This is a genomic window from Alcanivorax sp. (assembly GCF_040118815.1).
Classification (GTDB): domain Bacteria; phylum Pseudomonadota; class Gammaproteobacteria; order Pseudomonadales; family Alcanivoracaceae; genus Alcanivorax.
This window is the reverse complement of sequence record NZ_JBEDTC010000006.1, coordinates 229327-285252: the sequence shown is the minus strand read 5'-3', so window position 1 is coordinate 285252 and position 55926 is coordinate 229327. Positions and strand designations below refer to the sequence as shown.

General features: G+C 57.5%; 60 protein-coding genes and 2 tRNA genes (1 of these 62 only partly in view). 28 read left to right on the top strand and 34 right to left on the bottom strand.

Annotated features, from left to right (window positions below; all coding sequences use genetic code 11):
• The 17 genes from ABNH18_RS05350 to ABNH18_RS05270 form a co-directional block, all read right to left on the bottom strand.
• On the bottom strand, positions 1-1819 hold the 5' portion of the coding sequence (locus ABNH18_RS05350) for a ClpP-like prohead protease/major capsid protein fusion protein (RefSeq protein ID WP_349381817.1). Its footprint begins 389 nt before the window's first position; the window shows 1819 of its 2208 coding nt (coding positions 1-1819); it begins with the start codon at positions 1817-1819; its stop codon lies off the left edge, out of view.
• A 12-nt stretch (positions 1820-1831) separates the two neighbouring features.
• Positions 1832-3304 (bottom strand): phage portal protein, encoded by a 1473-nt coding sequence (locus ABNH18_RS05345; RefSeq protein ID WP_349381816.1) that lies wholly within the window; start codon positions 3302-3304, stop codon positions 1832-1834.
• Positions 3301-3510, bottom strand: a complete 210-nt coding sequence (locus tag ABNH18_RS05340; RefSeq protein WP_339344172.1) for a phage head-tail joining protein — start codon at positions 3508-3510, stop codon at positions 3301-3303. Before ABNH18_RS05340 ends, ABNH18_RS05345 begins: the two co-directional genes overlap by 4 nt.
• A gap of 6 nt (positions 3511-3516) precedes the next feature.
• Complete coding sequence (locus ABNH18_RS05335; protein WP_349381815.1) at positions 3517-5424, bottom strand: phage terminase large subunit family protein; 1908 nt, start codon at positions 5422-5424, stop codon at positions 3517-3519.
• 37 nt (positions 5425-5461) lie between these two features.
• On the bottom strand, positions 5462-5950 hold the full coding sequence (locus ABNH18_RS05330) for a putative peptidoglycan binding domain-containing protein (protein ID WP_296029504.1): 489 nt from the start codon (positions 5948-5950) through the stop codon (positions 5462-5464).
• A 165-nt stretch (positions 5951-6115) separates the two neighbouring features.
• Positions 6116-6523, bottom strand: a complete 408-nt coding sequence (locus ABNH18_RS05325; protein ID WP_349381814.1) for a hypothetical protein — start codon at positions 6521-6523, stop codon at positions 6116-6118.
• Positions 6524-6736: 213 nt separating this feature from the next.
• On the bottom strand, positions 6737-7132 hold the full coding sequence (locus tag ABNH18_RS05320; RefSeq protein ID WP_349381813.1) for a hypothetical protein: 396 nt from the start codon (positions 7130-7132) through the stop codon (positions 6737-6739).
• Positions 7129-7329 (bottom strand): hypothetical protein, encoded by a 201-nt coding sequence (locus ABNH18_RS05315; protein ID WP_349381812.1) that lies wholly within the window; start codon positions 7327-7329, stop codon positions 7129-7131. The genes ABNH18_RS05320 and ABNH18_RS05315 overlap by 4 nt, the downstream gene beginning before the upstream one ends.
• Complete coding sequence (locus ABNH18_RS05310) at positions 7329-7733, bottom strand: peptidoglycan DD-metalloendopeptidase family protein (protein ID WP_349381811.1); 405 nt, start codon at positions 7731-7733, stop codon at positions 7329-7331. The genes ABNH18_RS05315 and ABNH18_RS05310 overlap by 1 nt, the downstream gene beginning before the upstream one ends.
• Positions 7734-7968: 235 nt before the next feature.
• A tRNA-OTHER gene (locus ABNH18_RS05305) sits at positions 7969-8106 on the bottom strand.
• Positions 8107-8267: 161 nt separating this feature from the next.
• Positions 8268-8864 (bottom strand): hypothetical protein, encoded by a 597-nt coding sequence (locus ABNH18_RS05300; RefSeq protein WP_349381810.1) that lies wholly within the window; start codon positions 8862-8864, stop codon positions 8268-8270.
• Positions 8865-9160: 296 nt separating this feature from the next.
• On the bottom strand, positions 9161-10618 hold the full coding sequence (locus tag ABNH18_RS05295) for a primase-helicase family protein (protein ID WP_349381809.1): 1458 nt from the start codon (positions 10616-10618) through the stop codon (positions 9161-9163).
• Positions 10599-11360, bottom strand: a complete 762-nt coding sequence (locus ABNH18_RS05290; protein WP_349381808.1) for a BRO-N domain-containing protein — start codon at positions 11358-11360, stop codon at positions 10599-10601. The genes ABNH18_RS05295 and ABNH18_RS05290 overlap by 20 nt, the downstream gene beginning before the upstream one ends.
• A gap of 279 nt (positions 11361-11639) precedes the next feature.
• The gene (locus tag ABNH18_RS05285) at positions 11640-12044 is read right to left on the bottom strand and encodes an anti-sigma factor (protein WP_349381807.1); all 405 of its coding nucleotides are present in this window, start codon (positions 12042-12044) and stop codon (positions 11640-11642) included.
• Positions 12045-12113: 69 nt separating this feature from the next.
• Positions 12114-13175, bottom strand: a complete 1062-nt coding sequence (locus ABNH18_RS05280) for a PriCT-2 domain-containing protein (RefSeq protein ID WP_349381806.1) — start codon at positions 13173-13175, stop codon at positions 12114-12116.
• Entirely contained in the window at positions 13168-13674 is a 507-nt protein-coding gene (locus tag ABNH18_RS05275) for a phage regulatory CII family protein (RefSeq protein ID WP_349381805.1), read from the bottom strand. The genes ABNH18_RS05280 and ABNH18_RS05275 overlap by 8 nt, the downstream gene beginning before the upstream one ends.
• 61 nt (positions 13675-13735) lie before the next feature.
• Positions 13736-13951: a transcriptional regulator gene (locus tag ABNH18_RS05270; protein WP_349381804.1), complete on the bottom strand. Its 216-nt coding sequence runs from the start codon at positions 13949-13951 to the stop codon at positions 13736-13738.
• A gap of 104 nt (positions 13952-14055) precedes the next feature.
• On the opposite strand from ABNH18_RS05270, the gene ABNH18_RS05265 reads away from it, so the two are divergent.
• The 17 genes from ABNH18_RS05265 (at position 14056) to ABNH18_RS05185 (ending at position 22506) form a co-directional block, all read left to right on the top strand.
• Complete coding sequence (locus tag ABNH18_RS05265) at positions 14056-14724, top strand: LexA family protein (protein ID WP_349381803.1); 669 nt, start codon at positions 14056-14058, stop codon at positions 14722-14724.
• A gap of 216 nt (positions 14725-14940) precedes the next feature.
• Complete coding sequence (locus tag ABNH18_RS05260) at positions 14941-15447, top strand: hypothetical protein (RefSeq protein ID WP_349381802.1); 507 nt, start codon at positions 14941-14943, stop codon at positions 15445-15447.
• A gap of 133 nt (positions 15448-15580) precedes the next feature.
• Positions 15581-15820, top strand: coding sequence for a hypothetical protein (locus tag ABNH18_RS05255; RefSeq protein WP_349381801.1), 240 nt, complete (start codon positions 15581-15583; stop codon positions 15818-15820).
• 21 nt (positions 15821-15841) lie between these two features.
• Positions 15842-16093: a hypothetical protein gene (locus ABNH18_RS05250; protein WP_349381800.1), complete on the top strand. Its 252-nt coding sequence runs from the start codon at positions 15842-15844 to the stop codon at positions 16091-16093.
• Positions 16090-16395 carry a hypothetical protein gene (locus ABNH18_RS05245; RefSeq protein WP_349381799.1) on the top strand — a complete coding sequence of 102 codons (306 nt, stop codon included), beginning with the start codon at positions 16090-16092 and terminating at the stop codon, positions 16393-16395. The genes ABNH18_RS05250 and ABNH18_RS05245 overlap by 4 nt, the downstream gene beginning before the upstream one ends.
• A complete protein-coding gene (locus tag ABNH18_RS05240) occupies positions 16392-16937 on the top strand; it encodes a deoxynucleotide monophosphate kinase family protein (protein ID WP_349381798.1) in 546 nt (181 codons plus the stop codon). The genes ABNH18_RS05245 and ABNH18_RS05240 overlap by 4 nt, the downstream gene beginning before the upstream one ends.
• Entirely contained in the window at positions 16934-17458 is a 525-nt protein-coding gene (locus ABNH18_RS05235; protein WP_349381797.1) for a hypothetical protein, read from the top strand. The genes ABNH18_RS05240 and ABNH18_RS05235 overlap by 4 nt, the downstream gene beginning before the upstream one ends.
• A gap of 2 nt (positions 17459-17460) precedes the next feature.
• Positions 17461-17721, top strand: a complete 261-nt coding sequence (locus tag ABNH18_RS05230; protein ID WP_349381796.1) for a hypothetical protein — start codon at positions 17461-17463, stop codon at positions 17719-17721.
• Positions 17722-17729: 8 nt separating this feature from the next.
• Positions 17730-18008 carry a hypothetical protein gene (locus ABNH18_RS05225; protein ID WP_296029556.1) on the top strand — a complete coding sequence of 93 codons (279 nt, stop codon included), beginning with the start codon at positions 17730-17732 and terminating at the stop codon, positions 18006-18008.
• Between the two features lie 49 nt (positions 18009-18057).
• Positions 18058-18318: a pyocin activator PrtN family protein gene (locus ABNH18_RS05220; RefSeq protein ID WP_296029559.1), complete on the top strand. Its 261-nt coding sequence runs from the start codon at positions 18058-18060 to the stop codon at positions 18316-18318.
• Positions 18319-18346: 28 nt separating this feature from the next.
• Entirely contained in the window at positions 18347-18688 is a 342-nt protein-coding gene (locus tag ABNH18_RS05215) for a YfdP family phage-associated protein (RefSeq protein ID WP_349381795.1), read from the top strand.
• Between the two features lie 4 nt (positions 18689-18692).
• Complete coding sequence (locus ABNH18_RS05210; protein WP_349381794.1) at positions 18693-19520, top strand: DUF2303 family protein; 828 nt, start codon at positions 18693-18695, stop codon at positions 19518-19520.
• 11 nt (positions 19521-19531) lie between these two features.
• Positions 19532-19789, top strand: a complete 258-nt coding sequence (locus ABNH18_RS05205) for a hypothetical protein (RefSeq protein WP_349381793.1) — start codon at positions 19532-19534, stop codon at positions 19787-19789.
• Positions 19790-19799: 10 nt separating this feature from the next.
• A complete protein-coding gene (locus tag ABNH18_RS05200; RefSeq protein ID WP_349381792.1) occupies positions 19800-20054 on the top strand; it encodes a hypothetical protein in 255 nt (84 codons plus the stop codon).
• A complete protein-coding gene (locus tag ABNH18_RS05195) occupies positions 20051-20863 on the top strand; it encodes a hypothetical protein (RefSeq protein ID WP_349381791.1) in 813 nt (270 codons plus the stop codon). Before ABNH18_RS05200 ends, ABNH18_RS05195 begins: the two co-directional genes overlap by 4 nt.
• 222 nt (positions 20864-21085) lie before the next feature.
• On the top strand, positions 21086-21640 hold the full coding sequence (locus ABNH18_RS05190) for a hypothetical protein (RefSeq protein ID WP_349381790.1): 555 nt from the start codon (positions 21086-21088) through the stop codon (positions 21638-21640).
• Positions 21637-22506, top strand: coding sequence for a DNA cytosine methyltransferase (locus tag ABNH18_RS05185; protein WP_349381789.1), 870 nt, complete (start codon positions 21637-21639; stop codon positions 22504-22506). The genes ABNH18_RS05190 and ABNH18_RS05185 overlap by 4 nt, the downstream gene beginning before the upstream one ends.
• 29 nt (positions 22507-22535) lie before the next feature.
• On the opposite strand, the gene ABNH18_RS05180 is transcribed toward ABNH18_RS05185, so the two are convergent.
• Positions 22536-23069 carry a hypothetical protein gene (locus ABNH18_RS05180; protein ID WP_349381788.1) on the bottom strand — a complete coding sequence of 178 codons (534 nt, stop codon included), beginning with the start codon at positions 23067-23069 and terminating at the stop codon, positions 22536-22538.
• Positions 23066-24187 (bottom strand): tyrosine-type recombinase/integrase, encoded by a 1122-nt coding sequence (locus ABNH18_RS05175; protein WP_349381787.1) that lies wholly within the window; start codon positions 24185-24187, stop codon positions 23066-23068. Before ABNH18_RS05175 ends, ABNH18_RS05180 begins: the two co-directional genes overlap by 4 nt.
• A 112-nt stretch (positions 24188-24299) precedes the next feature.
• Between ABNH18_RS05175 and dusA the strand changes: the two genes are divergently transcribed.
• The 3 genes from dusA to ABNH18_RS05160 all read left to right on the top strand — a co-directional run bounded on the left by dusA (position 24300) and on the right by ABNH18_RS05160 (position 26937).
• Positions 24300-25319 carry a tRNA dihydrouridine(20/20a) synthase DusA gene (dusA, locus tag ABNH18_RS05170; protein ID WP_349381786.1) on the top strand — a complete coding sequence of 340 codons (1020 nt, stop codon included), beginning with the start codon at positions 24300-24302 and terminating at the stop codon, positions 25317-25319.
• A 206-nt stretch (positions 25320-25525) separates the two neighbouring features.
• Positions 25526-26500, top strand: a complete 975-nt coding sequence (locus tag ABNH18_RS05165; RefSeq protein WP_349381785.1) for a transaldolase — start codon at positions 25526-25528, stop codon at positions 26498-26500.
• The gene (locus ABNH18_RS05160; protein WP_349381784.1) at positions 26497-26937 is read left to right on the top strand and encodes a tellurite resistance TerB family protein; all 441 of its coding nucleotides are present in this window, start codon (positions 26497-26499) and stop codon (positions 26935-26937) included. Before ABNH18_RS05165 ends, ABNH18_RS05160 begins: the two co-directional genes overlap by 4 nt.
• A 38-nt stretch (positions 26938-26975) precedes the next feature.
• Here ABNH18_RS05160 and ABNH18_RS05155 read toward each other — a convergent pair whose 3' ends face one another.
• From ABNH18_RS05155 to ABNH18_RS05115, 9 genes are all read right to left on the bottom strand, one after another.
• The gene (locus ABNH18_RS05155; RefSeq protein ID WP_349381783.1) at positions 26976-27779 is read right to left on the bottom strand and encodes an MlaA family lipoprotein; all 804 of its coding nucleotides are present in this window, start codon (positions 27777-27779) and stop codon (positions 26976-26978) included.
• Between the two features lie 65 nt (positions 27780-27844).
• On the bottom strand, positions 27845-28504 hold the full coding sequence (locus ABNH18_RS05150; protein WP_349381782.1) for an HvfX family Cu-binding RiPP maturation protein: 660 nt from the start codon (positions 28502-28504) through the stop codon (positions 27845-27847).
• A 67-nt stretch (positions 28505-28571) separates the two neighbouring features.
• On the bottom strand, positions 28572-29342 hold the full coding sequence (locus ABNH18_RS05145) for an HvfC family RiPP maturation protein (protein ID WP_349381781.1): 771 nt from the start codon (positions 29340-29342) through the stop codon (positions 28572-28574).
• Positions 29339-30250 (bottom strand): HvfB family MNIO-type RiPP peptide maturase, encoded by a 912-nt coding sequence (locus ABNH18_RS05140; protein ID WP_349381780.1) that lies wholly within the window; start codon positions 30248-30250, stop codon positions 29339-29341. The genes ABNH18_RS05145 and ABNH18_RS05140 overlap by 4 nt, the downstream gene beginning before the upstream one ends.
• A gap of 12 nt (positions 30251-30262) precedes the next feature.
• Positions 30263-30559: an HvfA family oxazolone/thioamide-modified RiPP metallophore gene (locus tag ABNH18_RS05135; RefSeq protein WP_349381779.1), complete on the bottom strand. Its 297-nt coding sequence runs from the start codon at positions 30557-30559 to the stop codon at positions 30263-30265.
• A 215-nt stretch (positions 30560-30774) separates the two neighbouring features.
• Positions 30775-31905, bottom strand: coding sequence for a beta-ketoacyl-ACP synthase III (locus ABNH18_RS05130; protein ID WP_349381778.1), 1131 nt, complete (start codon positions 31903-31905; stop codon positions 30775-30777).
• 204 nt (positions 31906-32109) lie between these two features.
• Entirely contained in the window at positions 32110-36060 is a 3951-nt protein-coding gene (gene hrpA / locus ABNH18_RS05125; protein WP_349381777.1) for an ATP-dependent RNA helicase HrpA, read from the bottom strand.
• A 121-nt stretch (positions 36061-36181) separates the two neighbouring features.
• On the bottom strand, positions 36182-37972 hold the full coding sequence (locus ABNH18_RS05120) for a M61 family metallopeptidase (protein ID WP_349381776.1): 1791 nt from the start codon (positions 37970-37972) through the stop codon (positions 36182-36184).
• 138 nt (positions 37973-38110) lie between these two features.
• Positions 38111-38749, bottom strand: coding sequence for a hypothetical protein (locus tag ABNH18_RS05115; RefSeq protein ID WP_349381775.1), 639 nt, complete (start codon positions 38747-38749; stop codon positions 38111-38113).
• 70 nt (positions 38750-38819) lie between these two features.
• On the opposite strand from ABNH18_RS05115, the gene ABNH18_RS05110 reads away from it, so the two are divergent.
• The gene (locus ABNH18_RS05110; protein ID WP_349381774.1) at positions 38820-39746 is read left to right on the top strand and encodes an alpha/beta hydrolase; all 927 of its coding nucleotides are present in this window, start codon (positions 38820-38822) and stop codon (positions 39744-39746) included.
• A gap of 159 nt (positions 39747-39905) precedes the next feature.
• Here ABNH18_RS05110 and ABNH18_RS05105 read toward each other — a convergent pair whose 3' ends face one another.
• From ABNH18_RS05105 to ABNH18_RS05085, 5 genes are all read right to left on the bottom strand, one after another.
• Complete coding sequence (locus tag ABNH18_RS05105; protein ID WP_349381773.1) at positions 39906-40193, bottom strand: sll1863 family stress response protein; 288 nt, start codon at positions 40191-40193, stop codon at positions 39906-39908.
• 80 nt (positions 40194-40273) lie between these two features.
• The gene (locus tag ABNH18_RS05100) at positions 40274-42367 is read right to left on the bottom strand and encodes an MltF family protein (protein WP_349381772.1); all 2094 of its coding nucleotides are present in this window, start codon (positions 42365-42367) and stop codon (positions 40274-40276) included.
• Positions 42368-42876: 509 nt separating this feature from the next.
• On the bottom strand, positions 42877-44340 hold the full coding sequence (locus tag ABNH18_RS05095; protein ID WP_349381771.1) for a thrombospondin type 3 repeat-containing protein: 1464 nt from the start codon (positions 44338-44340) through the stop codon (positions 42877-42879).
• Between the two features lie 68 nt (positions 44341-44408).
• Positions 44409-46208: an Ig-like domain-containing protein gene (locus tag ABNH18_RS05090; protein ID WP_349381770.1), complete on the bottom strand. Its 1800-nt coding sequence runs from the start codon at positions 46206-46208 to the stop codon at positions 44409-44411.
• A gap of 10 nt (positions 46209-46218) precedes the next feature.
• Complete coding sequence (locus ABNH18_RS05085) at positions 46219-47313, bottom strand: OmpA family protein (RefSeq protein WP_349381769.1); 1095 nt, start codon at positions 47311-47313, stop codon at positions 46219-46221.
• Between the two features lie 239 nt (positions 47314-47552).
• On the opposite strand from ABNH18_RS05085, the gene ABNH18_RS05080 reads away from it, so the two are divergent.
• From ABNH18_RS05080 to ABNH18_RS05050, 7 genes are all read left to right on the top strand, one after another.
• Entirely contained in the window at positions 47553-49565 is a 2013-nt protein-coding gene (locus ABNH18_RS05080) for a neutral/alkaline non-lysosomal ceramidase N-terminal domain-containing protein (RefSeq protein ID WP_349381768.1), read from the top strand.
• A 134-nt stretch (positions 49566-49699) separates the two neighbouring features.
• Positions 49700-50308 carry a hypothetical protein gene (locus ABNH18_RS05075; protein ID WP_349381767.1) on the top strand — a complete coding sequence of 203 codons (609 nt, stop codon included), beginning with the start codon at positions 49700-49702 and terminating at the stop codon, positions 50306-50308.
• Positions 50309-50356: 48 nt separating this feature from the next.
• Positions 50357-51508, top strand: coding sequence for a CaiB/BaiF CoA transferase family protein (locus ABNH18_RS05070; RefSeq protein ID WP_349381766.1), 1152 nt, complete (start codon positions 50357-50359; stop codon positions 51506-51508).
• An 88-nt stretch (positions 51509-51596) separates the two neighbouring features.
• Positions 51597-52223, top strand: a complete 627-nt coding sequence (gene msrA / locus ABNH18_RS05065; RefSeq protein ID WP_349381765.1) for a peptide-methionine (S)-S-oxide reductase MsrA — start codon at positions 51597-51599, stop codon at positions 52221-52223.
• 27 nt (positions 52224-52250) lie between these two features.
• Entirely contained in the window at positions 52251-52679 is a 429-nt protein-coding gene (msrB, locus tag ABNH18_RS05060) for a peptide-methionine (R)-S-oxide reductase MsrB (protein ID WP_349381764.1), read from the top strand.
• A 367-nt stretch (positions 52680-53046) separates the two neighbouring features.
• The gene (locus tag ABNH18_RS05055; protein ID WP_349381763.1) at positions 53047-54558 is read left to right on the top strand and encodes a 4-hydroxyphenylacetate 3-hydroxylase family protein; all 1512 of its coding nucleotides are present in this window, start codon (positions 53047-53049) and stop codon (positions 54556-54558) included.
• 60 nt (positions 54559-54618) lie between these two features.
• Positions 54619-54694 (top strand) — tRNA-Thr (locus ABNH18_RS05050).
• Positions 54695-54798: 104 nt separating this feature from the next.
• Here ABNH18_RS05050 and ABNH18_RS05045 read toward each other — a convergent pair.
• Positions 54799-55863 (bottom strand): transporter, encoded by a 1065-nt coding sequence (locus tag ABNH18_RS05045; RefSeq protein ID WP_349381762.1) that lies wholly within the window; start codon positions 55861-55863, stop codon positions 54799-54801.
• Between the last annotated feature and the right edge of the window lie 63 nt (positions 55864-55926).

The window sequence follows — 55926 nt, the reverse complement described above, 5'->3', positions numbered from 1 at the left end:
TCTTACGCGCTTCAGAAAGGCTTTCCACGCTCAGAGCGGCAGCGGTACCGAGGTTGCCATGATCGTTATGGAACAGGGCCTTGTTGTCGGCCATCTTCACATTGCCGGTAATCAGGCCCCACACCACGTTGCTCTCCAGTTCAGCCGCACTGGCACCGAAGGCTCCGGGCACACGGCTGAAGGCATCCAGGTCATCGTTGATGATGGTCTGGCGGGTCAGGGCGATGATTTTGCCGTAGGTTTCCAGCTTGTAACGCTGGTTGTCTTCACCCATGGAGCCGTAGTTGAATTCACCGGATTCATTCACCTTTTCCAGTTCCGGCGCTTCACCCAACTGGGCGCGGTTGACGAATTTAAAATCGCTAGCGCTGGCCTGACGACAGAACGCGGTGAAAGTACGGGGCGCAGCTTCATACCCAGCACGCAGGGTTTTGTTCGCCACGTCCGCCAGAATAGCCGGGAAATCGCTGGTGGAGTGCATCGCCTTGGCCGCAATCTCCATGGGCGTCATGCCACGGGTGGAGCCACCGCCAGCGTGGATCACTTCCGCCGCCATATTCATCAGGCTCATGCTACGGAACTCACGGGAGCCATCAGTCAGCGGGTGCTGGCTGGGGTTAACGCGGTTCATCAAGGCACCGGCCAGACCAGCGCGCAGGGCTTCACCATGGTGGCCGACCACAACATGACCACCGGGCACGGCGTTCTGGCTGCGGGTGGCCAGCAGGTTCAGCACCTCGTTGCGGGCATCCGCCACGGTGGTGCCGGTGTCGATCATGCGGTTCAGGTCCGCTTCTTCGACACGGTGAGTGGCGGCCAGGGCGCGCAGCTCGCTGACGCGGGTGCGCTCTTGGGCGATGGCTTGGGTAGCCACTTCGCCCGCGTTCTGGGCAGCGGCTGCCGGTACCGGCGGCGGGTCATTACGGGTACCACGGTTCTGGGCACCAGCGGCGGCCAGGGGGGGCTCCTCTTCTTCCTCGCCACCACCGGCAGCTGCAGCGGCCTGGGCTTTGGCTTCAGCGGCAGCCACACGGACTTCCAGCTGCTCATTGGTTTCGCCGGCATGACGGGACAGGCCCACCGCCTTCGCGCGTTGTTCGAGATTCATAACAGTACCTTTCGGGTTGGTGTGTGCGGCAGCGGTGGCCGCCGTGATTTGGCCCGAAGCGGGCCGGTGATACAGGTTGACTGCGCCAGCTGGCGCATTCTGGAATGCGGCGAGATCTGCCTGGGCGACAGCCTGCACCGGTTCAATCAATTCATCGGCAAAGCCCAGTTCTACGGCTTGCTCACCGTTCAGCCAGGTTTCTGCCGCCATCATGGCTTTGAGGGTGTCTTTATCCAGGCCGGTTTTGGTGGCGTAGATGTTGGCCAGGGTGTCTTCAAACTGGTCATACACATCGGCCGTGCGCCGGTGGTCGTCCGCCTCACCCAAGCTTGGGCCGCTGGGCTTGTGGATCATGATGAAAGCGTTGGCCGGGATGCGGACCACATCGCCAGCCATGGCGATAACGCTGGCCATGCTGAGCGCGATGCCATCAATGGTGACTTCTACACGGCGCTCGCTGTTTGCCAGCGCGTTATAGATGGCGAGGCCTTCAGTGATAAACCCGCCTTCACTGTGGATCCGCACGGACAGCGGGCCATCGTTCAGGGCTTCCACTTCACGCACGATGGTCATGGCGTCGAGGCCATCCCACCAATCACCGATGACGCCGTAGAGCAGCAGCTCGCCTTTGGCGTTGATCTGGTTTGTTGCAGACAAAGCGAGTCCGCCGTTGACCGCTTGGGCCAACGCTTTCAGTTTCCATTTAGGCATGGGGTGCTCCGGTTATTCGTCGCCGGGTTCGGGGTATGCCGCGCCGGGGGCACGGGCCTGGGTAACGCCGGCATCACTCACGCGGCCTGCATCGGTGGTAACGATAATGCCGTCACGGTTGAGGCTGTCGCGTTCTTGTTTGATTTCGGCGAACACGTCTTCGGGCTCAAAGCCCATGGAGCGGATCTGTTCGGATAGCGAGCCCAGGCCTGCGCGAACCATGTCAACAATCGGCGGAATTTCCCGCGAGGGGTCGATCATTTCACGGCGTGGCGGGGTCCATTCCCAGCGCACGGGCTGCTTGATTTCACCGACCAGCATGGCCGCCTGGTTGAACCATTCGCCCACGCCTTGGCATACCGTGGGGATCAACGATGCCCAGCGGTATTGCTCCACGTTGCGGGTGAATTCCAGGTGCCCCATGCGCCCGCTGCTAAAATTCACGCGCTCCAGGTTGCCGGTGAGAGCGGCGAACGGTACGCCGTAAGCGATGGCGATGGCGTGTTGTTCAACGCTAACGAATTCACCATGGCCGGATACGCTGGGCGGGTTGTTAAAGCGCACGTCTTCGCCGCCTTTTAGGCGCGGGAACATGCCGGGCTCCAGCTTTTCTGGCAGCACGTCGCCTTTGCGATCGGTGTCGCCTTCTGTCTCCACGACGACCCCCACCAGGCACGCTGCACTTTTGGCGGCCTCGATGCGGGCATCTTGGTAATCGTCCAGGTTCTTCATGCGCATGATGGCGGCGGCGCCACGCGGCACGCCGCGCACTTGCCCTGGGCGCAGCATTTCAAACAGGTGAATCACATCCGCCGCCGGGGTGAGCTTGCTGGCACTGAAACCGCCCAGCGCATCACCGGGGTGGCTGGTGTGCAGCCAGTAGCCCACGCGCTGGTGCTGCGCGTTGAACTGCACGCCTTGCACGGCGTAGCCGCCATTCATCTGGCCGTTTTTGGTGTGATCCAGATAATCACCTTCCAACAACCGCAGCTTGAGCGGCACTTTCAGGGCGGGGTCTCTGTCGGTCACACGCACGATAATCGCATCGCCGCTTTCTACAGCGGTGCGCACGGCCAAGGCTTGCAGGCCGTACAGGTTATGCCGGCCGTCATAGTCGATGGCCGTGCTCTCGCACCAGTTCAGCATGGTGCGCTGGAGCGGTTTCTTTTCTTCAGCATCGCTCACCAGCGCACTGGGGCGGATGCCAGTGCCAACGATGTTGGTGGTGAGCACCCGCACTGCGCTGGCGGCATACGGGTTGTTTCGCACCAGCTCACGGTGCCGGGCACGCAGCAGTGGGAGCGCGGCGCGGCTTTCAGCGTTGGCGCTGCTGTCGCTGCCACGGGTCCAGGTGTTGCGCCGGCCTTTGCCAGCACCGTCGTAGCCGTTCACGGCGCGCAGGCGATCCGTTACCACGCGGGCACGGGTGCGGCGGGCTTCGGCTTCCGGGGAAAAGAACCCGATGGTGCGGTCCAGCCAGCTCATTGGTACCCCCGGTCAAACGTGGGGGCATACGCCCGGTGTTGGCCACCGGCGTTTGGGCCCTTCACACTTTTGCGGATCATGTCGCGCACACGAATCATGTCATCGAGGCTGCGGAATTCCGTGGTCTTACCGTTGTGCGTAATGCGCAGGGTGCCTGTGGCAATCGCGGCTTCAATGCGATCCAGATCTGCTTGCGTGTAAGCCATGGGCGGTTACCAGTAGTTGGATTTGCGGCGGCCACCGCCGGCGTCTTCCGGGGTGTCATCGCCACCGAACAGGTCGCTTTGTTTGAGCTGGGCCTCAAGCTGATCCCAGCGTTCATCTTTCCAGGTGTGCAAGCGCAGGCTGTAGGCCGCGTGCAGGGCGTAGACTTCGCAGTCAGCCGCTTCAATGGGCTGGCCGGGCTTGTCGTGCCACACGAGCTTGCCGCCCATGCGGGCGTTGGGCGCTTTGATTACACCGGTGAGTTGTTCGTAGTAGTCGTCGCGCACGTTGGTGTACCAGTGCATGCGGCCTGGGCCTTCGCCTTGCAGGCTGAGCCTGCCGCCTTCGCCGAAGATCAGGTCTTTGGCTTTGTGGGTGCCCACCTGGTACACCTGCAGGCCGAATTTCGCGGCCTTGGTTTTGTGGCCGTTCTTTTTGCTGTAATCGGTTTTGCGCGGGGCGCTGAATATCTCGCGACGGCCGTAATCGTTGCTGCTGCCCTTGATGGCCATGACGCCGCGCTTCTGCCGGGGGCGTACCCAGTTGTACACCTGCTCGGTGCTGTGGCCGCCGGAGTCGATGCTGATGGCTCGCGGGATCATCCTGAATCCGTCCGCGCTTTTGCGGGGGGTAAACAGGAAATCATCGAGCTCTTTCCAAACCGGGTCGCTGCTATCGGTGGTGCTGACCTTGGCGAAGAATTCACCCCAGTAGATCAGCCAGCCTTCCATGCCCCTGCCCCAGGCACGCAGCACAACGGCAACGCGATCGCGTTGCACATCGATGCCGGCGGTGAGGATCAGGCCGCCGTGGGGCACCACCAGTTCGGGGTAATCCTCTGCGCGTTCGCGCAGGGCGTCCGCGTCGGGGGCTGCGGTTTCATATTCGAAGGTGCGGCCCAGCTTCTGGTTGGTGAACGTGATCAGGCCGGAAAGGTCGCCCTTCTCGGCCAGGTGATCCGCTTTCAGCTTGTCGCGCACCACATCCGCGAGGCTGGTACCCGGTACGCAGGCATATAGCTCGCCGAGCTGGGTGAAGCCAGCCTTTCCGTGGAATGGCCGTGTTGGCACCCAGCCACATAGCGGGTCGCCCTGCTCCACCGCGTTGTACACGGTGTCGCGGATGTTGGTTTGTCGCTGGTGATCATCCCAGCCGCTGCCACAGCCCGGGCAGCAATACACGGCGGTATCCGGCATGGCGCGGCCGTACACTTCGTGCACTGGGGCTTCGTCATCGGCATCCAGCCAGCTGACGTTTTCCCATGCCAATACATGGCTCTCTTCGCACTCATGGCACACCACCGGCAGCACCCGGCAATCGGATTCACGCACGCGGTGTTCCGTTTTGCTCAGGTCCTTGATGGTTGGGGTGCCGCCCACAATCAGCTTGCTGCCGGGGTAGCGTTTCAGCCGCTCTTCCAGCAGGCCGATCGCATCCCCCTGCCGCTTCACATCCACGCTGGTATCGTCGGGTTCTTCAACTACACCCACGCCCACCGAGCTGGTGGACTTCACGTTGCCGGGGCTGTTGGAGCCAACCAGTTTCAGGAAGCCGCCCGGGAAGGTTTTCAAATCCCAGCGATTGCCCGCCTTGCGGCTGGTGGTCACATCGACCACGCCTTTCATGGCAGGGGTAGCGCTGAGCGCGGGCACCAGCTTTTCATCGTGAAAGGCCTTGCCGTCTTTCTCTTTCGCGAACAGCACCATGAGCGGCGCGGGGTGGCCGTCAATGCGTTTGGCCAGGTACCCGATGAGAAAGTAAGTCCAGCCCAACTGGGCGGCTTTCATCAGGTCCACTTCATCCACGCTGGTGTCATCCAGCGCCGCGGCGACGCCCAAGAAATAAGGCGAATAGTAAAAGTCGTACAGCCCAGCCAGATCACCGATGGTTTCCGGCAGGTGGTAGTGCTCCTGCATCCATTGCGCTGTCGGCACATGCCGACGGGGCCGGAATTTACTCGACGCCCTCAGTAAGACCTTTCGCAGCGTCGCCTGCAAACTCGCCAATTCGCTCAATTGCAGGTTCAACGACATCGCTAAGTGTTGCGGCATCAATAGTGATGCCGTGCTCCTTTTCCAGTGCCTGGCGCAGACGCTCTACCGCACCGCGAATTTCACGGTTCGCATAGCCCGCCCAATTCGTGATTGCCTGGGCAGCTTCTTCAGCCAGCACCAGCAATCCCAGTTTTTCGTTGTACGTCAGCCGACCTAGCGCCGCCTTCACCTGAGCTTCCTCGGTTTTGGCAGCCGCCAGATCCGCTTGTTTCTCACCGCCCCGCCCTGCCGCGTGGGTGCGCAGGTGGTCGCAGTAATCACGCAGCCACTCAGCATAAGAGCCATCGCGGCGCAGGTTTCCATCAGATGCATGCTTGCTCGCCGCCTGCTGGCTAATACCAACCAGCCGCGCGAAGCCAGAAGCCGTTGCTTGTGCATCAAGATCCATGGAAACCACCAATAATCGGGGAACAACTACAACCCCCTATAGAAACCCACATCTGCAAACAACCCGCGCTCTGCGCACCCGTATGCAGGCGATCCCGGGAAGGACCCGCGGACTCTTATAACGGGCTCAAATGATAATAACTCTCAAATACTAAGGCGGCGAAAATCAACCTCGTTCCACACCCTGGGCCGCAACAGGCGGGTTTTTATCGATGATGATTGCGTCTAGCTTAGGGATCAGATCAACGGTGATATTAAGTATCACCAACAACGTACCCACCACACCAAAGGCCCACACCGCACCCCGGAATAGCGAGCTGATCCTCCCTACTGACTTGCCGAGCGCCGCGAAGCCCTCCGCCTGATCATGCCGCAGAGTAGCCACATCGTCTTGCAGCTTTGCCACGCCCTCTTTGGCCTCCTCTGCACTGCGCTCAGTGAGCGCCATGCGATGACCAAGCCGCTCATCTTCCAGCGCTTTTAGGCGGTGCTCATCAACGGCGCGGGCACGCTCCAGGTCGTTCACTCGCAACGGGATCGTGTCCATTAGCTGCGCCTCGCTGTTTCCTGTCACAAACAGATCTCCATCGTTGCCACGCGACACCAGCGGCGATGAGCCAAAAAAGAAAAAATATCACCACGGCCAACACAGCGCCCCGCGCTACGATCAGCCCGCATTCATTCAGCCGCGTGTATCGCATCGACAAGCCCATTATGTCGCGTTGCACAATCGTGATACTGGCCAGCCCACTGCCTCATGGCAGCGAGCACCGTTCCTGCCTCGCCGTCACTCAGTGTCGGCAGCGCCATCGAGCACTTCACCATCAGGTTCTGTTGGTAGGCCGGCAATGTCGTTGATGGCCGCGGCGTTGAGCAGGCGGACACCAGCAGCAGGCAGGCACACATTGCGGTATACCGGCTTAATGACTTCACGCATAACCCCGCGATCAATAACAGTCTCGTTCGCCTTCAGCGTCGCCAGCTTACCTTCAACCGCCTGGGCAATCGCCGCATGGTCATCCAGCGCAACCTGAATCGCCGCCGAGGTAGCTTTAAGCCGCGCCGCCTCAAGGTCGCCCTCATACCAGCCACGAACCGTCCAGCCACCGAAAGCGACCCCTGCCACAACAGCAAGCACAGCCAGGTAGGGCGCGGCACGTTTTAACGCAGCCAGCCACATCATTTCCGGCCACCACTGTTCACATAGAAACCGAACCAAGCCGCCGCCGCGCCCCAGATGCCGGTAGCAAATGTGGTCTGCGGCCCTGACGGGTCAGCCAGTGAAGTGAACCAGCCGAAGGTCTGCCAGCACACAAGGCCGTACAGCAGCACCAGCAAGCGGGGCACTACGCGCCACTTGTCCAGAGTTTCGGGGCTCATCACTCACCCATCGCAATCAGTGCCGGCGTCGGATCCAGATAATCCCCGTCCTTTTTTATCTCGAAATGGACGTGGTTCGGGATGCCCGGATAGCGTTGCCCCAGATCCTGGGTAAGACCGATTGCCGTATTGGCTGTAACTCCTTGGCCAACCCTTACACTTGGGTCAACGTAAAACACACGGAAGTCATAGCCACCCGCTGTGATTTGCACATACCGATAGCTCAGATCATCCCCATAGGAGTAGCCCAGCTTGGTGACGGTGCCGGTTACCGGCGATTCAATGGCTTCACCAGAGCTGGCGAGCAGATCCACGCCCTTATGGGTGCGACTGCCACGGGGCGCACCGAAGTGCCCCGCACCAAAGCCATCACTCCCCCGTCGCTTTAATTCGGACAGCTTCATGACAACCTCCTGAAATTGGCGCCTGCCATGGTGCGCCCGACCGGGTTACTCCCAGTCCGTTGAGGCGTGGCGGGCTAGAACGCTCGTTTGGCTTACTGGCTCGCAAAGGGGTCGCCAATCCCACCGAGGCCACAGTGATACCAACCAGCTTTGTTCGCCAGCCGATCCCGCCCCCGGCCTACGTCGTATAGGGGCAGAAATAAAAAGCCCCGCCGAAGCGGGACCGGGAGAAAATTGGTTGCAGCCGCAGGAATCGAACCTGCTCCGACCAGCGCCTCACTGGCCTACACGTTTTCCCTGCATCAATGGGCTACCGATACAAAGTGTGTGTCGCGCGTAGAAACCCGCCGCTCTACCGTTGAGCTTCGCTACATCACAAACAAAAAAACCCGCAGGCATAAACCAGCGGGCTCGAATAACAGGCATAAAAAAACCCGCCTAGATTTCTCTGGGCGGGCTTTTCCACGATGGGAAAATGATGGTCGTTTTTGTCCGGTACGTCAACAGGTCAAGAGCAGAAAAATAAAAAATCTCTCACGCCGCCACATCAGCGAACTGATGCCACAAGTGCCGCAGCACTTTATCTTCATGGGTAAAGATCGTTGCCATCATGTCATCAGCCCGCGCAGCCCACACATCGTTGAACTGTGACTTGCCGATCTTGGCAATCGCCGCCCGGTTCCTCACCGTTAGCACACTCTGCCCTGTCGCCTTGCAGGCCGAACAATCCACCCACCGGTCCGCCATCCGCAGCAACTCACCGTCATCCGACATTTCCGGCTCCTGCCGCCAAACCTTGCCGCGCCCTCCGCACGGGCTACAACGCATCGGGTGAACCAGTTCAAACACACACAGCGTAGCCAGGCCCTCACAGTAATCCGTTTTCCAGCCATGTCGCATACACCGCCGCCGGAACTCAGTCTGCGCCCACCCTGCCAAAGCCAGCTGCGCCTGGTTGTCATCACAGAACTTGGCTCGCCCCACCAACTCAGCCTCAGCAGGCAGGTTCCCCATGCCCATAGCGCCCGCCACATCCTGTGGCGTAATCAACACCACACTGCCACCAAAGCCACCACCATCAATCAGCAGCCCTTTCGCCGTCATCTTTGCCATCAACCGGATCGGATTCATAAAACTCCCCTGCCATTGCCTGTTTGTTCGCCGTAAAACACCGAATTTTTATCCCGACACCTGATTTTTATCTGTCGGTTTAGGTGTCTAGCCCTAACTGATTGATTTTTAATTTACTTATCTATAAATCCGACACCTAGACACCTAGACACATGAATATAGATATACACCCGCGTATGTGCGCACGGGCGCACAAGCCCCCTTTTTAGGTGTCTAGGCGTCTAGGCCAGCAAAACCGGGCCGTGCAGCTGTCGGCCAGCTGTCGGCGTAGCTGTCTAGCTGTCGGAAACGCACCATTACTGCGCACCATCGTTAATCCACTCACCCACAGCCGCCTCATAAAACGCCCTAGCCTGCTCGCCAAGCGCCTCCAGATACCCAGGCATATCACGGCCCTTGTACACCTCAGGAGGCACCCACAGCCGCACCGTGCGCTTAGGGCTCATCGGCTTAGGCAGGCACACGTCCCGCCGCTCCGGCTGCATCACACGCTTCAAATCCGCCGCCAGATCCCGTTGCCGCCGCTTGTACTCGTTATTGCGCTCGCACCATCGAATAAAAACCTTCCACAAATCTGCCGACGCCACCGCACCATAAGGCAACCCCAAGTCACCATCCTTCCACAGCTTGTGGAAATACAGCGCCGTACTCATACCCATCTCAACCAAGCTTTCCTTTTCCTCATTCAGCGGTGGCCGCGTCCATGTACCAAAATCACCCAAATCCAAATCCAGCAGGTAGCGGAAAAAGCAGCCCACCCCACCGTTATGAATCTCATCAAACAACGCCTGAAAATACGCTTGCCCCGGCACATCACCGGCATAAAGCACCATATAGCGCCGGTCACCCTGGTCCATCAGCAGCGGCACCGTCTCATTCGACAAGAAAACGATATTCAAGTGGTTCGTCTCAACCCGCTCCGGCGCGTGCTTCTCGTTAATCCGCACCGTCTTGCCCGTCACCAAATGTTTCAACTGGCCCTTGTAGTGGCTTTTCTCAGCCCGGCTAACCACCTCCTCAGCCAGCGCAAAACACTTACCCGCCTGCCAGCCCGTAAACTGGCTTTCCAGCTGCGCCTGGCCAATCGTCGCCGCAGCCTCACCATAAATCGGCATCACCACGTTTTCCCACACCGCGCTTTTACCAGGGCCTTCCGCCCCGAACATCACCACACTGGAATCCATCTTCGCGCCCGGGTGCTGTAACGGGTACGCAATCCACTTAATCAACCACTCGAACATCTCAGCCCGGTGGCCACACAGCCGCCAAAAGTGCTCAATAATCAGCGGGCAGCCCGCCTCACCCTTTGCATCCGGCTCCACAGCAAACCCCTTCCACAGGTTCACCCACTCCGGCCCCAGCTCTTGCCCCGGCTCAAACTTCAGGCCATAGACAATCTTCCGGCTCGGGCTCTCTTCCCAATTCTTAAAAAGCTCCCGCCCCACCGCATGCCGCAAGTGCGAAAGCCGCATATAAATCTGATTACGCGAATCCCACACCATGTCCGTGCCATACACCAACATGCAGTGCTTAATCATCTCCGTGATCTTCCAGTGAACACCACCCCCCGCGCCCCCGCACGCGTGACCGCGCTTTTCAGAAGAGGGCGAGGGAGAAGATTCCCCACCAGCATCATTCGCAGATAGCCGCGCCTTTAAATCGGCACGGAAGCGCTTCCGCGCCTCCTTCTTGCCCAGCGCCAGCATGTAATCGTTCCAATCACCGTGCCACGGCTCAGGCTGGGTTTCCGCCATTGCGCACCTCCCAGCTTTCCAGAATATCGTTCACAGCATCTGCCGTGGCCTGCGCCTCATTCATCTGGTCACGCAGCAGCTCCAGCAAATTCAGGCTGCCATGCAGTGCCTGAGTATCCATCGTCCGTTGGCCAACCAAAAACCGGAACTCAACCTGCCCGCCCGGCTTCCAATGCAACAGCACCGGCATATTCACCGGCATCGATGCCAAGCCACACAAACGCTCAATGCAGATACTCAACAGCGCCTTACGCTGGTCCACCGTCATCCCGGCCACCAGCCCCCCCAAAGCCGCTTCACTCTCCGGGTCAACCACCTGCGCCGCCTCTGGCAGCGGCACCAACTGGGCATCACCCGCCCGCACCAGATAACGCTGCCCCACAGGCAGGCCCTGCCCACCTTGGCGCAAACCAGGTGTGCTTACCGTTTCTCCACGGCGAATGGCAGGCAGCACCTCAGCGGTGACCCATTTACGGAAGGCTTTGGCCGCAGGCTTACGGCTTTTCAGAATGGCGTGGTAAAGACCAGATTCGTTGATGACAGTAAAGGTTTGATCCCCACCAAGGGTGGGCACCCTGTGCCTACCCTTTTCATCTTCATCGAGGTTACGAGCCAAGTCTTTGGCGCTCTGGTATTCAAGAGCACCAGACACATCACTGGCAACAAACCAGACAAGGCCAGCTCGCTCAACAACTCGGACAGGATGGGAGTTAAAATGGAAAAGCGAAGGTTTAGTAGTCATAGCAAAATCCCTGTATTTGGCTTTTCCGAACAACTGTCGCCAAACAGGTGGACGGAACCATGCGGGTTGGCGAACCGGATACAGGAACCGGCAGCCCCGAAGGGCTCCCGCACGGCCCGCCCATAACTGGCTTGCCATGCTTCGGACACAAAAAAACCGCACTGATGGCGGTGTGTCCGCCTGTATATTCCGAGTCGCCAAACCCGGCTGCCGATTTTGCGGCAGCAGGGCTAGCGTAAGCCGGATAACGGCGGCGAGTCAATAAGGTGGGAAACCGGCCTACTTCAAGTCCATGCCAACCAGCAACGAACTCAGCCCAGCCAAGGCGAATAACAGCATCACTGCTTTGAAGGCCCAGCTGATCACAGTCCAAGCGATGAAGAATTTCAGCGTCAGGAAGAACACCCGCCCGAACGTCAGATCGGCCATTGAAAGCGGGGTTTCCGCTGCCGCCGCTGGGCGGAACCAAGCGAAAAACCCCATGATTAACCCGAGTAGCGCCCCCGGTTCCACCCTCGACACTTCGCGCTGCTCTCTCTTTGCTACCGCCGCCAGCCTTGCCTTCTCTTGCTTTTGCTCGTAGGCCGCATCGGTTTTTATATAAACCCTTTCGCAACTCGGGCATGTCGACAGGGCGCTCTCCACCTCTGCCGAATACCCGCAATGCCTGCACGTTTTTTTCATCAGAACAGTTCCCTTGCTCAACACTATAAGCAGGAACCTTGCCGCGCCCATGAATCGGAGTCAACGCCATCAAGCCGCCTCCCCAACCGGAGCGGGCGGCACATACACCACCCCACCCAACGCCGCCTGGCAAGCCAGCGCCGCATCCTGCCCTGCCTGCTTGCCCGTTTTAGCGTTAACCGCATCATTATCCGCCGCCCAAACCGGGGGCCTGCCCATCATCAAGCCAGCCCCGTGGAACGCCTGCCCCACCGGCAACATGTTTCCGGAATCAAAACAACAAACCACCGGCCAGCCGGTACCCATCTCATAAACCGAAGCCGACGTTGCATACCCCTCGGAAAAACCCACCAGCTCGGCCTTGTCCAAATCGCCAATCACATGGAAGCAGCCCTTCTTCCGGCCATACCGCGGAAACAGCTTCGTACCGCCCGCCTTAATTACCTGCACAGACCACAGCTTCCCGGCCGCATCCCTCATAGGCACCACCAGATCACGAAAATCCAGCTTCAAATAGGAAAGCGAATCCGGGCGAGGCTTCGGCACCGTGCTGAAAAACTGCCGGATCTCATTGCCCGCCAAAACCCGGGAGGCACCCGCCGCGTCATCCACCACCAGCAACACAGGCTGGCGAGCCTCGCGAACACCATGCGCCCCCACCCCTTTCGCCTGCAGGTAGGGCTGCGCCTTCACATCAACCAGCCGCGTGTATTCCTGCCAAATAGTCACACACGCTTGGCTCACCGCTTCCCGCATAACAGCGGCCCGCTTTTCGTCGGCCTCAACCTCAGCCTGCCGAGCCTTACGACGCTCAGCTTGCTCTTTGCGCAGCGCCCTCTTTTCCTCAGCCGTAAGCTCCCGCTTGGGCCGCTGCCAGCCACCCTGCACAGCCAACTTAATCAGCGTACCAATGGTGTAATGGCCCGCCTTCGCGCTGCGCCAGGTGGCCTTGCAGGCCCCCTTCTCATAGCTCTGGCCCTGCTGGCTAAACGCATCGAATAAATCAAAACCGGCCTCGCCATATTCATCCTTCAACGCACCAGCAACAGAAAACCACACGTCACGGTCACAATCCGCCGCCACATACAGCAACGCCTGCTCCGCTTCATGAATCGGCAACGGCTCATGCATCGCTCACCTCACCAAACTGCTTAGCCGCTTCCACCAGGCTAAACCCGGATTGAACAAGGCGGTACAGGCTCTTTTCCAGCACCGCCAATTCATCCGGGTCCACCTGCCCATCGGCCAGCGCATCCCGCACATCGGTGGTCATCTTGCCCACCCGGCTAACCAGATCGGCAAGGCCGCTGAATAACTCAGACTTCGCAGAATCATCCACCGCCGGCATCGGCAACCACACGCAACCCGTAATCAACGACAACGCATCAAGAATTTGCTCAACATCCCCATGGTCACGGGCATACTCGGTAATCAGCTCGAATTGCTGCAGGGTGGGGTTACGGTGGGTGTCGTTCAGGTTCAGGTTGTTATAAAGGCGCTGGGTATCAATGTCGTAGGTAGCGCAGATCTTCTTGATGTTCTGCCGCTTGGCCGTCATTGCCAGCGCCGTTTTCAAGTCAGGCAACGTATTCTGAGCCAGCTCAGCGCGGCTCATGCGTGGTTTATTCATGCTGAAACTCTCTCCCGGGTTTCTCTAAACAGGCAGGCATGCCGCCTTTACTCTGTAATGGTCAGGCCGCTTTGCTGGCGCGAAACACATCAGGACGCAGCTCTTGGCAGGTCACCTCACCGCCTGTCATGTCCTCGATGTCCTGGCAAAGCTCAGCCGGCACCCGCCGAAGCCCGGAGGCAATCTGGCTAATGAAGGGGGCAGAAACCCCGAGCCGCTCCGCGAACTCCTTTTGGGTGCTACCCACTACTGAAATTGCTTTTTTGATCGGGTTCATAGAACACCCCTCAGATGTACACCCGAACAAATTAGCACCGGCTAATGAATGAATCAATAGCAGAAGGTAATTTACTTTTGCTAAAGGCTAGGGAGAATTGAGGCATGACTGATACGACTTACGCCCACAAGGCCCGCGTGGAAGCCCTGCGCACACTGGTTCTGGAATATGGATCACAAGCCAAATTCGCCCGAAAATTCGGGCTAGATGCCAGTTACATCTCCCAAATACTGAGCGGCCACCGCTCCTTTGGTGAGAAGTCCGCCCGTAACATGGAGAAAAAACTGGGCATCCCGCTCGGCGCCCTAGACGGCCGGCTGCTCGCCAACGAAATAAAAGATTCGAACATTGAGCCCGCGTATGTACCCCACACCACCCGGTCCGCACCAGTTGTAAGCTGGGTTCAAGCCGGCCAATGGGCTGAAGCGATTGATCTATACAGCGCCGGGGAAGGCGAAAGCCAGGAAGAAACGCCCACCAACGCCGGCCCACATGCGTTTTGGTTGCGAGTCAAAGGCGACTCGATGACAGCACCAGCAGGCCTAAGCGTGCCCGAGGGCTACCTAATCATGGTCGACCCGGATAGCCTCCCCGAAAACGGCAGCTTAGTGGTCGCAAAGCTGGACAGCGAAGACGAAGCTACGTTTAAAAAACTGGTATTCGATGGCCCCAACCGATACCTAAAACCACTGAATACGGCTTACGACACAATAAAAATCAACGGCAACTGCCGGATCGTTGGGACCGTAAAAGAAATTCGGTTTCGACCTTAAAAACAATCACTACTGATTAACCATGGAGGGGAAAGTGACAAAGCGTGATAACGAGAGCAATAATAACCAAGGAAGATCCAGCAAAGCAGACCGCTCAACACACGACTCTGCACGGAACCGACAGGATGGTGCTAACCTTACATATGGCGAACGCGAAAAAGGCTCAACCATCCACCAAAGCAAACCGAGCCCTAAACCCCCCAGGAGATAGGCCTCATGGATAGTCTTGAGCGCCACGCAGATATACTGCATAACATAAGAACTGGCGTGCGGTACCATATGCGCCGTCACGCTTTTTTTGAGCGCTGGCACCGCCTCACCGGGCTTTCATCACTGATATTCAGTTCTGCAGCGGTTGCCGTTTTCATCGCCCCGCACACAAAATACGCAACTTGGCTGGCGGCGCTCATCGCCATCATTCAAGCAATTGATCTAATGTTCGAAACACAAAAGCGCGCGAGCCTTCATGCAGACCTGCGCCGCCGATACGTTTCACTCGAACCAACACTGGCAGCAAGCCAAGAATTGGCCGAAACAGAGTATGCAGAAGCGAAAAACAGCATAGCCCTCATTGAGCTTGATGAGCCCCCAATCAAAGAAACCCTAATAGCCCTCGCCCAAAATGATGCGGCCACCGTTTCTGGGTACACAGAGGAAGATAACCCCGACACCTTCACACCGCTCAACTGGTTTCAGGCACACTTCCCGAACCTCTGCCCATAATCATCAAATAGTTACCAGGCCCGCCCCAAGCGGGCTTTTTTGTGCCCTCCAGAAAATAAATTAGCATTAGCTATTGACTCTATTATTTAGCCTGCGCTAACGTATTTAGCACAAGCTAACGGAGTCATTAGCAATGAGCATCCACATACACCCCACTGCCGCCACACCGGCAGCCATCTACAAGCTCCAGCGCCAAACCGGCCTGGTCGCCGTTATCCATGGCACCAGCGCCCAGCTGATCCCCCACAGCCACTGGCTGGCCCGTAAAGGCAACGCTCTGCCGCGCCAACAGCGTCGCAGCGCCGTGCCGGCCATCCAGCGCCTGAGCGCCCACCACCGCCATCACGGCGGCGACGGCCCCAGCGCCGCCTAAGCAGAACAGAGGGAGGACAGCATGAGACTCACCATGCAGAACGAAAAGGAACTTCGCACCGCCATACGCGGTACCGACAAAGGCGCCCGTAGCACCACGCTGATCCGCGTCCACGGCATCACCCTAGCCGCCGCCGTTAGCAAAAGCGAAGTGGCCACCACCGTGACCATCTACCCGGCCAACAATCCGAACCAGGTGATCTACCAAGGCACCGGTACCGCTGGCGAATGCTATGCGGATGCCGCCGACGCCATTGAAGGGGCCGTTGTATGAACCTGCTACCAGAAGACACCCGCGTCTCAGTAGACGACACCAATTTCATTGGCGACACCATCATGCGCATGGCAAACCGCGGGGTTCGGCAGGCGCTGAATGACGAACTCGATCTGTGCCACCAAACCGAAAGCAACCTCATGGGAATCTGGCTTTGCCTCCCTAACCACCCGCTCGGCGACCTCACTCAACGCGCCCAAATGCTGATCACCGCTGCCAAGCACCACCACCGCGGGCAGCCATACGCTCCCATCGAAGCTGAACTCGACCTAGCGGGCCTCACAACCGGAGAACCCGAATGAAAATCATCGCCTTCACCGGCCCCGGTGGCGCCGGCAAAAACACCGCCGCCGAAGCCCTGGGCACCCAGTGGCACACCAACGAAGTGGCCTTTACCACCCCACTGTATGACATGGCAGCCGCTGCACTGGGCATCACCCCGGAACAAGTCAACCAGCTCAAACAGCAAGGCGACAAAGCGATCCGCGCCCTGCTCGAACAGCTCGGTGATGCCGTGCGCAACACCATCCGCCCGGACTACCTCATCGTGCGCCTGGTCGACACCCTGCGCGAACTGGAAGACAGCCAAGACACACCCGAACTGGCCGTCATCACCGACCTGCGCACCGAAGAAGAGGCAAGCTGGGTACGCGCCATGCGCGGCCACGTCATCCATGTGAACCGCCCCGAAGGCACCAGCACCAGCCAACACAGCACCAATCAGCCCATCACCATGGAACAGGGCGACGGCTACCTGCTCAACGCAGGCACCGTGGAAGACCTACATAAAGAAGCCATTAACGCAGTGCGTGCAGCACTCCAAGGCAAGCAGGTGGCCGCATGAACCTGCTAGCCCGCCTGCTCTACAGGCTCACTGCCAACCGCCCCACACGGCTAATCAAAATCAGCGGGCAGGCCTACCTTGAGCGCTACTTCCTGTGCCAGGTACTCGGCATCACCGTTTACCTGCACCGCTTTGTGCGCGACGACAAAGACCGCGCCCTTCACAACCACCCATGGCGGCACGCCATCAGCATCGTGCTCACCGGTGGCTACACAGAACACCAAGGCCTGCTCATGGGCAGAACACCTGATGGCATCGAAACCGTGCTCACCACAGTGAAGCCCGTGAAGTGGTTTAACCACATCCGCCACAGCAGCCACCACCAGATCGTCCGCGTCAAACCCGAAACCTGGACGCTCTTCATGCACACCCGCTGGCGGTTTGAATGGGGCTTTCTCGAACGCCTCACCGGCCCACTGCCGCACTACCGCTACCGCAAGCACAACCCGGAACAACCTCGCCAATGGTGGCGCACAGCGCCCCCAGCCAAGCGGGCAAACCGAGAACCCTTCGGAGGTTAACCATGAGCCAGCCCACCTACCGCATCAAGCAAGCCGCGCAGCGCCTTGGCACCAAGCCAGGCCACCTCCGCCAACAGCTACGCGGCATGGGCGCCATCACCGCCGAAGAACGGGCCCACCCAACATGGGTGCGCGAGGGCTGGCTCAAAGAAGAACACACCCAGTACCACCACCCAGTGGCGGGCTGGAAATGGCAAACACGTATCGACATTACCGAAGCCGGCCTGGCTGAACTATTTGGCCGGATTGATCAAGCCGCATAGAGGGGCACATGGAATGGACGCAAAAGCACAAATACGCGCTCAGCGCCGGGGCCTACCAGGTCAGCAAGACATACACAGCCACCAAAGCCGTGTACACCGCCTGGCCACCCAAACCGCCCTACAGCAGAGCCCTGCCATGGCAGGGCCTCGTGCACCAGTGCATTGGCTGCTACAGCGATGCCGGCCAGGCAAAAGCCGCCTGCGAAGCCCACGCGGCACTGTCCAGCTTATGCAGCTTCCTCTACCGACAGAGCGACAGCAAAAACAAACCGACTGCGCCCTGCTGATCATCACCCTGGTCAGCGGCAGCGCCCTAGCAATCTGGCTGCTACTGCGATGAACACACTATTTCTACTCATGGCCGAATTCGAGACAGCGGAAATCCCGCTGGACGCCCTCGCCGAAAAATACCTCGGCCTGAGCCCAGCCCAAGCTAAACGCCGCGCCGCCCGCCAGGCACTGCCGTTTCCCGCACACCGGGGAAGCCGCAGCCAAAAGGCCCCGTGGCTAGTGCACACCCAAGACCTCGCCAACCACCTCGACGCGCAACGCAACGAAGCCGCCCGGGAATGGAAAGCGATCAACGAAGCAGCTTAACCACCAACCCCCAATGGGAGAGAGAACCATGCGTACAAACGTAGATGACTTCATCAGCGAACTGGACGGCGGCATGTTCGCCCAAAAGCTCGGCCAGGCCCTGTCCGATGTCGCCGCCGGCACCATCGACCACGGCAAAGGCAAAAAGAAAGGGAAGATCACCATCGAGCTGGACGTTCAGCAGATCGGTGAATCCCACCAGGTGCAAATCGGCCACACCCTGAAAGTGTCGCGCCCCACCCTGCGCGGTAAGGCTACCGAAGAAGACACCACCACCACACCCATGTATGTGGGCAAGGGCGGCAAGATGACCATCGCCCCCGATGCCCAGATGGATTTCCTGAAAACCCCCGCAAAAGAGGAGCAATAAGCTCATGGAAACACTCGCCACCACAACCCTACTGGAACACATCCAGGACAACACCACCCGCCTTGAATTCAACAAGGCGGCAACGGAACAAAATCTCGACGTAGCCACCCTGCCCAACGATACAAAGGTGCTGGATCTGGAGCAGTTCAAACCCCAGCGCAATCGCTTTCGCGGAAAATTCGCCACCAGCAGCGTTGAAGATTTTGTGAACTACACAGAGGCCAAGGCTGATTTCGGTGCCGAGTGCTTCGTCTACCCGGACGACATGACGGCCACCGCAGTGCTGAACCTTGGCAGCATCGTGGCGCCGGGCCACGCCGACAGCCTGGCCAAGATGAAGCTGAAAACCACCGCCGCCTTCGACGCTATCAACAAAACCGATGGCGCCGCACGCTCCCAGCAGCAGCTGGCCGAGTGGCTGGAAGACTGGCGCGACAGCGTTCAGGGGCTCACCAACGACGAACAGGCACTCACAGCCAACCAAGTCATCGCCGCCATCCGCCGCATCACCATCAAGGCCGGTAGCACCAGCGATCACACCGAAGGTCAGCTCAGCGCCACTCGCTCCTCGCTTGAACAAGTGGAAGCCAGCAGCAACAACGAACCCCTGCCGAGCTTCATTCTCTTCAAGTGCACCCCCTATCAGGGGTTGGCTGAGCGCACCTTCGTACTGCGCATGAGCTTGCGTACCGTCGAAGATAACCCCCTGCTCAGCCTGCGGATCATCCGCCCTGAACAGCACGAAGAAGAAATGGCCGAGGAGTTCGCCGGCCTGCTGCAAGAAAAATTCGGCGACACCCTCCCCGTCACCATCGGCGCCTTCAGCGCCTAACAGGAACCAGCATGCTAATCGCCCGTTTCTCCTTGCACGACGAACAACCATGGATCAGCCCCAAGGCACGCAGCCTTGGCAGCCGGAAATGGTTAATCAAACTCCACGCGGGAAACGGGCCTGCACGCAGCACAGACGAAATCCGCAACCAAAACCCCTGCAACCTGGTGGACATACTCGAAACCGCCACCCAAAGCATCGACGACCTGCTGAGCGAACACGCCCACACCGTCACCGATGCCGGGTTCCAGGTGTTTTTGTTGAGATAGGGAGACGATCATGACTGAAAAACTACGCGAACAAGTGCTGGCCCAAGTCCAGGAAAACGGCCCCACCACCTGCCCACTAATCGCAGGCGCCATCGGCACCCACTCCCGCACCATCGCCCCGATCCTGCGGGCCCTGGGAAACGAAGGCCACATCACACAAACCGGCCTCACCAGCAGCAACGCCATCATCTGGTCAGCCCACCGCAGCCGCATCGATGAGCTAATGCAACGCTTCATCACCCAACCAGCAGGGGCCGCACTATGAGCGAAATTAGAGAGGCGTTTAAAAAGTGGCTCGCAGAGCAAACCGGAAATCAACACGCGATAGACGACTACAAAACTGCGGCCCTGGAATTCGCATGGCGGGCATGGCAAGCCGCCCTGCAATCCGTAGAGGGTGCTGAGCCGGTGGGGTATCTAACGAATCAGGCCGTTGCTCGATTGCAGAGCGACGCAAGGCTAAACGGCGAGCATCTTTACGCGTTTAAGCCGGATGACATGAGCAAGTTTCGTGAGGTCTATCTGCGCCCATGTACGGAGACAACTGCGCCGGTAGCTTTCGCTGTTTTTGAGGACAACGGAAATATAAGAATCTGGGGAGCCAATGGCAAACAAGTCGACGATCTGCGATCTCGTTTCGGAAAGCGGCTTCGTCCGCTCTACGCAACCCCAACTGTCAAGGATTCCTTGACAGCCCAGATCGAACCCATTGGGTATGCAGACCCTGACACTTTGTCTGACTATCGGGCAGGCGACAGGTTGCACATCCCTGTTTATCGCCCTGATGCGTCCGCAGATTGGCAGGCCGGAATTCCGGTTTATCTTCACACCGCACCCCAGCCCGCACACTACGCCGGGGTACAGGTATGCCAGCTTTGCATACGCAACCCCGTCCAGCCCCGCCACGAAGTGCAGGCAGAGGCGCTGGAAGAGTACGCGGATGAGCTTGATGCGGTATTCGCGAGAGCGCAAGAGACCAGCGCAAGCAACTGCCCAGCATGGCACGCCGGGCAGTTTGCCAAGGACGCTCGCAAGCAAGCCGCACGCCTTCGCAGTAATGGGGGTGAGTCGTGAGCATGGATTACATTCGACGCACTTATGGCGTCCCTGTAAAGCGTGGCATGAGAGTAAGGGTGAGAGCGTTCGACGGCTGGACAGACGGCAGAATCACAAGCGCATCTCATTATGTGATGGTTGCTCCCGATAAATGGCCAAACGCTCGACTTCGCTGCCACCCAAGAGACGAAACGGTTATCCAGTATCCCGAAATCCGCCCCGCCACCGGAGACGATAGCGATGAATGATGCCCCAGAAACGATATACCTTATTCCTGACTCCCCCGAAGGCGTTCCTGATTATGCCTGGTGCGATGACCCCGCACCCGGACTGGGAATGGACCCGAAGGACGCTATCAAATATCTGCGCTCGGACTCAATAGAAGACGCCCCGGAAGCAGCCAAGGCCCGCATTGCCGAGCTGGAATCTTACAATCTCGGATTAGCTAACGAGTCCCATGCCCAGCAAGAGACAATCAGGGAACTCAAGGCTCAGATGCAGCGTGACGCGGGGCATCGCAAAAAGAAGGGTTTGATCCTGGATCAAGCAATGCGCGGACTTCGCCACTCTGCCGAGCAGCCCCACGATGGCCGAATGGATGCAGTGCGAGCGATGGCGGGAAGAATCGCCGAACTGGAAACACTCATCGCTGACATAAAAGCGTGGGACGTGGACAAAGCGGCAGAGGAAATAGCACGCGGCCAGGATCTAAATCTGCAAGTGCCACCGGCAATCAGAAAACGAATACAAGCCGCGCTCGATGCTCGCCAAGCCACCCCGGAAGCCAACCCATGATCACGGTCAACAGCTACTTCTGCGGTGCCGGGCTAATGGATGTCGGCCTGCTCGCCGCAGGCATCAAAATCAACCAGGCCTTCGAACTGGACGCGGACGCCTGCGCCACCTACCGCCATAACCTCGGCAACCACGTCACCCAGTGCGACATCACCCAGCAACTGGTACTGGAGCAGGACAGCTGCGACGGCATGGTATTCACCTACCCTTGCACCAAATACAGCACCATCGCCGACATTCACGCAGCCCGCACAGGCGATGAACTGTTCCTGCATGCCCTGCGGCACCTTGCCCTGGCTCGCCCGGAATTCTATGTGGTGGAAAACGTACCCGGAATGCGCGCATTCCCGGTGGTGATGGAGGCAATGAGCAAACTACCGGACTATTACGTCCAAGTATTTTGCCCAATCAGATCAGAAACATGGCTACCCCAACGCCGAAGCCGGCTAATCATCATCGGCACACGCCGGCCATTTTCAGTACGCCCACCAGAGAACACGAAACAGGTGCCACTGGCAGAAATACTGGAAACCGAGCCCCGCGTCACACTACCAAAGGCCATCAAAACCCGCATGACCGGCGGCTACCGGGACCTACCCATCATCAGCGACCCCGCCAAAGGCGACCTCGCCCCCACCTGCGTCGCCCACTACGCAAAAGACAAAAGCACCCGCTTGGTCGTCGACAAACGCTACCCCCTGGGAGTCCGCCCGTTTTCAGTTCGCGAATACGCCCGACTCCAGGGCCTGCCGGATTGGTTTGAATTCCCGGTTTCAGACACCGCCGCATATCGGCAGATAGGCAACGGAGTGAGCACGCCAGTGGGCGAATGGGTCGGCAACGAAATCAACAGATACATGTCATAACGGTTCCCTGCAAGCCGTTTCGCCTTAACTCAAGGATCAACACCGGTGACAACCCCACCATAGATGGTTTCGTATTCTAGGTAGCAAGAAACCTTCTGTTGAAGCTCTGCAGAAATGCGCCCTGCCTCGCTTGCTGGAAGCTGATTCTTGGTATCTATCTTCAACAACACCAGCTCACTCCCTGCCGGCAAAGCGTACCGCTCAGCCAAATGAGTAGGCGTTAATGAGGCCCTATCAAAGAACCGCTCAATTACATCATCCAGCAGGAAGGGCAGCTCAGAAACCGAATACCGCCTTCCATTCATGTCACCCTTAGCAAAGAATTCAATTCTCGTTATTACTGCCGGCCCGATGCCATTATTCTGAATCATGAAGGTGACCCGCCTGTTATCAGCACAGTCATCGATCCAGGTGTGCAGCAAAGGCGTCACCGACAATTCGTTATGCCTTCGCTGCGCCACCCCGTTCCGAGAAGTCTCACCCAGCGCTATCGCCGCAACCACCAGCGAAGAAACCGACAACCCCAGCGTTAAAACCGGCTGAACAACATCCCACCCTGTCACTCTTTCACCCCCAGACCAACAGATTCACTAAACTCAAACCGTTCACCCCGTCGCGCCGGCATGTTCACATACCGGCGCAGGCTATCCCAGCTATGGTGCAGGCTCACCTGCTGAAGCTGCGGCACCGTTAACCCGTCCTCACCCAGCCTCGATAACGCTTCATGGCGCAGATCATGGAAGCGCAGATCAACGATACCCAGCATTCTGCAGGCATTATTCCACCGCGTACCCACTGATTTCGGGTTGATATCCAGCAACAGCCCATCTCTCCCCGGGAAATCCGCCAAAATCCGATCCACCACCGCCCACCCGGATTCAGGGAGCACCGCTTCCACGTCACTGCTCACACGCCCCGCCGGGTTCTTAATACCCCCTTCGACCAGGTACACACCATGCTCACGATCGAAGCCACCACGGGGCAGCCTGGCCAACTCTTCCTGCCGCCGCCCACTGCAAATAGCCAGCCACATCACATGCCACATGGGCACCCGCATCCTGCCGGACTGCCACCGCTCGAACAGATAGGCATCCAGCCGCCGCAGCTCATCCGCCGTTGGCCGGCGCTCACGCTGGCTCGATTTCGATATCAGCCGCGCAGCCCGGAGTGCATCCACGGCATCAGACACAACAGAGGGACCAACCGGCAGCCCCTCGGAATGCTGCAAATAACGGATCACCAGCCGCAGAAAGATCAAATCACTGTTCAGCGTCGCCGGCCCCACACCACCAGGGTGGCTCCGGGTCACCGGCTGCGCTCGCCGCCAATGCACATGCTCAATAAAATCACGCGGTACCAGGTCCACCACACGCTTTTCCGAAATCGGCATATCCGCCAACGCCCTCAACGCCGCATTCTTGCTGCGCCCGAAGTTGTCCCCCACGGCCTCCAGATAAACCCGGATGCCGTCACGCAACGACATATCTGCACCGCCCGGCAGCTCAACATCACCCGTGGCCTCCAGTTCCGTCTCACGCCGCCGGATCCATTCCTTGGCCAGCGACCGCCGGCTGAACGTCTTCGACTCAGCCCGCATCCGCTCACCCGCCCGCATCACCCGCACCTGTGCCCGGTACCGGGTTTCTCCTTTTGCATTCTTGCGTGCGACAATAGTGCCCACAACTCCACCCCTATCCCGATTTGCACCACGTTTAGAAACGTGGTGCAAATATGGTGCAAATGAAGGTGGAAAATAGCACAGAATGGTGCAAAACGTACAAGAATAGAGCGGAATGGAAGAGACGGAAAAGCAGGCTAAAAGCGAGGAATCACGCGGGATTGCAGCAAATACGCTGGATAGAAGATTATCCGTAGCCCCGATGATGGACTGGACCACCCGGGACTACCGGTTTCTGGCCCGCCTGATTACCCGTCATACGCTGCTGTACACCGAAATGGTGGTGGCCCAGGCCATTCTCCACGGCGACCGTGACCGTTTCTTGAGCTTCAACGACGAAGAGCACCCGCTTGCCCTGCAACTGGGCGGCAGCGACCCGCAGCAACTGGCCGAAGCGGCCCGCATCGCCGGGGATTACGGCTATGACGAGATCAATCTGAACGTAGGCTGCCCATCTGACCGGGTTCAGCAAGGCAAGATCGGCGCCATTCTGATGGCCGAACCGGATTTGGTGGCACGCTGTGTAGACGCCATGCAGGCCGCGGTCACTGTGCCGGTAACGGTAAAAACCCGTATTGGCATTGATGACCAGGATGATTATGACTTCCTCTACCGGTTTGTCGGCCGCATGGAAGCCGCTGGTTGTACCAGCCTGACCATCCATGCCCGAAAGGCCATCCTGTCCGGGCTTTCCCCCAAGGAAAACCGTGATATTCCCCCGCTGATCTACCAGCGCGCCTATGCCATCAAACAGGCTTTTCCGCACATCGAGATCATTCTCAATGGCGGTGTTAAAACGCTGGAGGAAGTGCACCAGCACATGGGTGAAGTGGATGGCGTGATGATCGGTCGCGAGGCCTACCAGAATCCCTACTTCCTGGCAGAGGCAGACCGGGTGGTCTTTGGCGATGACTCTCCCGTTGCCAGCCGCCGGGAGATTGCCGAACAATTCCTGCCCTATGTGGAGCGTCGCTACGCCCTGGGCCATGCCCCCAAACATTCCCTGCGGCATATCCTCAACCTGTTTCAAGGGCAGCCCGGCGCCCGCCGCTTCCGCCGCCACCTCAGCGAAAACATGCACAAGCCGGAGACCACGCCGCAAGTGCTCATGGACGCCTTGGCGCAACTGCCTTAGCCTGTTAGTACCTTATATCTCCGTAGGAGCGGCGCTTGTGCCGCAAGTAAACGATTTCCAGTTACGAGTCGCGAGTTTCGAAAGGCATAAAACGGGTACGGGTCTTCGCAACTCGTAACTCGCTCCTCGCAGCCAGGGAATTCAAACACCGCTCCTACGGCACAGAAAACTCCCTGTCATAGTTGGCCTCTACCCTGTCGTCCGCCATGACATCAAAAGGAACGGATACCGTGAACAAACGCGAACAACTCGCCCAGTGGACCTCTCTGGTTGCCGATACCGGTGACCTGGACATGATTGCTCAGCTTGAGCCGGAAGACGCCACCACCAATCCCTCACTGCTACTGGCCGCCGCCCGTGACCCGCGTTACCGCGATCTACTTCAGCAAGCCGCTGACCTGTGCCGCACACTGGGTCACCAAGGCGAAATGGACTGGCTGACTGACACCTATGCGTGCCTGGCTGGCCAGGCCATTCTGGAGCGGGTACCCGGTCTGGTATCCAGCGAAGTCGACGCGCGACTGTCTTTCGACACCCGCGCCACCGTGGAAAAGGGCCGCCGGCTGATGGCCATCTACCGGGAGCTGGACGTGGACCCGAGCCGTATCCTGATCAAGGTCGCGGCCAGCTGGGAAGGGATCCGCGCCGTAGAAATTCTGGAAGAAGAAGGCATTCGCTGTAATGTGACGCTGGTGTTCAACCAGACCCAGGCCCTGGCCGCCGCCGAAGCCGGCGCCACACTGATTTCGCCCTTTGTGGGCCGTATTTTCGACTGGCACCGCAAAAATGGCATGACCATCGACACCCCGGAACAAGACCCCGGCGTAGTCTCCGTGCGCGAGATCTTCGCCACCTTCAAGGCGCGCGGCCTGGATACCATTGTCATGGGGGCCAGCTTCCGCAACGCCGGACAAATCGAAGCGCTGGCCGGCTGCGACAAGCTCACCCTCAGCCCGGCCCTGCTTGAGGAACTGGCAGGCGATAACGGTGGTCTTACCCGGGTATTGGATCCTGAACTGGTGACCCCGCAAGACGACTGGACCCCGGTGAACGAAGCAACATTCCGCTGGCAGCTCAACGACGATGCCATGGCCAGCGACTTGCTTGCCGATGGAATCCGCCGCTTTGCAAAGGACCAGCAAGCACTGGAAAGCTTACTGATTGACGAGGAGGTCATTTGAACTGGCTGAACCGACTGTTTCGCCCTGAAAGGGATACACCACAATATTCTGAACACGACCTGCACCGTGCTGCTGCGGCCCTGCTATTCGAAGTCGCGCGCACCGATGGCACGGTGGATCAGGCAGAAACCCAACGCCTGATCGCGGCCGTAAAGCAACGCTGGCAGCTGGATGCCCAGGAAATGCAGGATATCGTAGCCGAGCTGGAAAGCCGGGTAGATCAGGCTACTGACCTGTTCGAGTTCACTCTGCCGCTACGCGAGCACTGGGGGCCGGAGCAGCGAGTCACGCTGATTGATGAGATGTGGGCCATGGCAGCGGCGGACGGCAAGGCGGATGTGCACGAAGAGAACCTGATCCGCCGGGTCAGCGACCTGCTCTACGTCTCCCACGGCGACTACATCCGCGCGAAATTAAAGGCCACCGATCCGGATTAGCCCGCTAGCTGAGCCTGGATCCGGCGTCCGGCCAAACCTTACCAGCCGTCGTCTTCGTACTCATCGTTCAACTCCGAATCCCGAGCTTCGATCTCAGGGAAACGCAGTGACGGGCGGTCACCACTTTCAAAGCGGCGGCGTTGCAGGTAGGCATTACGCAAGAAGGTATAGCGGTCGCCGACAATATTGCGTTCCAAATCCAGCAAGTCGGCGCGCAGATCCACCACATACACGGCAGTAAAGCTGTGGCGGGTCAAGTCATGGGGAATATAGTGGCGCAGGCGCATGTAGTCTTCGGGCAATATCGCGGCAGCATCACGGCCTGTAGAAGGCCCAAAGAACGGCAGCATCATGAACGGGCCTTCCGGCACCCCCCAGCGCGCAAACGTCAGGCCCAGATCCGTATTGCGTTTTTCCAGATCCACCTTGCTCGCCACATCAAACAGGCCACCAATGCCCAGTGTGGTATTCACCGCGAACCGGCCCCAGTTCTGGCCCACATGCCCCCAGCGCCACTGCAACACACTGTTCAAGCCGCTACGAAAATCACGCAGGTTTTCATAAAAGCGGGTAATCGTGTCATTCATCCACTGCGGCGTCACCTTGTCGTAACCCTTGGCAACGGGTTTCAGGCCGTATTTATCCAGTGTTTCGTTGAAAGCAAAAATCTTGCGGTTGATATCTTCCCAAGGGTCTTCGTACTTGGGTTTGCTGTCAGGGGAATCAAATGCCGTGGACGCATCTCCCCAGTCTTCTTCCGCTTGAACAGCGAACGGCAGACATAACAACAAACTCAACAATAGATAACGCACGGACACCCCGGACAGTAGTGGACGCCGCATTATAGCGATGCCCCGGCCCCTACGAACAGGGCCACCGGCAAACCGTTACCCAACCCGCACAGGTTTTACACAGAGCGACTGCCTTGAGCCCAGTAACGACGGGCTATCCAGTAGTCCAGACTTAAATAACGCCCAGCCCCGCCAAAGAACAGAACCAACAGCATGATCAGGTAGGTAGTGGCGAATTCGATGCCATTATTCAGCACCACGAAGTTCCCTTTGGCCGTGAGCCAGTCGTAATGCCCATGCTCACGCAAGACCCCCCGCGCACGCGCCAGCCGCTCCCCCACTGCCACGCTGTTCTGCAGGCTTTCTGCCGCACCCGGCAGGCTCACCTTCGCCAAAGGCGCAGCCATGCTGGTGGCCGGATTACTCGGCGCAATGGCAAACCAGCCGTTACCCCAATGCACCGTGGCAATAGCGACAAGCATGGTAAAGATCAGGGGAATACTGATATAGCGAGTAAAAAGCCCCAACAGCAGCAACACCCCACCTACCAGCTCCGTCGCGGTGGCCAGAAACGCCAGCAAAGCGGGAAAAGGTAAACCAAGCCCCCACTCTGTATTGCCGAACCAGGACACGGTGCTCTCGAAACTCATGGCCTTGTTGTAACCGGCACTGAACATAACCGGCGCCAGAAACAGACGTAACGCCAATGGCGCCAGAAAATCCAGCCCACGGGAGGCGTTCAAGGCGTGATGTATCTTGTACAGAAAGGCAGGCATTCGAGACTCTCCAAAAGGGGCTTTGACTGCTTGTCAGCAACCCTCTGGAGGTATTCCAACGGGGGCTTCAACAGCGTTTCAATGTTGTCCCTATAAGGATGTCGCGGTCGCGCATTTGTTGCAGAATATCCCGAGAAAAAGTTTCCAGGGCGGTGACATCAGCAAACTGCATTTCTTCAGCAAGACGCCCCACCACCGCTTTACCCGTCTCGTCAGAGTGCTCATCAATCAGCTGTAACAGCCTGGCGGTAGGGGCATTAATTTCCATAAAGCGAACGTCATCGTCCCGGTCACGATACACCAGCAACCAGACGGGTTGAGGCAGTGGCTCTTCCGGTTGAAATTCCAAACAGATTTCATGCACCGGGAACTGGTAGTTCAACACCACATGCAAAGGGCTGAGCTTCGGGATAGCACGGAGCATATCGCCTTCCGGATGAAAGCCCGATACCGGGAATACCTCGGTGGAGGCATCAAGCACCAACTCCATCCACTCGTAATGCGCCAGCTCCAACATGAAAAGAGGATCACCGGTTTCACTACCCTGCCCACTGGCTAAAAAGCTGACAAACTCCTGGGGAATTTCCAGAAAATAAGGCGTCTGACTGGCATGCTGTTCAAAAAAAGCACGGGCCAATCGCTGCCAACGATCACTGTCCAACAGACTGTGCAATACAGGAAAACCCTGACGCAAAAACCCATTCACGTTGTTGAAAAAAAGATTGCGGTAAATATCCAGACGCCGCTCTTCTATACCTTCCGGCGCAGGATGAGTGTCAGGATTACGTAGGTGAGCGGCGAATTCCCGCTGCAAGGTTTGGAAGTCTGCGTTTTTCATGGCTGTACTGATTTTTTTACAGAAGAGCCAAGGCTGGAAGCCGTAATACCCGCACTGGCATAGTGCTGCTGGTAACCACCAATTTTGCGCAGCTCAGCAAATAATGTCTCGTTATCCGGAATATTGAAGTCTCGTTCCAGTAACGTGGGAAGCGAGCCAAACGTTTGGTAGGCATGGTCCAGCAACGCCCAAACCGGGTCGATCACATCACAGCCATGGGTATCCACTTTCAGATCTTCCGCTTCATCAAAATGGCCAGCGATGTGCAAATAGCAAATACGCTCGCCAGGCAATGCGGAAATAAAATCACGCGGGTCATAGCCGTGGTTAATACCATTCACATAGGCATTATTCACGTCCAGCAGAAGCTCACAATCCGCTTCCTGCAATACGGCATTTACAAAGTCGATTTCCGACATTTGAGCACCCGGCGTGGCATTCCCCAGCCGTGCATAGTAGCTGACGTGTTCAATACCAATGGGTTGTTCCAGAAAGTCCTGCACCTGACGAATACGGTCTGCCACATAATGCACTGCCTCTTCCGTAAACGGGATCGGCATCAAATCATACAGGTGGCCGTGGTCACTGCAGGAACTCAGGTGTTCGGTGTAACGGCGAATATTGTGTTCCTTGAGGAACGATTTCACCGATTTCAGCAATTCAAAATCCAGCGGTTCTGGCCCACCTAGCGACAGGCTTAATCCGTGGGTAACAAAGGGGTACCGCTCAGTAAAGGCACGAAACTCTTTGCCCAAACGACCGCCCATAGGAATCCAGTTCTCTGGAGCCACCTCCATAAAATCAAGCGGAATGCTGCCAGGTGCGGAATCATGGGCCTGTGAAAGCGGGCCCATGAGGGCCCGCCGAAGACCCAGGCCCACTCCGGACACTGGTGTCTCAGTTCTCATGGTCAGGCGTCCTTATGCGTCACCGCCGCATTTACCTTCACCACATTTACCTTCGCCTTTCTTGTCTTCACCACATTTACCTTCGGCGCCTTTTTCACCACAGCTACCTTCGGCTTTCTTGTCTTCGCCACACTTGCCTTCACCGCACTTGCCTTCAGCGTGATCTGCAGCCAACTGATAACCAGCAGTCAGGTCAGCAGCAGCAAACGGATTTTCCGCCGCCTGAGCAACCGGGGCAGAGAGTGCAGAAGCGACAACAGCAGCACCAATGGTAGCAGCGAGGGGGTTCAATTTAGTCAGCTTAGCCATGTTAAGTCTCCATACTTACTTTATTGAGGGTGTACATTATTGAATGTCATGTCCGAAGCCGTTTTAAGGGCTCAGGCACCCGCTCAAATCAAGAGCACCTGACACAGACAATATAGAGATGCTGGCGTGAGGTAAACGTTACGACTACAGGCGATAAAAAAGAAAAAAGGCCGCAAAATGCGGCCTTCGTGAAGGGGGAGTGAACACAGACGTGATTATTTGATGCGGTTCACAATAACGCTACCGATGGAATAACCCGCACCAAAGGAGCAGATGACACCCCGGGTATCCACCGGCAGGTCTTCATTGTATTTATGGAATGCAATCATGGATCCCGCCGAGCTGGTATTAGCGTAAGCATCAAGAATGACAGGGGCTTCCTCGCGGGTCGCCGGGCGCCCCAATACTCGCTTGGAAATCAGCTCATTCATGCTCAGGTTGGCCTGGTGAAGCCACATGCGGCTAACAGACTCCACCGGCACTTGGGTATCAGCCAGATGCGAGCTGATTTGCTCAGCCACCATGGGACAGACTTCCTTGAACACCTTGCGCCCTTCCTGGCGAAACAGCTTGTCGCGTGCGCCAACACCGCGCTCATCACCCCGGTTCAGGAAACCAAAGTTGTTGCGGATGTTATTGGAGAATTTGGTTTGCAGGCGTGTACCGAGAATTTCCCATTGGTTACTGGAGGTGGCGTCTTCCTTGCGTTCCAGAATCACGGCCGTGGCCACGTCCCCGAAAATGAAGTGGCAATCGCGATCTTCCCAGGCCAGGTGCGCAGAGCAGATTTCCGGGTTTACCATCAAAACCCGGCGGGCACTGCCATTACGAATGGCATCGACGCCGGCCTGAATACCGAAAGTGGCACTGGAACACGCCACGTTCATGTCGTAACCCCAACCGTGATCCATCCCCAACGCCGCTTGCACTTCCACCGCCATGGCGGGATAGGCGCGCTGCATATTGGAACAAGCGACCAGCACGGCATCCAGATCATTGGCGGTCAGGCCTGCGTTTTCCAGCGCCTGTTTGGCCGCCTTAACGGCGATTTCAGCCTGGATGGATACCTCATCATCAGTGCGCTCATCAATGCAGGGGGCGAGACGATCCGGGTCTAGAATGCCGGTTTTATCAATCACATAGCGCTGCTTTATCCCGGAAGCCTTTTCGATAAAGGCACTATTCGATGGCCCCAAAGCCTCCAATTCACCCGCTTCGATGGCTTGTGCGTTACGAGCGTTATAGCGCACCACGTATTCATTAAACGATTCCACCAGCTCATCGTTGGTGATGGTCTGGCCGGGGGTCCACAGGCCGGTACCACTGATTACTACCGAATAGCTCACAAGCGAGTCCTCGCACTAGTGCAGGGCCAGCCGCCCTGCCACATCAAATTAGATAATGGGCCGATTATCCGGGTTCAACGGGCCCGGCGCAAAGGCATCAGGGCCCATTTTGTTGGTTGTTACGGTCGTAAAGAGGCCCGTTTGCGTCTTCCGCTCCACGTTAAACCGTCGCGAAGGCAGACGTTCGGCGCATATCGTTCCCGATCAGCACAGCTCCCATTGTTTATTCAGTCGTTTTGCTGATACCGGCAGTGTTGTGCCCAGTTGCTGGGCAAACAGGCTGACCCGGTATTCCTGCAGCATCCAGAAAAATTGCTGCAAGGGCTCTGGCTGCGTCCATAGCGGCGCGCCGGCCGCGCGAGTTGCATGCTGTTTGCTGTACGCCTCCAACTCCGCGCTGAGAGTACGGTCCTTGCCGATTTGCCCACCCAATTTATCCAGGCGGTGATCGATCGCCCCCAATAAACGCGGGTATTCCTGTAGCCACATCCAGGGCACCTGTAACAGCACATCCTCGGGGAACAATTGGCCTAACTGCTGCTTCAAGTCGCGATGGGCATGGGCCCAGGCCAGCGGAAAATTCTTTTCCAGCGAACCCATTAACTGTCGATAATGCGCAAACAGCTTACCCAGCATGGCCAGTTGCTGCTGAGCCCAAGGGACAAAATCACCACGGTGGGCATTGAGCCGATCGCGGAACGCCGCCTCGTTGCGCACGGGATCATCCAGCCGGAAATGCTCCGCCAACAAGCGCAGCATAGCGTGGTCCAACGCATTACGGGCCATGGCGCCCTTCTCGGTTTTCAATTTCTGGAAACCCGCCATTTGCGAGGCCTGCTTGCGCAGATCCCGTAACTGCACCGACAACTTGAAACTCAACAAACGGGCAGTGCCCCAACGGTGAGCCCAGGCACACTCGACTTCATCGTCCCGGTACTGCAGCTCTACTTCCGTGCCAATATCCACCAGAGCCGGGAAACGGCGTACGGTCATGCCGCCAAGATCCTGATCCTCGGTGTCCGGCAAATCACCAAATAACCACTCCTGGCCACGTAGTGCCGGCGCATCATCCTTGGGTTTAGGCAGATCACGGGTGACGCCGGCTAGCCGGTCTTTCACATCGTCCAGGCCGCGTCCCTGGGCTAGCACCTTGCGTTTACCGTCGACACGATCCACCACCTGAATAAACATGCGTAGGTGGTCCGGCAGGCTAGTGGCCTGCCATTCTTCCAATTCGACGCGAATACCGGTCATGCGCTGCAACTCCCGGGTCATAGCCGGCAACAACGGCTCATCCGGCGTCAGGATGTCCATCAATGCACGGACATAATCCGGCACAGGAACAAAGTTGCGACGGCGAGATTTCGGCAAAGCGCGAATTAACGCCTCCAGCTTTTCCCGCAACAAGCCGGGCACCAACCAGTCGAGTCGCGCTTCCGACACTTGATTCAACGCAGCCAATGGCACGATCAGGGTAACCCCGTCGCGCTCTCCGGTGGGGTCGAAACTGTATTCCAACGGCAGGCGCAGGCCATCGAGTTTCAGCTGATCAGGAAACTGGTCATTGCCCAGATCGGGGCTACGCGAGAGCAGGAAACTCTCATCCATAAACAATGCGGTTTTCTGTTCCTCGCTGGCCTGTTTGCTGTACCAGTTCATCAGCCCGGCCACGGTATGCAAGTCACTGGGCAGGCGCGCATCGTAGAAAGCCACCCGCGTTTCTTCATCCACCAGAATATCCCGGCGGCGTAGCTTGTGCTCCATCTCTTCCAGGGTTTCAAATCGCTCGCGGTTGGCTTTCACAAACGGCGGCTCACGGGTCAGTTGTCCCATCACCAGCCCTTCGCGAATCATTAACTCACGGGCTTGTGTGGAATCAATCGGTCCGTAGTTAACGGGCCGGCCACTGGCCAAAATCAAGCCAAACAAATTGACCTGTTCCTTAGCCATAGCGCAGCCACGCTTTTTCGACCAGTGCGGCTCAAAATACTGACGCTTAAGCAAATGTCCCGCCGCCTGTTCGATCCACAATGGATCTGTTTTTGCCACGGTCCGGGCAAACAACCGGCTGGTTTCCACCTGCTCTGCTGCCATCAACCAACGGGCCTTGGTTTTTGACAAGGACGAGCCCGGCCACACCAGCGGTTTGCGGTTACGGGTCGATAGCCATTCACCCTCCTCCGTGCGCTGCATGACATTGGCCAGCAACCCGGTGAGTAATGCCTGATGCAGGGGCGCATACAGGGGAGACGGCGGTGCCTTGTCGCCCTTCTGGTTCTTTCCCTTGTCGTTGTCTGTTAATTGCAAACCCGAATCCACCGGCGCATTCAATTCCCAGCCCTGCTCTTTACTCAGCAACAAAAGCTGGCGATGAGTGTCGCGCCATTCGCGCATGCGCGTGGGGGACAGGAACGTTTTTTTGAGCAATTTCTCATATTGATTGCGGCTCAGCGATTCGCGCTGCGCGTCTGCCCACTGCCACAGCTTCACAAAGAACAGGAAGTCCGATTCCTGGTCGGTAAAAGGCTGATGGGCCTGGTCCGCCTGTTGCTGCTTATCGTGGGGACGATCGCGGGGGTCCTGCGCGGCCAGAGCAGACACCACGATCAAGGCCTCACGCAGTACTTTCCCCTCTGCCGCCGCCACCAGCATCCGCCCCAGGGTCGGGTCCAGTGGGAAACGCGCCAGCTGCCGGCCCAGTGCCGTCAGCGTTTGTTTTTCTGTCAGCGCTCCCAGCTCATCAAGCAACCGATAACCGTCACGTACCAAGCGGCCATCCGGTGGCTCAATAAAGGGAAAGTCTTCGACTTTTCCCAGGCGCAAATCCGCCATCTGCAAAATCACCGCGCCCAGATTCGTGCGCTGGATCTCCGGGTCAGTGAACGCCGGGCGGTTAACAAAGTCATCTTCGTCAAACAGCCGGAAACAGATGCCAGGCATCACCCGCCCGCTACGACCGGCCCGTTGATTGGCACTGGCCTGGCTCACCGGTTCCACCGGTAAACGTTGCACCTTGGAATGCACGCTGTAACGGCTGATGCGTGCGGTGCCGGCATCGATCACATAGCGAATGCCAGGAACCGTGAGCGAGGTTTCAGCCACGTTAGTACTGAGCACCACACGGCGCCCACGGTGGGCGGAAAAAATTCGGTGCTGCTCGGCTTGGCTAAGGCGCGCATACAACGGCAGAATTTCTGTATCGCGCAGGCTGGAGCCATGGGTCGCACAGCGTTTCAGATGATGATGCACATCGCGAATGTCGCGCTCGCCAGCAAGAAACACCAGCACGTCCCGTGCCATGGGTAACCCATCGCGGCGCTCATCACGCTGAATCTCCAGCAGAATATCTTCTATCTGGCGGGACAATTCTTGCCCGTCGGCAGGCGGCCGGTAGCGCATTTCCACCGGGAAGGTGCGCCCGGACACTTCCAGCACCGGGGCGCCACCGAAATGTTCGGCAAACCGTTGGTGATCGATCGTGGCTGAGGTAATGATGACTTTCAGATCTGGCCGGCGAGGTAACAACTGTTTGAGGTAGCCAAGCAAAAAGTCGATGTTCAGGCTGCGTTCGTGGGCTTCATCGATGATCAGCGTGTCGTACTGATTAAGAAAGCGATCCTGCTGAATTTCGTTAAGCAGCATGCCATCGGTGAGCACCTTGATGAGCGAATGTTCGCTGACCTGCTCGGAAAACCGCACCTTGAAACCCACGGTGCTACCCAATGGGCTATGCAGCTCTTCTGCCACCCGGGTTGCCACCGCTCTGGCCGCCAACCGCCGGGGCTGAGTGTGGCCTATGGTGCCTTCGATACCGCGGCCCAGCTCCAGACAAATTTTCGGTAACTGGGTGGTCTTGCCGGAGCCGGTTTCACCGGCGATCACCACCACTTGGTGGTCATTGACCGCCTGTTTAATCTCCTCCCGACTGGCCACCACAGGCAGATCCGGCCACTCCAGTGCCGGCACTGACGCCAGGCGCTTGTCACGGCTCGCCATGGAGGCCGCCAAAGCCTGCGCCACTTTATCCACGGCTTTGTCGTTACGCTTCTCGGCGGTCAGTCGCGCCAAACCATCAACCCGCTTCTTCAGACGAAAGCGATCGGCCCGACGCACCTGATCGAGTTTGTTGTAAAGCGGTTTCAACGAATCTGTCATTTAAGCGCCATTGCGTAGAAGGGCCTCTCGAGGCGCGAACCATGTATCAGGGAACGGTCTCGCAAGTAGGTTCGCGCCTCGAGAGGCACTCCTACGGAATCAGAAGGTATTTTACGGGTAACTATTTTACCTGCAGCCACGCACGACCCTTTTCCGTAAGCCCACCCTTGGCAACGGTCAGGTAAGCCGTGCTGGCTTCGGTAGGCGCCACGTCGACCTTGAAGCGCATCAGCTCATCTCGACGAAACGCGTGAATCTCCACGGTTTCACCGGGCAAGAAGCTGGACAGTAAATTATCAATATTGCCGGTGGTGGCTTGCAGTCCATCCACAGCAATAATCACATCACCGGCAGACAGTCCCGCCGCCATGGCCGGCCCCTGCTCAAACGCCACCGCAATTTTGGCGCCCATGGGATCACTTGCCAACCGAACCCCCAGATGGGGAATGCCATCCTTCGCGGGCTTGCCACCGTTATCGCCATGGCCGGCAGCACTGCGCCAGTGCAGTTCCACACCGCGCTCGGCCAGCAATTCGGCCAGCGGCAAGTCTTCTGTGCTGTACAAGGCTTGATTGAAAAAATCGCTCATGTCACAACCGGCGATGTCTTCGGCCAGCGGCTGAATGCCCTGCTCCGGCACGCCGTCACCGGTCTGGCCGTAGCGCTGCCACAGCACTCGCATCAAGTCATCTAGGGTCTTTTTCTCACCGGTCAGGTTACGTAGGGTCAAATCCAGCGCCAACGCCACCAGCGAGCCTTTGGTGTAATAGCTGACGATGGCATTGGGGGCGTTTTCATCCTGCTTGTAGAAACGGGTCCAGGCATCAAAGCTGGATTCGGTCACCGTTTGTTTATGACGTCCCTGCCCCCGATACACCCGCGTTAGCGTTTGTCCCAGTAGATCCAGGTAACTTTGCGGCGGGATCAGCCCGGTACGAGTGAGGGAGAGATCATCGTAATAACTGGTAATCCCTTCAAACGCCCACAGCAATTCGGTATGCACCTCCTGTGACAAATCAAAAGGCGTAAACGCCTCAGGCTTGATGCGCTTCACATTCCAGGTATGGAAATATTCATGGCTGCACAGCCCCAGGTAAGAGCGGTAACCGTCGCGGACTTTGCCCGGCTCATCGGTGCGCCGCGGCAAATCATCACGGGGGCACATCAAGCTGGTGGAGTTACGGTGCTCCAACCCGCCATAACCATTACCGGTGACCAGCGTCATGAACACATAGCGATCCATGGGGGCCGGTTCGCCGAACATGCGAATATGGTGCTCACAGATCGGCTTCAGGTCACGACACAGACGTGCCATGTCAGTTTTATGGCGACCTGCCAACACCACCCAGTGGGGCACCCCGCAAGCCTCAAACTGTGCGTACTCGAACGGACCCATTTCCACCGGGTAGTCGATCAACGCATCGTAATTTTCTGCTTTAAACAATCCAAAGCCCAGCTCGGAACCCGACTGACGCGGCAGCCCGGTGGCCACCTGCCAACCGTTATAGGCATGCCCTTGCGGCGCCTCGATCTCCACCTGGCAAGGCTGGTCTTCATGGCCCATGGCGGCCAGGAATACACAGCTGCCGTTGAAATAACCGTGGCTCGTGTCCAGATGCGCGCCGCGCACGGACAGATCCCAGGCATACACGTGGTAAAGCAGCTGTACCGGACCATCGCAGGGGGGGACTTGCCAGGTCTGTTTATCTTGCTTCGCCACAGGCAGGCTCTCGCCATGACTGCTGGCCTCCACATGCACGATGTGGCGGGCGAAGTCTCGAATCATATAACTGCCAGGAATCCAGGCAGGCAGGCTGAACGCCTGCCCCTCCGGCGTCGGGTCCGCCACTGTCAGGGCTACTTCAAACAAATGGGCTTCGGGGCGCAGCGGGCGAATCCGGTATTCAATCATGGTTACTCCTGACAGGTGTCTTTCTCAATATATCGCTCAAAACAACAGAGCACCGATACACAAACCGGGGCACTGGGATGGCGCGCCACAAACAAAACCGGGAGCCAAGGGCTCCCGGTGAATGGCGCAGGCCGCACGTTAGATCATGTCGTCCTTGGCCATCCGGTCCACAACGGCATCAGCCACACCGGTGGTGCCTGACTGCAGGTCACTGGGGTTTACCGTGGTGGATTTGGCTCTCCATAGTAGCTGCTCCGGTTGGAGACGGTACAGATTGGACTCCAGAAAGTATTTCTTGTCGTTGTGGAAATAGCCTGCCTCGTAGGTAGCATTCTGGCGCACATAGTAAGACTGGCCCATGGCGCCGGATACCGCGATATCGGGGGCGAAACTGGTGCCACCCTGGGTGTAATTCATTTCTTCCTTGATATCGATAACACTGACGACCAACGCCGCCTCATAGCCTTTGGAGGCGATGTCCGCCGCCATTTGCTTGCGGTTTTTGCCCTCACTGTAATTATCACCCAACACCGGCGCTGACACAGCAGCCTCTACGCCGCGTGCTTTCAAGGCGGCAACCACGTTGGCCTCAAGCGAGTCACGGGCTTGCTTGTCATTAACCACCGCCACCACCAATACCTTGTTCACATGTTCACCGGCCTGGTGATCCTTGGCGCGAGCGGCGGTGCTCACCGTGGTGTTATGCGTCGTGCTACAGGCGGTCGCGAACATCGCCACCACGAAAACCATCAGGAGACCTTTTATTCTTGCTATCATCTCTCTTCCTCGTTGAGTTTCTTGACCTTGCCTCGGCAATGACGCACGTTTTGCGCAGCCGGAGACTATTATGACCGAACAGATGATCCATCACACCACGGATGATAACCATGTTGTCGCCATTCACCACTGGCCCTGCGAATCCGCAGCGGCCAGAGGCACGGTAATATGGCTGCACGGCATGTCCGAACACGGCTCACGTTACCAGAATCTGGCCCGTACCTTGAATGCTGCCGGCTGGCACCTGTATTGCCCGGACCATCGCGGTCATGGCGACAGTATTAGTGAGACCAGCCCTGCGGGGCACATTGGCGATCAGCACGGCTGGCAACATCTGGTCAATGACGCCGCCAGCGTCCTTCATCTGGCCAAAGAGCAGCACCCGCAATTACCGGTTGTACTGGGTGGCCACAGTATGGGTTCATTTATTGCACTGGCCGCAGCAGAGCAACACGGTGATGCCCTCGCCGGCCTGGTGTTGTGTGCCAGCAGTTATCATCCTGGTGCCTACTACCGGTTAATGTCTCTGCCCATCCTCTTCGAGCGCATGCGCCGTGGCAAGCGCAACCCCAGCCCATTGATACGCAAGCTGACCTTTGGTGCCTGGGCCACCCAGGTACCGGAACCCGCCACCGATTTCGACTGGCTGAGCAACAATGCCGAAGAAGTGAAACGTTATATTGATGATCCGCTGTGCGGGTTTGATTGCAGTACCGAAACCTGGGTGCAGCTGGTTACCGCCATGCGTCGCATCCAGAGCATTTCGGGATTGTCCGAGCTGCCTGAAAACCTGCCCGTGCTGTTGTTGGGCGGTGAGCAGGATCCCATGAGTGACAATGGCAAAGGGATGATGGCACTGGAGAAGGTGCTGCATGCCATGGAACAACCGCTAACGACCCATTTCTGGCCGGACGGCCGACACGAAATCCTCAACGACCATTGCCGCGACGAAGTGCACCAGGCAATCACCGACTGGCTGTCTGAGCACACCGAATAAATTCGGCGTATAAGAACGCGCCTTGCTCGACGCCTGATGCCGAAAGCCGCGGCCACAAACGGGGGGTTGTCTTGAGCGTTTGGCGTTGAGCATCCGGCGTCTTGCGCTGACATAAAAAAAACCGGGCACGAAGCCCGGTTTTTTTATGTCAGCCTGGGATTATTTGAACAGGCTGTTCTTGATGTCCTTGAGACCATCCAGAGTGCTGTCCCAGGTTTTTTCCACGCTGTCTTTCACTTCTTCCCAGCGTGTATTGCTGTCGTTACGGACTTCGTCCAGCTGACCCGCCAATTCCTTGCGTTTCTCTTTCAATTCAAGCTTGCGGGTTTCCCACTGATGGCGGACATCCTCACCCGCTTTGTCCGCTTTGACTTGCAACTGATCGAATTCATTGTCCAGTTCGTCCAGTTTGCCTTTTACCTTTTCGATGAAAGTGTTGCGATCCATCACAATCTCCTTCAATGAGTGGTACCCCAGACTATGGGGCTCATTTCAGGCTTTTCCATGGCCAGGTTGTAAAATCCCGGTTAAAGCTGAGACTGCTCCTGCTCGCCCAGCGCGGCGACATAGCCCAAATACCGGTTCTTGATTTGCCGCACGTATTTGACTGGCTCTGAGCCACGCACATAACCGTAGCGGGCCTGGCGGGCATATTGGGGCTTGGACAAGAGCAACATGGCTTCCTCCACATGGCCAAACCACTTGTCCGGATCCTTGCCAAGACGCTGGGCCAGGCGCCTGGCATCTTCCACATGGCCATGACCGGCATTGTACGCGGCCAGCGTAAAGTAGAGTTTTTCCGCCAAGTCCAGGCGCGCAGGAAAACGCTGCTCCAACCAGTCAATATAGGCCAGTCCCGCTTCCACGCCATTTTTCGGGTTAGTCAGATTACTGTAGCCAAATTGCCGACCGGTACGGGGCATCACTTGCAGCAACCCCTGAGCACCGGCGAAAGACCGAGCGTTCGGATTAAAACGGCTTTCTTGGTACATCTGGGAAGTAATCAAGCGCCAGTCCAAGCCATATTTGAGCGACTCACCACGCACCAGCTCATCGTAAGGCGAAATATCCCGGCCCGCTTCCACCCGATAGGCCTCATGGGTGGCAATGGTTTTCTTTTCCTTGAAATAGCGGTTGTAGGTCACGTTGTAAAACAACCCGCGATAACCACGTTTTATATAATGATTGAGCTGGTCACGCAGTGCCTGCTGGGGTTCACGGGTCACCCAGGCAATCTCTTTGGCTGGCTCAAACTGAAATAACACAGCGATGTCATCCCGGTAGGTGGACTCCATGGCAGCCAGATGGCTATCGGCCATGGTCAGGTCGTAATCGCCGCTGGCCACACCATCGATCAACATTTCTGTACTGGCGTTTTCCACTTCCAGAATCTCGAACGCGGCCCCCGCCTCTTGCAACACCTTGAGCGTATCGTAATAAGCGGTTTCCGGGTTCACCGCCACCGTGCGCCCTGCCAGTTCCTCAACGGTCCCCAGCGGTGTATCACCCGCCTCACCGATGAGCTGCTCATTCACTTCCAGATAGCGTTCACTGAAAGACCAGCCTGCGTTCTGCCGCTCTGTTGTGACGGTCATGGAGGCGGCAATGACATCCCCTTCCCCGGCTTCCAGGGCCGCAAACATGGAGGATGGCGTATCGTGTACAACAACCTGGACACGCAAACGATGCTGCTTGGCAAAATCCTTGATCAGGTCGTAATCAAAACCCATCAATTCCCCTCGCCACATAAAATAGCTGGCCGGGTTATTGGAGGTGATGACTCGCAGCACCCCCTTCTCACGAATCTCGGCCCAGTCACGCTCTTCCTCGCTGTCTACGGAGGTAATGACCCGCTCGCTGGTAATGTACTGGTTGATCTGATCCAGCAATTCGCTGCTATCCGGGCGCACCGCCCAGGCGATACGACGTTTGCGGTTGGCCACTGGCCCCGCTACAACCTCCCCGTCCTCTTCAAGCAACGCATCAAGCATATTGCTGTCGACGATACTCGCCGCCAGCTCGCCATTAGCCACGCCATTGACCAATTCCTCATCCGAAACATTGCTGTCCAGCACTTCCAGGCTGATGTTGTCGTGGCGCTTGGCCAGTTTGGTGGCGGTTTCCTGATAGGCCGACCCTTCCGGTACCGACAGCGTCACCTCGCCCATCTCCGTTAATGGCAAATCTGCCAGTGCCCGTGGTACCACCATGCGCTCCTGCACGGCGTTCACCGGGGTAGAAAACGCCAGCGTCTTTTGACGCTCCTTGGTCACCGAATAGTTGGTGATGATGATATCCGCCATACCCTGGTTGATCAGGGTACCCAGCTCACCAAAATTGTCGGCATAGACCCAGCGGGGCTCCAGCCCCAAGTGCTCGACAAATTCCTCCGCCTGCTGCTGGTACTCGCTGGCCGGGACGCCATCGCGGGGCAGGCCTGAGGGCTCGTCAAAGCGGGGCGCGAGCAAGCGAACAAAGCCCCGCTCCCTCAGCGCGGGCAGATCACCGGTTTCTTGGTAGTTCTTAAAGGTACTGACGACCTCCCCCACCTCCGGTTCCTTGTCACAACCAACCAGTAGCGTGAAACCAAGACATATGAGGATAAATATGCCTGTTCGCATGGGCGCCCCCTTTCCGTTCTAGTGTTTATTTCTTAGCTCAGGGTACCAGCCTATGCCCATCAGGCGATACTTTTTCAGAACCGTGGTTCCATATCAACAAACGTTGCTGTAGTGGTCAACGTATACCAAACAGTGATTGCGCATTTTACCACTGTCACACCGGCAGCGATGCCATCACGAAAAGGGCGATGGTGGTTCGCATTGCAGCAATTCATCAGCTAATCACTGAGACCTTCCTTTGCCTCGGGCAAGCCCAGATAACCGACACCAGTGAAATCAACACTAATCAGGCTTCCTCAACAGTCACGCCATGAGGAATGCATTATCCCCGCAGGTTCGTGACCGACTCATGCTTTGCGGCACCCGATAACACCATAACCGTTTGCCAAAACGCTCACGGGGCATGCGCAGCGAGTTCCAAGCGATTTCACCCGGCAAAACAGGCATCTTCGGCAAACAAAAAAAGGGGACCCTAAGGTCCCCTTTCCTGGCAATTCCCTAGTCGATTATCAGGGAGTACCCGAGCAAGCTTCATGTACGTTTATATAAGACAGCAAGTTCGCTACGCCACTAGTATATTCCAACTCAACAGAATCAAAGTTGGCTGCCGGCGCTTGGGCGGAAAGGAAGAAGGTATCATTACTGCCTCCCAATCCCAACAGCTCCAGAGCCAACGGTGATCCACTCACAGCTGCACTAGCTACAGGAGTAGCATCGCCATCATTATAGAAATGAAGAGTGATACTTTCTCCCAAAAGCGAAAGACTCAGTACATCGCCTGGGTTACTGACAACAAAACCTACAACGTCATCAGAAATATCTGAAGCATAAGCCAGAGGGTCAATATCAACCCCGATAGCAGCAGAACCACCCAATAGTCCAACAGTAAGGTTCAAGCTTCCAAATGTAGACGTGTCATTATCATTTACATTGTCAGGATTGCTGACGCTGCACAAACCTAGCAACGAGCAAGCCCCTGTAGTGCGTGCGTTAACTGAATATAAAAGCGCAGACAATGGTTTAAATGTGCTGGTTGCAGAACAGGTGAAGCCATCGTCATCACAGACATCGCCTTTACCGTCGTCATCAGCATCCGCCTGATCGGTGTTGGCAATCAGAGGACAATTATCGGTGTCATCCGGAATGCTATCACCATCAGTGTCGTCAGTGGGACCGCCACCGAAGTCATCATCACAGACATTACCAATGCCATCATTATCTACGTCAGCCTGGTCGGTGTTAGCAGTATCGAAACAGTTGTCTGTATCGTTATCTACGCCATCACCGTCACGGTCGTCATCACAAACATCACCGATGGTGTCGAAATCGATATCTGACTGATCCGTGTTAGGCAGGTTCAGACAGTTATCGTCATCGTTCAGAACCGTATCACCGTCCAGATCATCGTCACAAACATCACCAATACCATCTGTATCGGCATCAGCCTGATCGTTGTTGGCAGTAAACACGCAGTTGTCGTTGCTATCATCAACGCCGTCGTTGTCTGAGTCGTCGTCACAAACGTCGCCTTTGCCATCGCCATCCACATCACCCTGTTCCGGGTTGAAGATAGCGGGACAGTTATCGACACCATCATCGATGCCGTCATTGTCCTGATCGTTGTTCTGGTCACAGGCATCACCGACGCCGTCGCCATCAGCATCATCCTGAGTAGGATTAGCTACCAGCGGGCAGTTGTCGGTATCGTTATCTTCGCCGTCACCATCACGGTCGTCATCACAGACATCGCCGATGCCATCACCATCCTGATCTTCCTGCATGGCATTAGGGTTAGCGGGACAGTTATCGACGTCATCAGGAATCCCATCATCATCCTGATCAGTGTCACGGGAGACAGGATTGTTGCTCCCGTCATTGCTACTTCCACTTCCATCTGCACCACAACCGGCCAGCCCGAAAGCCAGAACAGCTGTTAGCAGCATGGCGAACAGTGTTTTCAATTTAAAATTCATAATCCCCACCTCTTTCCTTAGAAGAACCTGCGGCAGTCAACCACTGCCGCAGGCTAAACGCTGTTACTCTATTCGCAAGGCAAACCAAGCAGCCCGCCCACGGTGCAAACCAGACCGGGAATCAGACCATCTTCAGGGTTCAAGATGTTTTCCAGAGCGGTAATCAGCCCCGGAGATTCGCCGTTCTCAGGGTCACCCAGCAACAGAGCGGAAAGGCCTTGTTCTAGCTGACCATCGATCAGCAAACCTTCTACCGTATCCGCAAGGGTACTGTCGTTAGCAAGCAAGTTGCCCAGGGTGTCGACCAGCTCCTGCTGCTCAAGCCCCAACCCGGACAAGGCGCCACCGTCTTCAAGAAGCAGATCTACAACACCTTGCTGCTCATCGGTACCCACCAGGCAAATAGTGCCCAGAGGAGCCTGACAGTTCGGGTTGTTTTCAGGCTCGATCAGCAGGGCTTCCAGCAGACCGGTTACCCCATCTTCACCAAGAAGACCCTGCAGCCCCGCTTCACCGTTTTCATTGCCCATGAGCAATTCGGTAACGATTGTCTGCAAGCCACCATTGCCTTCATCGTCGCCGAGAATCAGTGTTTGCAAACCTTCCTGCAGGTTACCTTCCAGGAACAGCCCTTCCAGCACGGATGCCAGTGAACCGTCATCATTCTGGAGCAGGTCGACCAGCCGATCAGTCAGAGCATCAGCACCACCGATATTGGAAGCAATCGGTGCCAGCGGGCCTGTTTCAGGGTCCAGCAGCACATCAACCAAGCCACCGTTATGCTCATCGCCACCCAACACACAGATGTTGGAGACTGGCGTGGAGCAGTTTTCCAGATCCAGAACATCGTTGGTGGTTGTGAAGTTGATCACCACGTTTTCGGCCAACGGATCCGCATCCGGGTTTTCAGCAGCGACACCACTCGCATCGATGGTCAGCTGGTAGTCGGAACTTTCCTGCAAACCTTCGTCAGGGGTAAACGTTACTGTCATATCGTCTTCAGACAGTGCACAGGTGCCAGCTACGGTTTCTTCAGCAACGCCGCCATCGCCCAGCTTTTCAAGCACGATAACCGCATCATCGCCTTCACAATCCAACGTCGCTTCATCGATAGGCTGATTGAAGGTCACAGTCGGGTTCACACTGGCGCCAACGGCATCGCCCTCTTCTGGATCGGTGGCTACAACTTCAAGGAAATTGCTCACCCCTGTCTCAAAGTTGAACTCCTGTTCCGTTACCGGATCACCATTACCATCAACCAGCGGCTCACCGTTTTCGTCGGTAAAGATCAGGTACTTCGGATCAAAACCTGCCTGAGCACAAACTTCCGCTTCAATACCATCAATTTCACTGGCATTGATATAGAAGACGTAACTGGTGGAGGCCATCAAGTGAGGCTGTTCAGGAGCAAAGCTTGCCTCATTGCCCGTCACTGCCGGGGTCAACGCCACCGGATCACCGGCCTGCGTTTCCAGCCCGATAAAGGCACTGTTTTCCAGGCTGGTCAGATTCGGTTCGTGAGAGAACGTTGCCTGAATCAGAGTACCCAGGGACACATTGGTAGCTCCGTCCGCCGGAATCACCGAGCCAAGATCAACAGTAAAGTGCTGCTCTGGATCTTCACAGAAGTCTTCCGGACAGGCATCGCCGATCCCATCGCCGTCAGAGTCCGCTTGATCAGGGTTCGGCACGGTAGGACAGTTATCCGTATTGTCCGGCACACCATCGTTATCCTGGTCAGGCTGATTGCCCACCGGGGTGTTACCGCCGCCACTGGAGCCACCTCCATCGGCGCCACAGCCAGCAAGGCCAGCGCCCAGGAACCCTGTCAGCGCAAGCGCCAAGAGAGTTTTCATTTGCTTATTCATATCACAGCTCCTACTGCTCGCTGACGCGGAACTCAACGCGACGGTTCATGGCACGACCGGATGCAGTCTCGTTACTGGCTACCGGAACCACTTCACCATAGCCCTGAGCGCTCAGACGCTCGGCTGAGATACCCTGTTCGATCAAGTACTCACGCACCGCATTGGCGCGACGATCAGACAGATTTTCGTTGTACTCTGCACTACCGGTGCTATCGGTGTGACCAGCGATTTCAACATTGAAGTTGGTTTGTGACTTGAGACCTTTAACCAAACGCTCCAGAGCCGGACGTGAAGTCGCGGTGATCTTGGCAGAGTCCAGTTCGAAACCAATGTTGTTGAACGTAATGGTCTGGTTGGTTAGCAGACAGCCATCACCATCGACCTTGCCACCGGCAATGGTGTTCGGGCACTTGTCGCGGTTATCCGGGATACCATCGCCATCGCTATCGGCAGCGGTCACCTCTACAACCTTTTCGACTTCACGGGTTTCGTAGACGATTTTTTCGACTTCTACGGTTTTGGTACGACCGAGAGGCAGTTCAAGCCCAACGGAGAAGCGCCAGTCGTTAAAACCACCTTCATCTTCAGAGGCTGTGCCGGTGATACCATCAAAGTCGTCGTACATGTAACGGGCTTCAGCGCGCAGTTTCAGACCGCTGTCAAAAAGCGGGCCACTCACCGCACCCAAACCAACATTAGCGTGCAAACTGATGCCATCATCATCATCCGGAACCACGTCGTTATGGATGCCACCGATCTGGCCCACCACGAACGGGGTGAACCCTCTACGATCACCAAAGGCATAAGCCAGACCAGTGGTCAATGAATACTGGTAATAGTCAGTCCCAGCATTGTTACCCGTTTCCATGGTGTAGCCGGCACCTTCCGTCTCCCACCACCAGTGGTCAGACAACTGACGGCCATAGATCAGGCCGCCACCCAGACCGTCGTCTGACAAATCACGGTCGTCATCCAATTGCAAAACGTGGAACATGGGCGCCACATAGTGACGGGTATCGGCTTCTTTCATGCCGTCTTCAGCAATGCCTTGCGTAGCTAAAGCGACGCCAGCTGCCAACATGGATATACGCGTGCTTCCTTTCATGACTACCCCCCTTGGGTATGAATGATCTGTGCAATCATTGGAATAGGTGGAGCAAGAAAAAAAAATAGGCATCCGGTGCCGTTGCGTTGGAGTAATGTTGTGAACCCGTTCATGTTCTTACTTTCTGTATCTAAGCGTATCTTTACGTAGCTTTCACGCCCGTTGAGCAACAAAATGCAGCCGTTTGCACCACACCCCCACCATTGGTACCTTAGTGCAAACTACAATAAGATCCGATTATGAAGACTGCACGCTCACGCCGTATCTACCGCTGGCTGGCCGCCATTGTCACCCTCACCGTTATCGTCGCCCTGGTTCATACCGCCTGGCCTTTTCTATTTTTCCCCCGCCAACAGGTAGACATTCACCTTAGCGAACCACTTGCCGCCGTTCAGACCTCCGTTCCGCTGGCCGGCATTGCAGAACGGGATATCACCCCGCCAATTGGGCTCCCCAAGTTCGGTTATTCCGCTTGGGCCAAGGCCGCTGACGGCTTTCGCACCCGTTTGAAAGCGCGAGCGTTTTATCTCCACGCCCCCGGGCAAACCCCCATGGCCATTGTGCAGCTGGATCTGGGTACCGGTTCCCTACCGCTTCACCATCGCATTGCTGAACGTATCGCAGAGAAAACCGATGTGCCTGCACACGCCTTGTCTTTGCTGGTCACCCACACGCATTCCGGCCCGGGGCAGTACCTGGGCAGTGATTTCTACAATGTTTTCGGCAGCAACAAACCTGGTTTCGACCCGGCCTTGTTTGAATACCTGAGCGAACAAATCGCCGACGCGGTAATCGCGGCCTATGCATCCCGGCAGGAAGCCCGCTTCGCGGTCGGGCAAAGCGATATCCGGGGCTATACCCGTAACCGCGCCATGGGCGCCTGGGCCAATAATTTTCCTGACGGGCAGCATCTGGATGATGACCCGATGATGGCGGTCAACCCCACCATGACCCTGCTGCGCATTGACCAGAAGCAAGGCGACCGCTTTGTTCCTGCCGGTGCGCTTAGCCTTTACTCCATTCATGGCACCGCCATTCCCCCCTTTACCCACCCTTACCACGCCGACGTCTGGCACTGGATCAGTGGCGCTCTTGAAAATGAACTGGCAGGCACAGCCCCCGGCTTTATCCATGGCGCCGCCCAAGCCACCCACGCCGACAATAATCCGGCCTGGCACACAGACCAGCGTGGCGACCTGGAAGCACAGCGTATCGGCATGGCTCTGGGCGAACACGCCATCCAATTGTTTCACTCACTGGATGGGCAGCTCACTAACACACTGGACACCGCCGTCGCCAGCCGCCAACTGAACCTGCTGGACCAAATCGACACAGGGCGCTTCGGACTCTGTGAGCGTGCCATTGCCGGCGCCGCCGTCGCCGGTGCCGCCAATGGCGATGAAGTCTTTCCGATTTCCTACTTGCCCTTTCTTAAGGAAGACTGGCCTCGACGCTTTTTCACCGACAACTGCCAGGGCGTAAAGCAGTGGATGTTGTCCAAGTTGCAACTGCTGTTACCCGCGGAACGCTTCCCCCATCAGGCCCTGTTCCAGATCGTACGGATCAACGAGCTGGTCATCGTGCCGCTGCCTTGGGAAATCACCCTGGAAAGCGGCAATCGCCTGCGCGATGCCGTTACCGATACCCTTCCCGCCGGCACGAACTGGAAAGTGGAAGTCTCCAGCCTGGCCAACGGCTATTTTGGCTATGCCGTCACCCCCGAGGAATACCAGCGGCAATACTACGAAGGTGGCCACACGCTCTACGGCCCCCATACGCTGGATTTTCTGATAGCCCAGAGCAGCGAGCTGAGCCGCGACCTGCAACAGACCGGCGACATCAACGACATTCCCCGCAAGCAGATCTTCTCCCTGCTTGCGCATCAGTACTTTCCTGAAGCACAGCAAACCGCAGCGCCCGCCTCTCTCACGGTAGCCCAATGGCAAGGTCATCCTGCCCACGAGCCCGGCGACCCCACCACCGGCCCTTACTGGCGCATGTCCCTGCTGGCCGCCCCCGCCGAACAGCTGGCCCTCGACACGCTGGAGCTGGCTATTCACTGCCGGGGGCAGCGCGCGACCACCGATGACGGCGCCGCGTTGCAACTACAATGGCAGGAACAACAAAACAGTCAGGACAAATACGAAGTGCGCTGGTACCCCGCCCCCGGGCAGCCGCAAACAGGCTGCCGTTTTGCTTTTTCAGCCGACCCGGCCGCAGCTCCGGCACAGCACTCTCCGGCGATCCCCTAGTGAGCGGTTAAAAGTGGGCGGCTAAAGGCCCGCCAGAACACAAGAGATTGTGCACCAGTTGATGTGGCGCCTGCGTGGCGCTGTTACACTGGGCGCAGCCATTGAAGGCACCGCTCTTGCCGCCGGAGATTTCCATGCGACCGCTTTTTCGATACCTGTTACCCGCCCTCTTCGTTGCCGGCTGCGCCAGCACCACGGACGTGACTACCCGCTTCACCGATGAGGGCAGCCACCCGCCGCAAGATACCCTGCTGCTGGTCGCCCACACCCCGGAAGGCAACATCCGCGAAACCTGGGAATTAACCTGCAGGGATATATTTTCAAGTGATTCGTTGACCGTTTTGCTCAGCCATCAGGAATTACCGTTATGGTATGAAGGCGGAAAAGAACGCATCCTCGACTGGGCGCAAGAAAACGATGTAGAGCGGATTCTGGTGGTCGAGCTGACCCACCTGCTGATAGACGCAGCCGCACCGCCGGCAGCCGGCAACCAGCTCAACCCCATGGAACAATCTGCTGGCGACGTGCAGCCAACCTGGCAAGTCGGAATTGGCGGTGAACTGGCCAAAGACGAGGTACCCGATGCCCTGCGGCAACACGGCGCAGAGCTGATCAATGCCAACGGCAAACCTCTGTGGACCGGTATCGCCACCACCCACGAAGCCAGCAACGCCGTTGCCATTGCCAAAAGCCAGTGCTCGGCACTGCGTCGCAGCTTGCGTGAACAAGCCCTTATTCCCTGACCGGCCAGTGTCCGTCAGGGAACGGTAAAACGGACTCTGACAACGGACATGACCACTATGACAGGCCCACTTAACGGACTGACCTTCATCGAACTGGCCGGCATTGGCCCCGGCCCCTTCTGCGGCATGATGCTTGCCGACATGGGCGCCACCGTTATCCGCATCGATCGCCCCGGCGGCAACCCGCATTCCGCCATCGGCCACACCGTCCTTTTCCGCAATCGCCAGAACCTGGCCGTGGACCTGAAAAGCGCCGAAGGCATCGAAACCGTTCTGAAACTTTGCGAAACCGCCGACGGCCTGTTCGAAGGCTTTCGTCCCGGTGTTACCGAGCGCCTGGGCGTCGGCCCGGAACAGTGCCTGGCCCGCAACCCCAAACTGGTTTACGGCCGCATGACCGGCTGGGGCCAGACCGGCCCGCTGGCCCAAGCCGCCGGCCACGACATGAACTACATCTCCCTGTCCGGGGCGCTGCATGCCATGGGCCGTGAAGGCGAGAAACCCGCCATCCCGCTCAACCTGGTCGGCGATTTCGGCGGCGGCGGCATGATGCTCGCCTTCGGCATGGTCTGCGCGGCTCTGGAAGCCCAGCGCAGCGGCAAAGGCCAAGTGGTAGATTCGTCCATGGTGGAAGGCTCCGCCGCGCTCATGGCCATGTTCTACGGGCTTAAATCCCAGGGCATGTTTACTGACAATCGCGGCACTCACATGCTCGATTCCGGCGCGCATTTCTACGAAGTCTATGAAACCGCTGACGGCAAATATGTCTCCATCGGCAGCATTGAACCCCAGTTCTATGCTCAGCTTTGCCAAATCGCCGAGCTACCCGCAGACGACTTCGGCCATCAAGTAAACCCACCCAAATGGCCGGAAATGAAACAAAAGCTCGCTGCTGTCATCAAACAGAAGACACGGGACGAGTGGTCCGCGCTGATGGAAGGCACCGACGTTTGTTTTGCGCCGGTCCTCAGCCTTGAAGAAGCGCCCTCCCACCCACATAACGTAGCCAGAGAGTCGTTTGTTACCGTCAACGGCGCCGCACAACCGGCTCCCACTCCGCGCTTCTCTCGCAGTGGCGCCGGGGAAGTCAAACCGGCCACCACCGCCGGCGCAGACAGCCGTGCGGTATTGAGCCAGGCCGGCTTCAGCGACAGCGACATTGAGACCCTGATTGCCAGTGGTGCCGTGAGGCAGGATTGACCCCTGCCCTCTCCTCTGGCCGTACTGACGAAACACACCTGCCGGGCCACAAACCTGGCGGGTGTCGATCGACCCCACTGGAGAAACCATGAACGCAGTAATCCCCGGTACATCCCTGGCCATTCACCCGGAACAATTCCCCGATGTGGCCGAAAACCTGCCCGCCGATGGCATCACCAAAGCGGTACTGGGTGGCGGCTGTTTCTGGTGTGTGGAAGCGGTCTATCTGAATCTGGAGGGCGTGAATGCAGTGGTATCCGGCTATGCCGGTGGCCACGCCGCCCGAGCCAATTACGAAGCCGTCTGCACCGGCACCACCGGCCATGCGGAAGTGATCGAAGTGGAATACGATAGCGCCGTAATCAGCTTTGGCGAGCTACTCAAAGTGTTCTTCTCCGTCGCGCACGATCCCACCCAGAAAGACCGGCAAGGCAACGACCGGGGCACGCAATACCGCTCCGCGATTTTTTATCACGATGACACCGAGAAAGCGGTGGCCGAGGCGTACATCCAGCAGTTGAACAACGCCGGTGCCTTTATTGCTCCCATTGCCACCACCGTGGAACCGCTGGACGCCTTTTATCGCGCCGAGGACTACCACCAGGATTTCGCCCGTCGCAACCCCAATCAAGGCTACATAACCCATATAGCCAAACCAAAAGTGGAAAAGCTGATCCAGGCTTTCCCTAACAAACTTAAAGCCCAGACACGTTAACCAGACAAAAACCGAAGGGAGTGCCTGATGACCCAAGCACTGTCCGCCAGCGGCTTCGACCTGACGCCCCTGAGCGAAGAAGAGAAACAGGCCCGCGCACAATCGCTAACCGAAGAAGAACGCCGCATCCTGCTCAACCAGGGCACAGAAGCGCCGTTCTGCGGCGGCCTGCTGGATAACAAGGACGCCGGCACCTACCACTGCAAATTGTGCGACCTGCCGCTATTCAGCTCCAGCGCCAAGTTTGAATCCGGCACCGGCTGGCCCAGCTTTTACCAGCCCAGCGACCCGGAACACATCCGCGAAATACGCGACACCAGCCACGGCATGGTGCGCGTAGAAATTCGCTGTGCCCGCTGCGACGGCCACCAGGGCCACGTCTTCCCCGACGGCCCGCCCCCCACTGGCCAACGCTATTGCCTGAACTCGGCCTCCATGGTGTTCAAGGGACAATAGCCCCCGCCAACCGTAGGGCGGAAATCGGCAACGCCGATCTCCGCCGAAAGAGCGAGTTGAAAGTTCAAAGTGTAAAGTTGAAACGCGAAGCCAAGCCTCCGCCAGCGAGACCTCGTGGTTCCGCGCTTTTGAACTTTACACTTTGAACTTTCAACTGCTTTTAATCGCCCCGCCAGCGACGCCCTCCTACTTCTCGCCGCCCTCAGCGCCACCCTGACTTGACCACAGAGCACAGCTGTACTTTCTGTCATTGCCTTGGATTACACACTGTTTACCATCGGAGATGACTCCCAAGTCACCCAATTCCGATGATATTGCCTGCGCCGCTTACGCCGCAGAGCAGAACAATACGATCCCAGGAGGCACCATGAACGCCGCAGCCCCGGCCCCAGCCCGCGAAGAATCCGCCCAGACCCGATGGGACCGCATCCCGGTCATCAAGAACGGTGACGACTACCTGGCCAGCCTGCGCAATCGCGGCACACGCCTGTTTCTGTTCGGCGAGCTGATTGATGAGCCCGCGGATCACCCGATCATCAAACCCAGTATCAATGCCCTGCGAGCCAGCTACGATTTGGCCATCGACGACCCGGAGCTGGCCACCGCCTGGTCACCGTTGATCGACGCTCAGGTAAACCGTTTTCTGCACATCGTGGAATCCCCCGGCGACTTGGTGAAAAAGAACAAGATGCAACGGCGCATGGGCCAGATTACCGGCACCTGCTTTCAGCGTTGCACCGGCCTGGACACCATCAGCGTGCTGCACTCCGTTACCTACGAAATGGACGAGAAACACGGCACCCAATATCACCAGCGCTATCTGGATTTTCTCAAAGAAGCCCAGCGCAAAAACATCCTGATCGCCGCCGGCATGACCGATCCTAAAGGTGACCGCAGCAAGCGCCCCGCCGAACAGGCAGATCCGGACATGTTCATGCGTGTTACCCGCCGCACCGACAAGGGCATCTACGTAAAAGGCGTCAAGGCGCACATGACCGGCGGCTGGAACCAGCACTGGATCTGCGTGCTACCCACCATGAACCTCACCGAAGGCGACAAGGACTACGCCGTAGTCGGCATGATCCCCGGTGACGCCGCCGGCATCACCTACATCTACGGCCGCCAAAGCTGCGACACCCGCGCCATGGAAGGCGGCGACATCGATCAGGGCAACGCCCAATACGGCGGCCAGGAAGTGCTGGTGTACTTCGACGATGTTTTCATTCCCCACGAACACGTGTTCATGGACGGCGAATACGAATTCGCCCAGGAGCTGGTCACTCGGTTCACCGCTTACCACCGCGCCAGCTATGTCTGCAAAACCGGCCTGGGCGATGTGATGGTGGGGGCAGCAGCGTCCATCGTGGAATACAACGGTCTGGAAAAAGTCAGCCATATCCGCGACAAGCTGGTGGAAATGACCCACCTGAACGAGACAATCTACTCCTCCGGCATCGCCAGTTCCCACGAAGCGAAGAAGATGCCCAGCGGCATCTTCATGAACGACACCATGCTGGCCAATGTATGCAAGCACAACGTGACCCGCTTCCCCTACGAAATCTCGCGACTCGCCCAAGACCTGGCCGGCGGCATCATGGTGACCATGCCCAGCGAGCAGGATCTGGAAAATGAAGAAGCCGGCGACATCATCCGCCGCTTCCTGAAAGGCCGCGAAGACATCCCCACCGAAGACCGCATGCGCATCCTGCGACTCATTGAGAACATGACCCTGGGCCGCAACGCGGTGGGCTACCTCACCGAGTCCATGCACGGTGCCGGCAGCCCCCAGGCCCAACGTATTCAGATACTGCGGGGCATGGATGTGGAAACCAAAAAGTGGCACGCCCGCAAGCTGGCAGGCATCAAACAGGAAGGCTGATTCCTGCTTGCCAGCGCGGGGCGTCCTGCTAGAATAGCGCCCGCCCCGCACAACGGGCATGCCGGGATAGCTCAGTCGGTAGAGCAACTGATTCGTAATCAGTAGGTCCGCGGTTCGATTCCGCGTTCCGGCACCATTTTGAATTCCACAAAAAAGCCGCGCCTGATTATCAGGAGCGGCTTTTTTGTGGGCGCAAATCGCCACCACTTATCCGTAGGAGCGTCGCTCCTACAACACGGTTTATTTCCCGCCGAAGGCTTTCTGCCAACCCAGCGTAAAGGTGTAATCCGTTTCCATCTGCGGGCCATGCAGGGATTGGTGCACTGGTGCCAGGTATTCCAGTGCCAGGCGATGGCCTTTCAGGCTGCCCTGGCGGGCCAGCAGGTTCACGCCCACACCGATATCCAGGCGCTGGCCGCCTTTGGCATCCGGGTCCGCTGCCGGGTTCATCATGGGTGAAATTGTCAGGTCTTCAGCGGCACCGTGAATATCAGACCACCAACGCTTGTATGCGGCCAAGGATACTGACGCCCAGGGGGCAACTGGCTTAGCCGCCCACACGGACAGGTGCTCCCGAGAGCTTAGTTTGTAACCCTGGTCATTCTCTTCAAGGGGAATGCTGGCCCCCACCTGAGCGCCCCAGCTCCAGCTGTCATACTGCTTGTTCAGGGTCAACCCCGGGCGCACTTCATAGCTGCCGGAGCCCAGCTGCATGGGGTACGGCAGCTGCACATCCTGATTCGGCATGGGAACGTAATCTTCTTCGGTGATCGACCCAGTCGGCAAGCCAAAGGACAGGTTCAGATGTAGCCGGTAGCCATCCTGATCCAGAAACTTGTACAGGCCGCCTACGCTTACATCGCCCAGCCCAGCGGTTTCGGTATCAAATTCGCTCTGGGTGGTGTTACCCATCATGGTCATGCGGGTCTTGGTGGTCATTTCCTTAGTGCTGTAGGGCACCATGGCCATGAGCGTCAAGTTGTCCGTGGGTGCATACATGGCGCCAAGCATGTGCATCTGCATGGTCATCTCATACGGCAGGGCTTTCATGTTCATCATGCCCATGCCCGGGATTTCACCAAAGGCTTCATTGGTGCTCAGGGACTCGCTGCCGGATTTCGCGCCGCTCATGCCCATACCCATATAACGGTAAGACAGCATCCACTCGCCCTTGTTATGGGTGTGATCGCCCATCACTGAGATCGGCGCATGGCTATCAGCGCGCGCGCCGTCATAGTGGGCAAGCGCAGCAGGGCTAGCAGTAATGAGAGAAAGAGCAACAGCGGAACAGGCAATACGAGACATGGAATTTCCCCGGCATTGAATCAACGCCCGCAAGGATACGGCGCTGGGGGGAAATGCCAATGT

Bases quoted from the DNA above. Each gene is read 5' to 3' on its own strand.
- ABNH18_RS05345 (WP_349381816.1), bottom strand. From the start codon at position 3,304: ATGAGCTGGCTGGACCGCACCATCGGGTTCTTTTCCCCGGAAGCCGAA.
- ABNH18_RS05340 (WP_339344172.1), bottom strand. From the start codon at position 3,510: ATGGCTTACACGCAAGCAGATCTGGATCGCATTGAAGCCGCGATTGCC.
- ABNH18_RS05335 (WP_349381815.1), bottom strand. From the start codon at position 5,424: ATGCAGGAGCACTACCACCTGCCGGAAACCATCGGTGATCTGGCTGGG.
- ABNH18_RS05330 (WP_296029504.1), bottom strand. From the start codon at position 5,950: ATGGATCTTGATGCACAAGCAACGGCTTCTGGCTTCGCGCGGCTGGTT.
- ABNH18_RS05320 (WP_349381813.1), bottom strand. From the start codon at position 7,132: ATGATGTGGCTGGCTGCGTTAAAACGTGCCGCGCCCTACCTGGCTGTG.
- ABNH18_RS05315 (WP_349381812.1), bottom strand. From the start codon at position 7,329: ATGAGCCCCGAAACTCTGGACAAGTGGCGCGTAGTGCCCCGCTTGCTG.
- ABNH18_RS05310 (WP_349381811.1), bottom strand. From the start codon at position 7,733: ATGAAGCTGTCCGAATTAAAGCGACGGGGGAGTGATGGCTTTGGTGCG.
- ABNH18_RS05300 (WP_349381810.1), bottom strand. From the start codon at position 8,864: ATGAATCCGATCCGGTTGATGGCAAAGATGACGGCGAAAGGGCTGCTG.
- ABNH18_RS05295 (WP_349381809.1), bottom strand. From the start codon at position 10,618: ATGGCGGAAACCCAGCCTGAGCCGTGGCACGGTGATTGGAACGATTAC.
- ABNH18_RS05290 (WP_349381808.1), bottom strand. From the start codon at position 11,360: ATGACTACTAAACCTTCGCTTTTCCATTTTAACTCCCATCCTGTCCGA.
- ABNH18_RS05285 (WP_349381807.1), bottom strand. From the start codon at position 12,044: ATGAAAAAAACGTGCAGGCATTGCGGGTATTCGGCAGAGGTGGAGAGC.
- ABNH18_RS05280 (WP_349381806.1), bottom strand. From the start codon at position 13,175: ATGCATGAGCCGTTGCCGATTCATGAAGCGGAGCAGGCGTTGCTGTAT.
- ABNH18_RS05275 (WP_349381805.1), bottom strand. From the start codon at position 13,674: ATGAATAAACCACGCATGAGCCGCGCTGAGCTGGCTCAGAATACGTTG.
- ABNH18_RS05270 (WP_349381804.1), bottom strand. From the start codon at position 13,951: ATGAACCCGATCAAAAAAGCAATTTCAGTAGTGGGTAGCACCCAAAAG.
- ABNH18_RS05265 (WP_349381803.1), top strand. From the start codon at position 14,056: ATGACTGATACGACTTACGCCCACAAGGCCCGCGTGGAAGCCCTGCGC.
- ABNH18_RS05260 (WP_349381802.1), top strand. From the start codon at position 14,941: ATGGATAGTCTTGAGCGCCACGCAGATATACTGCATAACATAAGAACT.
- ABNH18_RS05255 (WP_349381801.1), top strand. From the start codon at position 15,581: ATGAGCATCCACATACACCCCACTGCCGCCACACCGGCAGCCATCTAC.
- ABNH18_RS05250 (WP_349381800.1), top strand. From the start codon at position 15,842: ATGAGACTCACCATGCAGAACGAAAAGGAACTTCGCACCGCCATACGC.
- ABNH18_RS05245 (WP_349381799.1), top strand. From the start codon at position 16,090: ATGAACCTGCTACCAGAAGACACCCGCGTCTCAGTAGACGACACCAAT.
- ABNH18_RS05240 (WP_349381798.1), top strand. From the start codon at position 16,392: ATGAAAATCATCGCCTTCACCGGCCCCGGTGGCGCCGGCAAAAACACC.
- ABNH18_RS05235 (WP_349381797.1), top strand. From the start codon at position 16,934: ATGAACCTGCTAGCCCGCCTGCTCTACAGGCTCACTGCCAACCGCCCC.
- ABNH18_RS05230 (WP_349381796.1), top strand. From the start codon at position 17,461: ATGAGCCAGCCCACCTACCGCATCAAGCAAGCCGCGCAGCGCCTTGGC.
- ABNH18_RS05225 (WP_296029556.1), top strand. From the start codon at position 17,730: ATGGAATGGACGCAAAAGCACAAATACGCGCTCAGCGCCGGGGCCTAC.
- ABNH18_RS05220 (WP_296029559.1), top strand. From the start codon at position 18,058: ATGAACACACTATTTCTACTCATGGCCGAATTCGAGACAGCGGAAATC.
- ABNH18_RS05215 (WP_349381795.1), top strand. From the start codon at position 18,347: ATGCGTACAAACGTAGATGACTTCATCAGCGAACTGGACGGCGGCATG.
- ABNH18_RS05210 (WP_349381794.1), top strand. From the start codon at position 18,693: ATGGAAACACTCGCCACCACAACCCTACTGGAACACATCCAGGACAAC.
- ABNH18_RS05205 (WP_349381793.1), top strand. From the start codon at position 19,532: ATGCTAATCGCCCGTTTCTCCTTGCACGACGAACAACCATGGATCAGC.
- ABNH18_RS05200 (WP_349381792.1), top strand. From the start codon at position 19,800: ATGACTGAAAAACTACGCGAACAAGTGCTGGCCCAAGTCCAGGAAAAC.
- ABNH18_RS05195 (WP_349381791.1), top strand. From the start codon at position 20,051: ATGAGCGAAATTAGAGAGGCGTTTAAAAAGTGGCTCGCAGAGCAAACC.
- ABNH18_RS05190 (WP_349381790.1), top strand. From the start codon at position 21,086: ATGAATGATGCCCCAGAAACGATATACCTTATTCCTGACTCCCCCGAA.
- ABNH18_RS05185 (WP_349381789.1), top strand. From the start codon at position 21,637: ATGATCACGGTCAACAGCTACTTCTGCGGTGCCGGGCTAATGGATGTC.
- dusA (WP_349381786.1), top strand. From the start codon at position 24,300: ATGGAAGAGACGGAAAAGCAGGCTAAAAGCGAGGAATCACGCGGGATT.
- ABNH18_RS05165 (WP_349381785.1), top strand. From the start codon at position 25,526: ATGACATCAAAAGGAACGGATACCGTGAACAAACGCGAACAACTCGCC.
- ABNH18_RS05155 (WP_349381783.1), bottom strand. From the start codon at position 27,779: ATGCGGCGTCCACTACTGTCCGGGGTGTCCGTGCGTTATCTATTGTTG.
- ABNH18_RS05150 (WP_349381782.1), bottom strand. From the start codon at position 28,504: ATGCCTGCCTTTCTGTACAAGATACATCACGCCTTGAACGCCTCCCGT.
- ABNH18_RS05145 (WP_349381781.1), bottom strand. From the start codon at position 29,342: ATGAAAAACGCAGACTTCCAAACCTTGCAGCGGGAATTCGCCGCTCAC.
- ABNH18_RS05140 (WP_349381780.1), bottom strand. From the start codon at position 30,250: ATGAGAACTGAGACACCAGTGTCCGGAGTGGGCCTGGGTCTTCGGCGG.
- ABNH18_RS05135 (WP_349381779.1), bottom strand. From the start codon at position 30,559: ATGGCTAAGCTGACTAAATTGAACCCCCTCGCTGCTACCATTGGTGCT.
- hrpA (WP_349381777.1), bottom strand. From the start codon at position 36,060: ATGACAGATTCGTTGAAACCGCTTTACAACAAACTCGATCAGGTGCGT.
- ABNH18_RS05120 (WP_349381776.1), bottom strand. From the start codon at position 37,972: ATGATTGAATACCGGATTCGCCCGCTGCGCCCCGAAGCCCATTTGTTT.
- ABNH18_RS05115 (WP_349381775.1), bottom strand. From the start codon at position 38,749: ATGATAGCAAGAATAAAAGGTCTCCTGATGGTTTTCGTGGTGGCGATG.
- ABNH18_RS05110 (WP_349381774.1), top strand. From the start codon at position 38,820: ATGACCGAACAGATGATCCATCACACCACGGATGATAACCATGTTGTC.
- ABNH18_RS05105 (WP_349381773.1), bottom strand. From the start codon at position 40,193: ATGGATCGCAACACTTTCATCGAAAAGGTAAAAGGCAAACTGGACGAA.
- ABNH18_RS05100 (WP_349381772.1), bottom strand. From the start codon at position 42,367: ATGCGAACAGGCATATTTATCCTCATATGTCTTGGTTTCACGCTACTG.
- ABNH18_RS05095 (WP_349381771.1), bottom strand. From the start codon at position 44,340: ATGAATTTTAAATTGAAAACACTGTTCGCCATGCTGCTAACAGCTGTT.
- ABNH18_RS05090 (WP_349381770.1), bottom strand. From the start codon at position 46,208: ATGAATAAGCAAATGAAAACTCTCTTGGCGCTTGCGCTGACAGGGTTC.
- ABNH18_RS05085 (WP_349381769.1), bottom strand. From the start codon at position 47,313: ATGAAAGGAAGCACGCGTATATCCATGTTGGCAGCTGGCGTCGCTTTA.
- ABNH18_RS05080 (WP_349381768.1), top strand. From the start codon at position 47,553: ATGAAGACTGCACGCTCACGCCGTATCTACCGCTGGCTGGCCGCCATT.
- ABNH18_RS05075 (WP_349381767.1), top strand. From the start codon at position 49,700: ATGCGACCGCTTTTTCGATACCTGTTACCCGCCCTCTTCGTTGCCGGC.
- ABNH18_RS05070 (WP_349381766.1), top strand. From the start codon at position 50,357: ATGACCACTATGACAGGCCCACTTAACGGACTGACCTTCATCGAACTG.
- msrA (WP_349381765.1), top strand. From the start codon at position 51,597: ATGAACGCAGTAATCCCCGGTACATCCCTGGCCATTCACCCGGAACAA.
- msrB (WP_349381764.1), top strand. From the start codon at position 52,251: ATGACCCAAGCACTGTCCGCCAGCGGCTTCGACCTGACGCCCCTGAGC.
- ABNH18_RS05055 (WP_349381763.1), top strand. From the start codon at position 53,047: ATGAACGCCGCAGCCCCGGCCCCAGCCCGCGAAGAATCCGCCCAGACC.
- ABNH18_RS05045 (WP_349381762.1), bottom strand. From the start codon at position 55,863: ATGTCTCGTATTGCCTGTTCCGCTGTTGCTCTTTCTCTCATTACTGCT.